This window comes from Actinoplanes sp. NPDC051411, assembly GCF_040682075.1.
Classification (GTDB): Bacteria; Actinomycetota; Actinomycetes; order Mycobacteriales; family Micromonosporaceae; genus Actinoplanes.
In genome coordinates, this window is sequence record NZ_JBFBAD010000072.1 from 1 (window position 1) to 52,964 (window position 52,964).

Genomic DNA, 52,964 nt, shown 5'->3' on the forward strand with positions numbered 1-52,964 from the left:
GACCCCGCCCGACCCGCCGACGCCCGCGCGCCGCCCCCCCCCCGCCCGCCCGCGGTCGCGCGCCGCGCGCGGCCCGGCCCCCCCGCCCGGCGCTCCAATTTCCGGGTCGACCAGGACGCTCTCGCCCGGGCGGTCGGCGCGCTCAGCGACCGTGTCCACGGCCCGGCGTCCGCGGTGGCCGACACGGCGCGCGCCTGGCAGACGGCGGTCGACGAGCGCCGCACGGTGCTGCTCAATCTGCCGCTCGACATCCAGGCCGCGCCCGGCGTGAGCGACAAGATCCGGGCCAAGGCCGCGACCTGGCCACCGCAGGCCAACGACGAAGCGGTGGCCGCCCTGGCCGCGATCCTGCATCAGGCCGCCCGGCCGGTCTTCATCGCCGGCCGCGGCGCGGCCGGCGCCCGGGCCGAACTGGAGCAGCTGGCCGACGAGTGCGGCGCGCTGCTGGCCACGTCCGCGGTGGCGAAAGGCCTGTTCGAGGGCAACCCGTGGGGCCTCGACGTCTCCGGCGGGTTCGCCACCCCGCTGGCGGCCGAGCTGATCGCCGCCGCCGACGTGGTCGTCGCCTGGGGCGCCTCGCTCAACATGTGGACGACCCGCCACGGCGGCCTGGTCGGCGCCACCGCCACCGTCGTCCAGATCGATCTCGACCCCGACGCCCTCGGCGCCCACCACCGCGTCGACCTGGGTATCGTCGGCGACGTCGCGCTCAGCGCGGTCGCCGTGCGGCACGCGCTCCCGGCGCCGGGAGCCGGCTACCGCACCGAAGACCTCCGGGAACGCGTCGGCCGCGAGGGCCGGTGGCGCCTCATTCCGTACGCCGACGACGGCGACCACACCCACATCGACGCGCGCACGGCGACGATCGCCCTCGACGACGTGCTCCCGGCCGAACGGGTCCTGGCGATCGACTCCGGCAACTTCATGGGCTACCCGTCGATGTTCCTGTCCGTTCCGGATCAGCGCGGCTTCTGCTTCACCCAGGCCTTCCAGTCGATCGGCCTCGGCCTGGCCAGCGCGATCGGCGCCGCCCTCGCCTCGCCCGGCCGGCTGCCGGTGGCGGCGTGCGGCGACGGCGGCTTCCTGATGAGCATCGCCGAACTCGACACGGTCCGCCGGCTGGGCCTGGGCATGCTGATCCTCGTCTACAACGACGACGCCTACGGCGCCGAGGTCCACCACTTCGGCCCGGGCGGCCACCCCCTCGACACGGTCCGCTTCCCGGACACCGACCTGGCGGCGATCGCCCGCGGCCACGGCTGCGCCGCGATCACCGTACGCCGCGAGCAGGACCTCACCCCGGTCGCCCGGTGGCTGGCCGGCCCCCGCGACGTCCCGATGGTGGTCGACCTGAAGGTCGCCTCCAGCCGTCCGTCGTGGTGGCTGGAGGAGGCGTTCAAGGGCCACTAGCGTCTCCCGCCCGACCGCGGCGCCGAGGCCGGGCGTCTTGACATTTACCGTTATGGTTGTCCGCGTTCTGGGTCAATGCACCGAGCGGAGGACAATTCGTGCCACGCAAACGCTATGTGGTGACCGGGGCCGTCGCGCTCGCGCTGGCCGTCGCCGGGTCGACGGCGGCCTTCGCGGTCGCCGACGGCGAACCCGCCGCGGAGGGACAGTTCCCCTTCGCGGTGAAGCTGCGGATGACCAACATTCCGAACCCGGACGGTACGACGCGGGCCAGCGGCTGCAGCGGCTCGCTGATCGCTGCGCAGTGGATCCTGACGGCCGGTCACTGTTTCCACGACGTCAACCGGGTGCCGACCAGCGGCCCCGTGCCGTACCCGACGACCGCCCAGGTCGGCCGCACCGACGACGCCGACACCACCGGATACCTGCTCGACGTGACCGAGGACTACCAGGCGCCCTCCGGCGACATCTCGATCGCGAAGCTGTCCAGCCCGATCGGCGACATCGATCCGATCGCGCTGTCCGACGCGCCACCGGCCGTCGGCGACATCCTGCGCATCGCCGGCTGGGGCAAGCTGCTCAACACGGACCCGGACGCGGCGACCCACCTGCAGACCGGGCAGGTGAAGGTCGTCTCGGTCGGCAGCACGACGATCGGCGTCCAGGGGTACGCGCCGAAGTCGACGACCAGCGGTTGCCAGGAGGACTCCGGCGCGCCGTACTTCGCCGAGAGCGACGGCGAGGCTCCCCGGCTGGTGTCGACGGACCAGACCGGCCCGTCGTGCCCGCACGACCAGACGGAGACGACGGCCCGCGTGGACCCGCTGAGCGACTGGGTGCGGTCGACGATCGCGGCGCACCAGGACGGCTAACGGGCGGTGTAGCCGCCGTCGATCGGCAGGCTCACCCCCGTGATCATGGCCGCCTCGTCGCTGAGCAGGAAGGCGATCGGGCCGGCGATGTCGTCCTCGGTCGCCCAGCGGTGCAGCGGCATCTGGTCGAGGAACGGGCCCTCGATGTCGGGCCGGCCCCAGTACCAGGCCGACATCGGGGTCATCACGACGGTCGGGTTGACGCTGTTGACCCGGATGCCGTGGGCGCCGAGTTCGAGCGCCGACACCCGGGTGATGTTGTCCAGGGCGGCCTTGGACGACCCGTACGAGATGTGCCCGGTGAGCGCGACCAGCGACGCCTGGCTGGAGACGTTGACGATCGCGCCGCCCCGCCCGAGCCGGATCATCGACCGGGCGGCGTACTTGGTGACCAGCAGCGCGCCGCGCGCGTTGACCGCGATGACCCGGTCGAAGACGGCGATGTCGGTCTCCTGCGGGGTGGCGATCTCGCCGCCGTAGCCGCCGCAGTTGACCACGCCCCACAGGTCGAGGCCGTCGAGGGCGCCGGCGACGCTCTCCTCCGACGTCAGGTCGAAGGCGAGCGCCCGGACGCCCGATTTTTTCAATTCGTTCAATTTGGTGATGTCGCGACCGGCCGCGATCACGTCGGCACCGCGGGCGACCAGCTTGCGGACGGTCGCCCCGCCGATGCCGCCGCTCGCCCCGGTGACCAGGATCGTCCGGCCGCCGAAATTCGTCATGCGCGAGAAGAGACGGCCAACCGCGCCGTAGCGCGATCCACCAGGCCGAGCACGTCGTCACGGGTGCGGTAGTTGCGGTCGTTCCAGGTGGTCAGGTCGCGGACGCGGGCGGCCCGTACGACCGGCGACGCCACCGGGCCGACCTCGGTGCCGGTGTCGAACAGGGTGTGCCACAGGGCGTCGATCGCCGGGTAGGCGTATTCGGGGCGGGGGCTGAGCAGCCAGCCGCCGTGCATGACCGCCCCGACCAGGCAGGCCGACACCACGTTGTGGCGGTCGACGCGGTAGGGGAAGAAGCGCTGGGCCGAGCGGCGGCGGCCGGCCGGCGTCTCGACGACGTACCAGGTGTTCTGCGTCCATCCCCGGGCGATCACGCCGCGGGTCGCGCTGAGCACGGCCAGCGCTTCCTCGTGCCGCCTCGGGGGAGAGGTTGGGGGTTGGGAATTGGGCAGGAACCGCTTGACCAGCTTCGCCGTGACGGTGTTCGGCACGTGCACCTCCCGATCGACCGACAGGTCAGGGCTCGATTGTCACTCCTCGGCCCGCGCCCGGGAAAGGGACCTTGTGACGCCGGTCACTCGGCCTCACGGTCCTTGCGGCGAGTTCCGTCCCGTGCATATCGACGATCGACCGAGAGGAACGACCGACAATGCACAGGATCGTGATTGTGGGCGCGGGCTACGCCGGCATGGCCGCGGCGATGAACCTGGCCGGGCGGGTGCGTGGCCGCGACGACGTGCGGATCACGCTGGTCAACGCGTCCGCGCGCTTCACCGAGCGCCTTCGGCTGCATCAGGTCGCGGCCGGCGAGCAGCTCGCCGACCGGCGGCTGCCGGACCTGCTGCGCGGGACCGGCATCACCCTGGAGATCGGCTGGGTCACGGCCGTCGACGCGGCCGCTCATTCCGTACGGGTGGACGACGCCCGCGTCCTCGAATACGACACCCTGGTCTACGCGCTCGGCGGCGTGGCCGACACGTCGACGCCGGGGGTGGCCGACCACGCGTACGTCCTGGACAGTGACCAGGACGCCCAGCTGTTGTCCGCCCGGCTCCGCGACGCCGGGACGGTCGTGGTGTGCGGGAGCGGCCTGACCGGGGTCGAGGCCGCGGCGGAGATCGCCACCCGGCACCCGGCCGCGCGGGTCACCCTGCTCGGCCGGTCGGAACCCGGTGCCGAGATCGGGCCGCGCGCCCGCGCCTACCTCCAGCGCTCCCTGACCGGGATGGGCGTGGCCTTCCGCTCCGGCGCGTCGATCACCAAGGTGCTGCCGGACGGGGTCGAGCTGGCGACCGGCGAGGTGGTGCCGTCCGGCGCGACGCTCTGGACCGCGGGCGTACGCGTCTCGCCGCTGGCCGCGGCAGCCGGCCTGACCACCGACTCCCATGGCCGCATCGTCACCGACGAGTTCCTGCGGTCGGTGTCGCACCCCGACGTCTACGCGGTCGGCGACGCGGCGGCGATCCGGCAGAGCTACGGGATGATGCACGGCACCTGCCAGAGCGGCATGCCGACCGGGGTCGCGGCGGCCCGCTCGATCGCACGCGCGATCGACGGCCGCCCGCTGAAGGCGTTCCGGTTCGGCTACCTGCACACGCCGATCAGCCTGGGCCGCGACGACGCGGTCATCCAGTTCGCGCACCGGGACCACACGCCGGGGCGGTTCGTCCTCACCGGCCGGCTCGCGACCTGGTACAAGGAGACGGTGAGCTCCGCGCCCTGGCCGACCTTCGGCCGCCTGTTCTCCTCGCCCGCGATCGGCGTGCTGGGCTGGCGCCGATGAGTCTCGTCGACTCGGCCTTCGAGGAGCATCGCCCCCTGCTCTTCACGGTCGCCTACCGCGTGCTCGGCAGCGCGGCCGACGCCGAGGACGCGGTGCAGGACACCTGGCTGAAATGGTCGTCGGCCGACCGCTCGCAGGTCGCCGACCCGCGGGCCTACCTCGCGCGGATCGTCACCAACGTGGCCCTGGACCGGCTCCGGTCGGCCCAGGCCCGCCGCGAGACCTACGTCGGCCCGTGGCTGCCCGAGCCGATCCTGACGTCGTCGGCCGCCGACGACGTGGCCGGCGCCGAGTCGGTCTCGGTCGCCCTGATGGTCCTGCTGGAGTCGCTGAGCCCGCTCGAACGGGCGGTGTTCGTGCTCAAGGAGGCGTTCGCGTTCAGCTACGCCGAGATCGCGGCCGCGGTCGACCGGTCCGAGGAGTCGGTGCGGCAGGCCGCGCACCGGGCCCGCGGCAACGTGCAGGCCCGGCGGCCGCGGTTCCACCAGTCGCGGGCCCAGCAGCAGGCGGTGACAGCCCGGTTCCTGGCCGCGGCGGCCGGCGGCGACATCAACGAGCTGATGGAGATGCTGGCCCCCGACGTGGCGCTGTGGACCGACGGCGGCGGCAAGGTCCGCCAGGCCATGCGCCCGGTGGTGGGCGCCACGCACGTGGCGACCTGGATGGCGGGCGTGTCGCACCGGCCGTACGAGGGTGTCCACCCGTCCGAGATGACCGCCGAGCTGGTCGACATCAACGGCGCGCCGGGCATCGTCTTCCGGGGCGCCGGCCGCGTGATGGGAACGCTGACCCTGGTGCTCGACGCCGCCGGCCGCATCGAGACGATCCACAACGTCGCCAACCCCGACAAGCTGGCCGACATCACCCGTCGCTCGGTGCACCCCCTGCCGGTCCCGGGGCGGTAGAAAAACGGTAGACACGGCTGGCAATGTCGGCCGATTGCGCTTCATTCATTCGCGTGACATCAATTCCGAATGGGTGGAACGGCCGCTGGTGATCTTTGACCGGCGTGCGGTAGCCTTCGCCCCATCGTCGGGATGAATCAAAGGGGACGGTTCATTCTGAACTCATTATCTTCAGCTCTTCTGTGGGCTCTTGCTGGTCTTTAAGGGCAGGCGATGGCGGATCCGGACGATTTCTCGGCGTCGTTTGACCGGCTGCGTGTCGATTCCGCGCTGCCCCGGGAATTGGGCATTCACAGTGCCATTTCCGCCGATGGTGCCGACGATCTTCCGACCTATGTCGAGCGCAGTTTCGATTTCAAGCTGCGGGCCGTGCTCTCGGCCCAGCTGCCCGATCGCGGCAATTTCGTGGTCATGGTCGGCGGCTCGTCGGCCGGGAAGACGCGGTCACTCTACGAGGCCATCTGCGAGCTCGTGCCGGACTGGTGGCTCGCGCTGCCCCGGGCCGCGTCCGATCTGCTCGGCCTGCGCTCCGACCCGCCGCGCTCGACGGTCTTCTGGCTCGACGAGCTCCAGCAGTACCTCGGCACCACCCCGTCCCTGACCAACGAATGCGTCCGGATGCTGCAGCGGCACGGCAACCTCGTGGTCGGCACGCTCTGGCCCGACCAGTACGCCCAGTGGACCGCGGGCCGGGACGACGTCCACCAGCTGGTGCGCAGCGCGGTCCCGATACCGGTCTCCGAGTCGCTCGACCGGCACGAGCGGTCGAAGGCCCTCGTCATAGCGGAGAACGACCGGCGGATCGAGGACGCCCTGCGGACCGGCCACGTCGGTATGACGCAGATGCTCGCGGGCGGCCCGCGGCTGGTCATGAGCTGGGAGCAGCCGGTCAACCCGTACGCGAAGGCGATGATCAGCGCGGTCGCCGACGCCCACCGGCTCGGCGTGCAGTCGCCGTTGAGCGAGGAGCTCCTGGCCGACGCCATGTTCGGCTATCTGAAGCCGCACGAGCGGGTGTCGACGGCCGAGCACTGGCTGGCCCAGGCGGTGCCGCACGTCGCCGCCCCGGAACACGACGGGGTGTCGCCGCTCTACGCGGCCGACGACGGTCGCCCGGGCACCCTGGCCGGCTACACGATCGCCGACTACCTGGCCCAGCACGTGCGGCGGGTGTGGCGCAGCGAGCCGGTGCCCCACCAGGCCTGGCAGGCCCTGGTGACCCGTCTGCGGCGGCCCGACGACCTGCGCCGGGTGGCCGCGAGCGCCACGGCCCGGCTCCGCTACCGCTACGCCGAGACGGCGCTGACCAGGCTGGCCGAGGAGTTCGGCGACGACCGGGCCGCCCTCGAACTCGCCGACCTGCTGGTCCGCCAGGACCGGTTCGACCGGGCGACCGAGGTGCTGCGGAGCCGCCTGGAGTCGGACTCCCCGGACCTCATGGTCACTCGCAGACACCTCGACGTGCAGGAGCTGCGGAGGCGCGCCGACGAGGTGCGCCCGCCGGCCGGCCCGCGTCTCCGGGGCCTGTCCCGGGAGGTCGCCGAGATCGTCGCCGACGGCGGCGTCACCGACCATCTGCGCACGGTCGCCCGGACCGGCAGCGCGATCGCCGCGGAACGACTCGTCGACCTGCTGGCCGAGCGCGGCTGCGTCCGGGAGCTGCGGGACCGCGCCGACGACGACCCGCGGGCCGCCGAGGCCCTCGCCGACCTCTACGCGGCCTGGGGAGACGTGCAGCCGCTGCGCGAGCGCGCCGACGCCGGCGACGAGGCGGCCCGGCTCCGGCTGAAGAAGCTGCGGCGCGAGCCGGACCGCCGCACCGACGCCCGGTTCCAGATCGAGCAGCTGCGCGCGCTGGTCGACGAGGGCCACGGCGGCTCGGCGATCCAGCTGTGCGGCCTGCTGTTCGAACTGCGCGACGAGGCGGCGCTGCGCGAGGAACTCGACGCCGGCACCGCGGGGGCGGCCGAGCGGCTGATCGCCCTCTACACCGCCCAGGAACACCGGTCGCTGATCTCCCTGCGGGCCTTCGGCCTGGAGGCGGACGGCCAGTTCGTCACCCCGGAAAACACGTCGAAAGGATCCTTCGATGGCTGAGCTGTCCTCGGTCGACTACGCGTTCCTGGCGATCCTGAAGGTCGAGGACCGCGAGATCTCCAACTCCGAGCTGGACGAGATCTACGGGTTCCGGCTGGTCGGCCGGCCCCTGCAGAGGCTTCTCGACGCCAGGTACATCGCCACCGAGAAGAAACCGGCTCCCTACCGGCACTCGATCACCAGGGCCGGCGAGAAGGCCCTCGCCGAGTCCTGGGGCCTGGACGACGACCACGTCGCGAAGGGTGAGGGCCGCTCGGCCCGCGAGAAGCAGCTCTGGGCCGGCATCGTGGCCCTGCAGAACCTGCTGGCGGCCCGGCCCGGCGCCCGCCCGGTGAGCGATGCGGCGGTGCCGGTCACCGAGCCTCCCGGCCTCGACGGCCGCATCCGGTCCGCGTACGGGAAGCTGGCCGCCACGCCCGGAGCGTGGGTCGATCTCACCGCCCTGCGCGGGCAGCTGGCCGATGTGCCGAAGGGCGAGCTCGACCAGGCGCTCAAGGCCATGCTGCGCGACGACGACGTGCGGCTGGAGCCGGAGCCGTTCGGGCATCGGGTCGGGGAGGCGGAGCGGCAGGCCGCCGTGCACATCGGCGGTGAGGACCGGCACAAGCTGGCGATCGGCTCGCGATGACCGAGGAGGAGCGCACCGCGCTGGCCGCCCTCCGGCTCAGCTGGGTGCAGGCGCCGGACGACGTGTGGCGCCGCTCGCCGTTCCATGTCGACGGCCTGCACGAGGCGGTGGCCGACGACGTCCGCGACGGCATCGCCTCGGCCGAGGACAGCCCGGACGCCAGCCCGGTGGGCCTGGTGCTCGAGGGCCGGCAGGGCACCGGCAAGACCCACCTGCTCGGCTGGGTGCGTGAGCAGGTGCAGGAGCGGGGCGGCTACTTCTTCCTGATCGGCCTGCTCGACGGCCGCCGGTTCTGGGACGGTCTGCTGGTCTTCCTGTTGGACGGTCTGGCCCGCGAGATGCCGGACGGTCAGACCCAGCTGAACCTGCTGCTGCGACGCCTGGCCTCCCGGGTCGGCGCGCCGCGGGCCGACCGGCGGGCGGTGATCGGGGAGACCGACCTCAATCCGGCCGCGCTCAACACCTTCGTGCGGGGGTTGTCGGAGTTCAACAGCCACGTCGGGCACGAATGCCGCGACACGTTGCGGGCCCTCGCCCTGCGCGCCTCGGAGAACGAGGACGACCAGGACATGGCCGACGACTTCTTCGCCGGCGGCGGGGAATCGGCGGCCGCGGCGCGCGAGAAGTGGGGGGTCCGCCACCGCGCGCGGACGTCCCAGGACATCGTTCGCGAGATCTCCTGGCTGCTGGCGCTGACCGGCCCGTCGGTGTTCGCGTTCGACCAGATCGACACCGCGGTGGCCCAGTCGGCGATCCAGGAGGACCTGGCGAGGATGTCCGGCGGGGAGGGTGAGCTGCGGCAGGCGGCGGTGACCGCGGGCCTCGCGCACGGTCTGAGCGACCTGCGGGACACCACCCGCCGCACCCTGACCGTCGTGGCCACGCTCTCCACCACCTGGGACATGATCTCGGAGCGGGCGCCCGGGTCGTTCGCGCCCCGGTTCCGCCGCCGCCCGTCGCTGCAGGGCATCCGGGACGCCCGCATCGCCCGGGAACTGATCGAGAGGCGGTTCGCCCCGCGCTTCCAGGCCGTCGGCTTCCCACCGCCCTACCCGACCTGGCCGGTCCGCGAGGAGGTCTTCGCGGAAACCCTCGACTACACGCCGCGCCGGCTGCTGGTGGAGATCGACCGGCATGTCCGGTCCTGCCTGGTCAGCCGGGAGGTGAGCGAGCTGCGGCACCTCAGCGACGTGCCGGCCGAGGAGGTGGCGGCCAAGGCCTCCGCGACGACGGCGCCCGAGGTCCCGGAGCGGGAGCTGCAGCGGATCGAGGGGCGGTTCGAGGAGTTGCGGCGGAACGCCGACGTGACCTCGCCACTGGAGCACGACACCGAGGACAGCACCTTCCCGGCCCTGCTCGCGGCCGGGCTGCGGGCCTGGATCGTCGAGCGCGGCGACCGGGGGGCCCGGTTCAGCATCGACCCGCCGCCCAGCTCCAAGCCCGACCTGCACGCCCGGCTCCGGCGTGAGCTCGACGAACGGTCCGAGGAGGAGCGTGAGCGCTCGCCCGACCAGTCCCGGACCGAGGACCAGATGCACTGGTCGTTCCGGGCGATCAGCGACACCCACCACGGGGTGGCCGCGCTGCACCGGATCCGGCGGGCGAGCACCGCGGCCGGCCTGGCCGCGGATGTCACCAGGCGGAAGCTGTTCCTGCTGCGCAACGGCGAGTGGAGTCAGTCGGCGAAGACCCAGGAGGTGGTGCGGCAGCTCCAGCGGGACGGCGGCGTGACCCTGGGCGTCGACGAGGCCGACCTGCGGGTGCTCACCGCGCTGCACGAACTGCGCAACGAGAACCTGGCTCAGCTCCACGCCTGGCTGGTCCGTTACCGGCCGGCCGAGCAGCTCACGCTGTTCAAGGAGGCGCTGGCCGACGCCGACGCGCCGCCGGCGGAGGCGCCGGAAGCACCGGCCGAGGCGGTGACCGCGAGCGGCTTCACGATCGGCCACGACGAGCCCGTGCGGCTGACGCTGGAGTCGCTGCGGAAGCACGCGGCCATTTTCGCCGCGTCCGGCTCGGGCAAGACCGTGCTGCTGCGGCGCCTGGTCGAGGAGTGCGCGCTGCTCGGGGTGTCGGCGATCGTGCTCGATCCCAACAACGACCTCGCCCGGCTGAGCGATCCCTGGCCGGAGCCGCCGGACGGCTGGCGCCCGGGCGACGCCGAGCGGGCGGCCCGCTACCACCGCGACACCGAGGTGGTGACGTGGACGCCGCGCCGGGAGTCGGGGCGGCCGCTGAGCTTCCGGCCGCTGCCCGACTTCTCCGGCGTGCTCGACGACGCGGACGAGTTCTTCGTCGCCGTCGAGGCCGCGGTGAGCGCGCTCGCGCCGCGGGCCAAGCTCGTCGGTCGCACCCGGGCCGCGCATCTGGGGACGGCCGTGCTCCGCAAGGCGGTCGAGCACTACGGCCGGCGAGGCGGCCGCGACCTGCGCGGGCTGATCGCGTTTCTGTCCGACCTGCCCGACGGCGTCAGCTCCCTCGACAGCGCGCCGAAGATCGCCGCGGAACTCGCGCAGACGCTGACCGCGTCGATGGACAACGACCCGTTGTTCGGCGGTGACGGGACGCCGGCCGATCCGGCCGTCCTGCTCACCCCGGCGCCCGGCAAGCGCGCCCGGATCTCGGTCATCAGCCTCATCGGGCTGCCCGGCCCCGAGGCACGGCAGGGGTTCGTCAACCAGCTTCAGATGGATCTCTTCGCCTGGATCAAGCGGCATCCGGCGAACGACCGCCCGCTGCTGGGGCTGCTGGTCATGGACGAGGCCCAGGACTTCGCCCCCTCGGGCGCGATGACCGCATGCACCGCCAGCACGCTGGCGCTGGCCTCGCAGGCCCGGAAATACGGCCTCGGGCTGGTCTTCGCCACCCAGGCCCCCAAGGGCCTGCACAACCGGATCCCGGGCAACGCGGCGACCCACATCTTCGGCCGGATCGGCGTGCCCGCCCAGATCGAGGCGGCGCGGGAGATGGCGCGGGTCAAGGGCGGCGACGTGCCGGACATCGGCAACCTGACGGCGGGGGAGTTCTACGTCGCGCTGGAGGGCGAGCCGCCGTACCGGACCCACACGCCGATGTCGCTCAGCCATCACCCGAGCGCCCCGCTGACCGACGAGGAGGTCATGGCGCGGGCGCGCCCGCGCTCCTAGAGGTACGGCCGGAGCAGCGCACCGAGATCGGAGCGGCCGATCTCGTCGAGCGCGCCCGGCAGGTCGGCCAGCCGTCGCCGCCCGGCCAGCCACTCCCACAGGTCGTGCGGCTCGTCGCCGGTCCGGAAGCGGCGGGTCTCGTACGAGGGCACGCCGAAGACGTCGGCGACGTCGGGCCAGAAGTAGCGGAGCTGGCGCAGGATCTCGTGGCGCACCCGGTCGGGAACGTGCACGGCCGGCGGCGGGGGTTTCAGCAGCTGTTCCAGGAGCGCGAACAGCACCTCGGCCGACGCCTGGGCGGCGAACGCCTTGAACCGGTCGTCCTTGTCGTTGCCGGCGTGGTCGCTGACGCCCTTGGCGACCAGCCAGTGCGGGACCGTCCGCTCGTGGCCGATCGTGGCGACGGTCGCGGCCTCCATGTCCAGAGCGAGGATCTTGCGCTGGTGGGCGGCGAGTTCGCCCCAGATGCCCGGGAGCGCCATGACCGCACTGCCGCTCGCCATCGGACCGGTGTGGACCTTGAACGGGAGGCTCGCCGGCCCGTCCAGATCGATGTAGAGCATGTACCGGATGGTCCGCCGCCCGTCGGAGGTCAGGGCGAATCCGCCGTCCCGCGGGACGATCAGGCCGGTGGACTCCAGCATCGTCAGCTGGGCCGCCCAGGTAGCGGGGGTGAAATAGCGCCGGCGGGCGGGATGCCGGATCGGATCCTGCCTCTTGTAGAGCCGTTCGAGGAGCCAGACCGCCGCGTCCTTCTCGGTGGCGGCGCCGTAGCTCGGCAGGCCGTCCGGCACGAAGTTCTGCGCCGCGCGGACCCAGCGGGCCTCCTGGGGAAACTGCTCCGGCTCGGGCAGGAACCGGTCTTCGGTGTGTTTGCCCTCGTCCCACTCGTAGGCGGGCGCGGCGACGACCACGTCGCCCGGGGCGGTCTCGCTCGGATTGCCGGCGCAGACGCCGCACATCGCCAGGCACTCCGGCCGGAGCCGGTCGGTGAGCGTGGTCGTGATGGCCGCGGTGCTCCGGCCCCCCATCCGGATCGGGCGGGCGAGCGCGACCGACAGCGAACCGGCGCTCGCGGTGGCGTAGGGCGTGTCGCCGTCCGGGTCGTGCTCGGTCCACTTCTTCGGCCCGACCACCTCGCGCGCGGCGTCGTACTCCTGCTTGATCGCGGTGATGATCAGGACGTCCACCGGGCCCCCTCGGTCGGTCGATCGGCGCTGGGCCGCCCGCCGGCCCGCCAGCCGACGGGCGGCGGCACGAGTCTTTCCGTGGGTTCTTCCGGTTTTCTTCCTACGGCGCCCGCAGGAGTGGCGGGTTGAGGGCCTGCTCGCCGGCCGCCCGGTAGAGCGCGGCCGGCCGCCCCACCTCGGGGATCCGGCGCTCGCCGGTCGGCTCGACGAAGCCGGGCGTGTTGAGGACCTTGCGGTTGAAGTTGCGCGGGTCGAGTTTGTGGCCCCAGACCACCTCGTATACGTGCCGCAGGTCGCCGATGGTGAAGGACGGTCCGCAGAACGTCGTGGCCAGGGTGGTGAATTCGATCCGGGTGCGGGCGCGTTCGACCGCGTCGTCGAGGATCCGGTCGTGGTCGAAGGAGAGGGTGCCGCGTACCTTTCCGGCCGGCGCCCAGGCGGCGCTGCTGGCGTCCGACCCGGCGGTCGGCAGCGGCAGATCGGGCATGAGCGCGAGGTAGGCGATGCTGACCACCCGGCCGCGCGGGTCGCGGCCCGGTTCCCCGTACGCCCGGAGCTGTTCCAGATGCAGCCGCGTCCCGTCGAGTCCGGTCTCCTCGGCCAGTTCCCGCACCGCCGCGTCGGGGATGTCCTCGTCGCCGCGCAGGAAGCCGCCGGGCAGGGCCGGCCGCCCGCGGAACGGGTCGTGGGCCCGGGTGATCACCAGCACCTGCAGGGTGTCCTCGCGGACGGTGAGGATCGCGAGGTCGACGGCGAGCCGCAGGTACGTGTGCTCCCGGTTGGTCATCCCCGGAGCGTACCCATATTGTCTTTTTGACACAAACTAGCGCGGGCGCCCGGCGGCCCAGATCTGGTCGAGTTCGGCGAGGAAGTGCTGGTACCAGACGTGGTCGCGGCCGGCCCGCAGGGTCAGCGCGGCCTCGGTGCCGTCGAACGTGTGTGAATAGATGTCCACGCCGAGCCGTCCGCCGGGGCGGTGGCGGTCGACCGCGAGGAGGCCGAACGCCGGCACGAAGTCGAGCAGCCGCACCTCGAGGCGGCCGGTCATCGTGTCGAGCAGGTCGAGGGTCGGGCGCACCCGGTTGGCGAAGACGCCGGCCGCGCCAGGGCTGGTGCTGCGCCGGGCCGCTTCACCGAGCACCTCGCCGTGCGGGTCGATGACGGCGATGCGGACCGTGCCGCCGCGCCGCAGGCACTGCGTGAGGGCCGCGGCGTGGTTGCGGACGGTCCGGTTGAGGGTGACGCCGACGATGTCGATCTCGGTCGCGTGGGCGAGGTCGATCTCGGTGCCCGGGGCCGGGACGTGCAGCAGGCGGTCGGCCGGCGGTTTCTCGACCAGGTGCCGCCGGGTGAGCTCGAGCAGGCGGCCGGTCTGGAGGCGGGAGTGCAGGGAGCCGGCGGCGAGTGCGGCCAGGGTGGCCAGCGTCGCCCCGGACAGCAGCGGGCCGCCGGCCAGGCCGAGCATGCCGAGCACGCCGATCGTGAGTGAGACGGCGAGCGTGACGACGAGGTCGAACGACTGCCAGATGCGGGCCATGGCCGCCCTCCACGGGGATGGTGACTATCGGTGGAGTTGACGGTACCAGGAGTTAGTGTCAACCTGACAAGAAATATCCCGGCCGCGCAGGATCAGGCGCCGGGAGACGTGCGAACCGACCTTCGCCGGGGGCAGCCAGAGAAGGCCGCCGGGGGAGTCCGCCGGGAGCGACGGGGCGCCCGGGCCCGACGGGTGGACCACCACGACCGCGCCGACGACCAGACGGCGGACCAGGCGGCGCAACAGCCGCACCGAACCGAGCAGGGGGCGCACCGATTGGCCGATATAGGTGCCGTCGCAGAGCACGCAGCCGTCCGCGGTGACCGTGTAGGAGCCCGACGGCCAGGCGACCGACTCGACGAGCAGCAGGTGAGAGGCGGTGCTGACGGCGAACCCGATCCGCGGGGCGCCCTCGGCCACGCGGACGCCCGCGTACAGGCGCACCCCCGGGTGGTCGGCCACCGGGTGCAGCAGCGCGCCGGTGCGGTCGGCGGCCTCCCGCACGCTCATGCCGATCGGGCGCAGGGACCGGCCCTCCTCGTCGGTCAGGCTGTCCAAAGTGCCACGCAGGCGATGGGCCATGGCGCTCTCCCTCACGGTGTCTCGACGGGTCACCGCGATTGGGCCACAGCGAGCTACCGGAATACTTCCCATGAGCGATATACCCGGAGAGGTGATGGTTTCCGGCTTCTCAGCTTCTACCGTGGCGGATCACGGAAGAGGGACGGCCCATGATCTACGGCATTCTCGGTGATCTCGAGGTTCGCGACTCCGGCGGCGACCTGGTCGAGCTCCCGCCCCGGCGGGCCCGGGCGGTGCTGGCCACGCTGCTGCTCCGGGCCAACACCGCGCTCTCGGCCGAGGAGCTGATCGCCGCCGCCTGGGGCGACCGCGAGGTCGACGCGGCCCAGCTCTACAAGGCGGTCGCCGCGCTCCGCAAGGTCTTCGCGGCCGCCGGACGGCCGGGCGCGCTGAGGACCCTCAACCGCTACGGCTACGAGCTGCGGGTCGCCGACGGCGACCTCGACATGCTGCGGTTCCGGCGCCTGGTCCGGCAGGCCGACGAGCGGCGCGGCAGCTCACCGGCCGAGGCCACGCTGCTGCGGGAGGCCCTCGGCCAGTGGCGCAGCGGCCGCCCGCTGTCCAACATGCACCTGGAGACTCTGACCGGCGAGATCGAGGTGCTGCGGCGCCAGCGCCGGCGCGCGGCCACCCGGCTGTTCGACCTCGAGCTCGAGCGCGGCGCCCACGCCGAGGTCGCCGACGAGCTGACCGCGTTCGCGGCCGAATACCCCGAGGACGCGAAACTCTGCCGGCTGCTGATGACGGCCCTCGACCGCGACGGTCGCACGGAAGAGATCCTTCCGGCGATCGAGAGGTACGAGGAGGCGGCGGTCAGCCCCGACAAGAGTCTGCGGCGCCTGGCGTACCGGATGGTGAGCGCGAGCGGCGCTCCGGGCCTGGGCTCCCTGGTTCCGCGGCAGTTGCCGCCGCCCCCGGCCTATTTCGTGGGCCGCGACGGGCTGCTCGCCGAGGTGCTCTGGCTGCTGCGCGAGCCGCGGCTGCCGGTGCTGGCGATCTCCGGGCCGGGCGGCATGGGCAAGACCGCCCTGGCGCTGCGCGCGGCGCACGAGGTCACGGCGTCCTATCCGGACGGTCAGCTGTGGGCCGGTCTGCGCGGAACCGAGGAGCAGCCGGCCGATCCGGCCGAGGTGCTCGGGGAGTTCCTGCGGGCGCTCGGCGTGCCGTCGGTGCCGGAGACCCGCAACGAGCGCGCGACGCTTTACCGGTCCACAATGGCCGGTCGGCGGATGCTGGTGCTCCTCGACGACGCGGCCGACGGCACCCAGGTCCGCGATCTGCTGCCGGGCGGGGGCCGCAGCGTCGTCGTCATCACCGCGCGCCGGCGGATGCCCGACATCGGCGCCCCCGCCCACCACGTGGCGCCGCTGGGCGCGTTCGACGACGAGACCGCGGGCGAGCTGTTCCACCGGATCGTCGCCGACGCGCACGTCGACCTGGCCGGGGAACAGGACGCGGTCGAAGCGGTCGTCCGGCTCTGCGCCGGGCTCCCGCTGGCCGTGCGGATGGCGGCCTTCCTGCGGGTCGAGGCATTCCACCGATCGACGGGAGAGCTGCTGCGGCAGCTCACGGTGCAGGGTCCGACCGCTTTCGCGTACGGGGCGGAAAGTCTCGCCCGCACCCTGGGCGCCGGGCTGATCCCGCTCGACGACCGGGCCCGCCGCCTGTTCGTCGGGCTCGGCCTGCTCGCGCTGCCGACCTTCGCCGAGTGGACCGCGACGGCGGTCCTCGACGAGCCCGGCCCGGCCGCCGGCGACGCGCTGGCCCAGCTGGCGGCGGCCGGCATGGCCGACCCGGTGCCCGGGGTGGCCCGCTACCGCTTCCACGACCTGACCCGGGAGTACGCCCGCGGCCTGGCCACCACGTCGGCGGCCGGCGCCGGTGACGTGGCCGGCGCCGCCGTGCGCGTCGGCCGGGCCCTGCTCACGCTGGCCCGGCGGGCGCACGCGGCGCTGTACGGCGGCGAGTTCGACATCGCCCACAGCGACCTGGCCGACGTGCCGGTGCCCGCCGCCGAGCTGGCCTCGGCGGCCTCCGAGCCCCGGGTCTGGTTCCAGCGGGAACGGGCCAACATCCGGGCCGCCGTCGAGCAGGCGGCCGCGCTCGGGCAGGCCGCCCTGTGCTGGGATCTGGCCGTCTCGGCGCACGAGTTCTACGCGATCGGGTCCTACTTCGACGACTGGCGGGCCACCCACGAGGTCGCGCTCGAGGCGTGCCGGGCGGCCGGCGACCACCGCGGCGAGGGCGTGGTGCTGACGATGCTCGGGATGCCGCCGCTGGTCGCCAGCGGAACCACCGGGGTGTCCGGGGTGAACGAGCTGGCGCGGGCGGTCCGGCTGCTGTCGGAGGCCGGCGAACGGCACGTGCTGGCGGTCGCCCAGCGGACGCTGGCCAACGCGCTGCGGCGCAACGGCGAGCTGGCGCGGCCGCTGGAGCTGTTCACCGAGGCGCTGGCGCACTACCAGGAGAGCGGCGACCTGGTCGGCAGCCAGCAGGCGCTCCGCTTCATCGGGCAGACCCACCTCGACCTGGGCGACGCGTCGTCGGCCGTCGCGGTGCTGCGCGAGGCGTCGCGGATGGCCCGCCAGACCGCGTCGGCGCGGGTGGTCGCGCCGGCGCTCTACTGGCTCGGCCAGGCCCAGCTCGCCCAGGGTGACCTGGACGGGGCCGCCGCGGCGTTCGACGAGGTGCTGAGCCTCTCGCCGCCGTCGTCCGGGGTGGCACACGCGTACGCGCTGCACGGCCTGGGCGACCTGGCTCTGGCCCAGGGGGACGCGGTCGAGGCGCGGGCGCTGCTCGCCGACGCCGCGGTGTTCGCCCGCGAGGGCTCGGACGCCGGTCTCGAGGCGCGGGTCGTGCTGTCGCTGGCCGCCGCGTCGGCGTCGCTCGGACTCGACGCCGACCGGGTGGACATCCTGCGGGGCGGTTCCTACGGCGGCTCGGCCAAGCTGGCGATCCGGGTGCAGGCGGAGCTGGCCGACGCGTACGCCCGCCTGGGTGACGCGAAAGCGGCGCGGGAGGCCCGCGAGAGGGTCGCCGAGCTGTATGACCGGGGAGACGTGCCGGCGTCGGACCGCCTGGCCCTCCCTTAATGTCTTGTTGACACGAAGGCCCTGGGAGGGTTAGTGTCATTTCGACAGTAAGGTTCGTGCTCCGACCGGGACGTACGACCGGGAAGCGTGCGGGCCGCGCTGTCGAAAAGCGCGCAGTGGCACCCGCGAGGAGGCCGGCCAGCCTCCAGCGCCGCCGTTCGGCCGGACCAGGCGATCGCGGGTGCCGTCCACCAGCCAACCGCAACCTTTCGTGAAGGGAAAGGTCATGCGCGCACGTCGTCGTTATGTTCTCGCGTCCCTCGTGGCGGCCATCGCGGTCGCTCTGAGCAGCCAGTTCGGCGCCGCCCCGGCGTCCGCCGCGCCGGCGATCCACTGCCCGGGCAGTACGACCTGGGACGACCTCCTGCACCGCTGCGTCTGACATCGAACCGGATGGCGGCACCCGCTCGGGTGCCGCCATCTTGACCTCGCCCCAAGGGCAGGCCCCAGACTTGCCGGCATGCCCGTGAAGCTTCTCCTGGCGGGCGAGTTCGGGGCGGCGGCCCGGCTCTCGCCCAAGGCCCTGCGCCTCTACGCCGAACAGGGCCTGCTGCTGCCGGCCGAGACCGACCCCGCGACCGGCTACCGCTACTACGACCCGGGACAGCTTCCCCGGGCGCGGCTGATCGGGCGGCTGCGCTCGCTCGGGCTGCCGCTGGCCCGCATCGCCTACCTGGTCGAGCTCAGCCCGGCCGCCTGCGCGCTGGAACTGCGCGGCTGGTTGCGGGCCTCCCGCGACCGTCTCGACGAGCGGGCGGCGGTCATCGAGGCGCTCGAGGAGGGTCCGCCGCCGGCGCTCGTCGCCGCGGTCCGGCTGCGGCAGGTGCCGGCGCGCAAGGTCGTGAGCCGGGCCCGCCAGATCGACTCGACCCGGCTGGAAGAACACATCCGCACGTCCGAACGCGACATCCGCGAGCACCTCGGCCCGTCCGCCGAACCCCGCCTGACCTTCTTCGAAGACCTGGTCACCCCGGACAAGGCGGGAATGGTCGAGGTGGCGGTGCCGTGCACCGGCCCGGTCGAGCCGGTGGCCGACCTGCGCATCCGCCTGGTGCCCGCGCACACCGCGGCCTGGCTGGCGGTCCCGCCCGACTACGAGGACGGGCCCCCGGTCCTGCGGGTCTACGACGCCATCGAAAGCTGGATCGACCACCACCCCGGCCTGCGCACGGCCGGCCACTCCTACGAGACGGCACCGGGCAGCGGGGCGCGGTTCGACGTCTCGTACCCGGTCACGGAGGTCAAATGACGCGCCACGTTCCCTACGTCGGCAACGGTCCCTACTGCTACGGCAACTCGTTCGCGATGCTGCTGGGCCCGCGGTCGCCGTCGACCGCGGTCATCGAGGTGGCCTCCGCCGGGCCGTTCGGCATGCAGCTGATCGGCGGCACGACGGCGTTCTTCGACGCGTACGGCTGGAACCCCGACATCGGCTGCGAACGCGCCCTCGCGGCCATCGGCTGGACGTCGGCGAAGACGAGCGGCGGCACCCCGGAGGAGGCACTCGACCGCCTGCGCACGGCGGTCGCCGACGGCCCGGTCTTCGTCGGGCCGCTCGAGATGGGCCACCTGCGCCACCAGCCCGACATGACCGGCCCGATCGGCGCCGACCACTTCGTGGTGGCCCTCGAGGTCGACGACGAACGCGTGCTGATCCACGACCCGCACGGCTTCCCGTACGCCGAGGTGCCGCTCGCCGACTTCCTGGCCGCGTGGCAGGCCGACACGCTGTCCTACGGCGACCCGTACACGATGCGTACCGCCTTTGCACAGGTCGCGGAGGTGTCCGACGCCGACGCGATCCGCTCGGTGATCCCGGCCGCCCGCGACTACCTGGCCCTGGTGACCGACGAGAAAATGCCGGAAGGCAGCCTGGGCAACGCTGACGCCGCCCACCGCGTCGCCGACCTGATCGAGGCCGGCGCCGCCAACGGCCTCCGCGAGGAATTCATCTACTTCGCCGTCCGCGTCGGCGCCCGCCGCCTTGACGACACCGCCACCTGCCTCGCCATGGCCGGCTATCCCGCGGCCGCGGCGGTCGCGGAGCTGCAGGCGCGGCTGGTCGGCTCGTTGCAGCGGCCACTCGTCGACCGCGACTTTGCCACGGCGGCGGCCGCCCTCCGCGAACTGGCGCCGACCTACGAGCGATTGCGGGAGGCGCTGGGCTGACGTTCGGCCGTCTCGTCGGCTGCGGTCCACGTTGGACGCCGGGCTGGTCTCTGTTTCGCTTACGCTGAGTTGATGGGGGTATAGGAGCGTCCAGCCAGAAATGCTTTCGGCCGGCAAGGTATCTGATGATCCCGTTGGCCGTTTCGGTTTGGCATGAGCGACACGCCGGTGGGGCTGACATTTCCCGGTCCGAATGCGGGAAAATAGCTTATGGCGCAGCTCGAGTTCTTTTCCCGGTCGCAAGTGGCGTCGTGGCGGGACCGGACCGCGTCACCCAATTATTCGCCCGGGGCTGATCGGTTTCGTCGGGAGCATGAGCGGCATCGTGAATGGGGTTTGCGGCAGCGGCATGGTCGCCGGGCGATGAACATCCGTCTGCACGGTGACGTCGCCCCACCGGCCGACCGCACCGGCAGCGGCCGGGCGTCCGAGCCTGTGGCGGTGGTGCCCGAGCCGGCCGATATCGAGCAGTCGCCGGCTCCGGATTCGAGGGGGAACGTTTCCTACGGTCGGGCGCCCACCGGCGCCGGTGGCGGCGAGGGCGATCCGGCCGATGGACCCAATCCGGCCGGAACCGTTGCCGCTGACCGGGTTGGCGCTGACCGGGCTGCCTCCGACGAGGCCGCAGCCGACGAGGCCGCATGTGCTAGTCAGGCCGCATGTGCTGATCGGGTCGGCCTGGCTGATCAGGTCCGATGCCGCGAGCGCCGCATAGGCAGGGCCCAACCCGGCCGGTCAGGCGGCACGATCCGTCGCTGCCGGCGGGCGGTTTGCGCAATGCCGTCGATCAGGTGGCTCCGCCGATCGGGCCGGCCGCGCCGATCGGATCGGGCCGGTCCTCCCGGCCGGCGATGCGGCTTCGGCTCGGCGATCCAGTCGGTGCCGACCGGCGACAGGGCGCCGCCGCTCCGTCCCCGGGAGCGCCGGCCGACCTTAGAGCACCGCGGGGACACCGCCCGCCTGCGGAGTGCAGCCCGGCCCGGATCGATCAGGATTACCCGGCCGTGGTGGCCGGATGGGCCGCGGTGGCCGGATGGGCCGCGGTCGAGACCGCTAAGCCTCCCGAATGCATAACACTATGCCTTCGGGAAGCGTCGAGACAACGGATTTATCCGGGGATTACTGGAGTTTGTCATCAGAAAGCCTCAATCGGCAACCGTATGACCGCCGTCGTCAAATGCGGCCCCATTTTCAGTCCGTGCCGGTAATCATTTCGGGTTGCCTGGCGGGCACAATGCCGTCGACAGCCGGGACGCCGCCGCATTTCCGGCCTTCACCTTCCGTAACCGAGAGCCCCTCAACTGAGCGAAGGACACGGGTCGGAGGAGTGGATTCCTGCGACGACCGTCTCGCGTCGCTGCGGCGGACCTGATCGAACTGTCGGTCCGGGCGGGTCAGGAGGCAGGGAACAGGTCTCGGTGCAGCGGAGTGGTGCGGAAGTCTTCGCTGTGATGAGGGCTGGTCCAGGTCGCCGGTTCAGTGGTGGTGCCGGGGCGGGTGACGGATAGCCGGTAGTCGGGGTGCAGGCCGTCGTTGCTGGTCGTGCGCTCGAAGGTGACGGTGAGGGTGTCGCCTGGCCGGACCGGGAACCCGCCGGGGGACAAGGGGGCGTAGATCGGCGCCCAGCCGCGGGTGTTGCCGGTGAGCGTGTCGATTTCCGGCCTCTGTGGTGCGACCGCGACGCGGGGCCAGAGCATCAGGCCGGTCACGCGCGAGGCTGGGGCTTCGACGGTGAGTTCGACGGTGCTGGTGGCGTCGGGTGCGGGTGGGTCTCTGCGGTGGTCGAAGACGATCGATTCGACTGCCGCGGCGCTGGAGACCGGTAGGGTTTCGGCCGGGCCGCCTAGGCAGAGTCGCAGGTCGAAGGGGTGGCCGACCGCGTTGAAGATCTGTTTCACGTACGGCAGGCTTTCGGTGGCGAGGGCAGCCCGGCGGCCGGACAGGTCGACTGCGGCGGCCCAGGTCTGGATCCGGAACGGGATCCAGGCGCAGTCCGGTGTGCAGAGTCGGTTCCGGGCGTCGCCGAGGGCCGCGATGGCGCCCTCGGCGGAGGCGATGTTGCCGACGATTTCCGAGATGCAGACCTGGGCCGGTTCCGGCAGGACTACCTCGGTGGACAGTTCCTCGAGGACCGTGATCCGGTTGGTGAGACCGGCGGCCGCGACCGCCTGGCGCGCTCGGTCGGCGACTTCGGGTTGCTGCTCGACCGCGAAGACGTGCCGGGCGCCCGCGCGGGCGGCGTGGACGGCCCAGAGCGCGTCGCGGCCGGTGCCGACATCGAGGACGGTTTTGCCCCGGGCGGCGTCGTCGATGGCGTCGCGGTAGGCGCGGAGCCGGTCGTCCGGCCGGTCGAAGCCGTCGTAGACGAGGTCGTCGTAGACCGGGTATTCGCCCATCGACGGGAACAGCGGAAACGGCAGGTCGCGCGCCGGCAGCGCCCGAACTGCCAGCTCGTGGTCGCCGATGGCGATCGATACGGTCCGCGCAGCAGTCACTGCCAGATCATCCGCCAGGCCGGCGGTCAGCCGGCAAGGGTGCGGGCCAGGCGGGTGGCCTCGGTGACCAGGCGGGTCCGGCCGGGATGGGCGGCGAGGGTGGCCACCTCGGGCAGGTCGGCGTGGGCGCCGATGGTGGCCGCCGTGGAGGCGGCGAGGGCCAGCAGCTCGGGGGTAGCCTGCGGCGGGCGGTCCATCCGCAGGAGCACGGGTACGAGGGTGCGCGCGATCGCCCACACGACGTGGGGTGCGCCGTCGCGGCTCGCCTCGTTCAGCGCCGGGACGATGCGTCCGAGCACGACGCTTCCGGCCGTCAGCAGCTGGCCGAGTTCGCGGCCGACCAGCTGGGCGTCGAGCCCGCCGGTCGCGGACAGGTGCAGCAGGGCGTCGACCGCCGGCCGGCGGTCCGGTTCATAGCGGGCGGCCAGCCCGTAGGTCAGGCAGAGCGCCATCGCCGGTCCGAAGGGGCCGGCCGCGCGGGCGAGAGCGGGCAGCACCTCGGCAACCCCGTGCTGGTCCTGGTCGGCGGCCGGCGCGAGAAACGGCTGGACGTGCGCGGCGACGACCTCCCGGTGTCCGGGCAGGACCATCGGCCAGCCGGCCATGGCGGGCGGCTCGTCGACCGGCCGGACCTGTGGACGATGGCCGGAAATTGTCATACCGGGCTGGTTAAGTTGCTCCCCACCCAACCGGGGTGGGGGTTGGGTGCGGCCCGCGCGCTCCCCACTCGGCCGGGAGGCGGGCGGGGTGAGATCCGCGTGCTGCGCGCTTGGCCGGGATGCGGGCGGGGTGAGGTCCGCGTGCTGCGCGCTTGGCCGGGACGCGGGCGGGGTGAGATCCGCGTGCTGCGCGCCTGGCCGGGACGGGGCCAGGTCCGCGTTGTCCCTGCCCGCCCGGAGTTGAGGTCGGGCGACGGTCGCGCGCTTCCTGCCCGCCCGCGGCGGAAGGTGGGTGGGGGCCGCCTGCGCGACCGACGGGTCGACCGGGAACGCGGGTGGGGGCAGCTCGCCGCTCGGCAGTGACAGGCACGGGAGGGTGGCCAGGCGGCGTACGGGCGGGCCGCGGAGCACGGTCACGGTGACGGGCGGCGGGTCGGGGAGGCCGCCTTCGCGCAGCCACGTGGCGAAGCGGCGGCCGGCCGGGGAGGACAGGCGGGCGGCGGCCGTGGTCACGGCGGCGTCGACCCGGCGGGGGAGGCGTAGGAGGGCCTGGGCCAGGTCCAGGGGGCCGGGCTGCCAGCCGTCGGCGTCGGCCGCGGCCAGGCGGAACAGGATGCGCGCCGGGTCGACGTGGCCGTCGGTGACGGACGGGAAGGCGAGCAGGAACGGTGGCGGGTGGCCGGCTTCGAACTGGGCCAGCAGCTCGGCGATCCGGGCGCCGAGTAGGCCCAGCGGGCCGTCGGACGGGGCCAGGGCGGCCAGCAGCGGGAGCAGCGGAGCGGCCGTGTCGGGGGAGAGGGCCGCGGTCTCGACCAGGCCGGCCAGCGCGCGTTCCAGATCCAGGGGACCGAGCGGAGCGGACAGGTCCGGCGGGGCGGCGGGCGGCGGCATCGGTGCCGGGGCGTACGGCTTGGGGGCCGGAGCGAACGACGGCGCGCACGGCGCGGCAGCCAGGCCGAGGGCTTCCGAGGCCTGGCGTCGGAGGTCGCCGGAGAGGGACGGCAGCTGGGCGCGCAGCACGCCGGGGCCGGCCGGGTGGGCGGTGAGCAGCCGCAGTGCCTGCTCGGCGAGGTCGGCCCGGGGGTTGGACAGGCCCGTCGCGGCGGCGGTGAGCAGTTGCGGCGCCGCTTCGGGATGGCGCGACAGGGCCTGGTCGAGCCAGGACAGCTGGGCGCGGACCAGCTTCCTGTCGGGCCGCATCAGCACGGCCGAGCTGACTGCGGCCAGCGTGGACGGGTCCAGGCGGCCGGCGTCGTCGAGCAGGCGCAGGGAGTCCTGGCCGACCGTGGCGAGCGCCGGCGGCGAGTCCAGGAGGGCCCGGTAGTCCGCGGTGTGGGCGGTGCGCTCGGCCGGCGCCGGGTCGAGCAGGCGGTGGATTTCGAGCATCGGGCGCAGGGCGCTCGGCTTGCCGCCCTCGCGCAGGCGGTGCAGCACCAGCCGGATCAGCGACGCGCGGTCGATGCGGCCGGCGGCGGCCAGGCTCAGCAGGGCGGGCGGCCAGGCGTCGTCGAGGGAGGTTCCGAGGCCGGGGAGTTCGAAGACGGCGGGCAGCAGGGTGTCGAGCCAGGGGTCGGCGGCCAGGCGGTCGCTCAGGGTGTGTGGCTCCGACGAGGACAGCGCGCGGATCCAGCCGGCCACCACGCCGGGGGTGGCGGGCGGTGGTACCTCGGCCGCCCGCAGCACGGCGGCGGTGAGGGGCCAGTCGAGGTCGCGGGGGCGGAGGCGGGTGGCCAGGCCGTTCGCCACGGCGGGGAGGGACGGGCGCCCGGGGGCGGAGAGCACCCGGACCACGGCGGCGACGGTCGGGCCGGGTGCCGGGCTCGGGAATCGGGGCGCCCGCAGCCAGGAGACGATCTGGGCGGCCCGGGGAAGGCAGGCCGCACCGGCCACCCGCAAGGCCTCCGGCGACACGGAAGGCGAGGCGGACGGCGAAGCGGAAGGCGGCACGGAAGGCGAGGCGGAAGGCGGCACGGCAGGCCAGGCGGAAGCCGGCCCGGCAGGCGGCCCGGCAGGCGGCCCGGCAGGCGGCCCGGCAGGCGGCCCGGCAGGCGGCCCGGCAGGCGGCCCGGCAGGCGGCCCGGCAGGCGGCCCGGGCATGTCACGCAGAGCGGGAACGAGCGCCCGCCGCGACTTCTCGTCCAACCGCAGCAAGGCGTCGGCGACCGCGGGTCCGTCGGCGCCGGCGATCAGGCGGAGCAGATCGCCCATGATCGGACCGTACCCGGGGCGCCGCGCACACAGGGGCGTTTCCCGCAGTTAGGGTCGGCCCGTGGGAGCGGAGTATCGAATCGACCCGGAGGCCGGCGAGTGGCGGATCGTGGCGCCCGAGCGGGCCGCCCGTCCGAGCGACATCGCCGGCGGCGGCGAGACGGAGTGCCCGTTCGACCCCGGCCACGAGCACATGACGATGCCCGAGGTGCTTCGGGTCCCGGCCGGCCGGTCCGAGCCGTGGCGGGTGCGGGTGGTGCCCAACCGCTATCCGGTGCTCGCCGCGACCGGGGACTGGCCGGCCGCGACCGGCCTGCACGAGGTCGTCATCGAGTCGCCCAACCACGACGGTGAGCTGCGCGACGCGACCGCGGGGGAGACGCTCGAGGTGCTGACCGCGATGCGCGAGCGCTGCCGCGCCATCCGGGACGGGCGGCGCCCGGCCGCGATCGTCGTGTTCCGTAACCACGGCGCGGCCGCCGGCACCTCGCTGCGGCACCCGCACAGCCAGATCGTCGCCCTCGACCAGGCCCCGCCCGGCCTGGTCGCCCGGTGGGACCGGGTGCGGGAGTTCCACGAGCGGACCGGCCGCCGCCTGCACGACGATCAGGCGGCCCGGGAGCGCGCCGAGCAGGTCCGGGTCGTCCACGACGGCGACGGCCTGCTGGTCTATCAGCCGCGCGCCGCCGCGGTCGGCCACGAGACGGTGCTGCTGCCCGACGACGACGCGGCCGGCCTCGCCGACGCCTCCGACGAGGCCTTGAAAACCATGGCGGGCATGCTCCCGGCGGTCGCCTCCGCGCTCGCCGCCGTACGCGACGACCCGGCGTACAACCTGGTCGTCCACGCCGGCCCGGCCACCGACCCGGACGCCGCCCGCTGGTACCGCTGGCACATCGGCCTCTACCCGCGGGTGGGCCGCCGCGCCGGGCTCGAGATCGCGACCGGCCTGGGCGTGAACCCGGCCGTCCCCGAGCAGACCGCCCCGGTGCTGCGGGCGGCGCTCAGGTCCGCAAGGCGTGCGCCATCGTCGTCTGTTCCTCCAGCACCTCGTTGATGCGGGTCTGCACGCCGTCCAGCTGACCGATCGTCTCGCTGGTCGACCGGATGCCGCCGGACACCGACTCGGCGCTCGCCTGCAGCGCGGTGATCTGCTCGGAGACCCGCTTGGTGGCGTCCGCGGTCTCCCGGGCCAGTTCCTTGACCTCGCCCGCGACGACCGCGAACCCCTTGCCGAGCTCGCCGGCCCGGGCCGCCTCGATGGTCGCGTTGAGCGCGAGCAGGTTGGTCTGGTCGGCGATCGACGAGATGATCTGGATGACGTCGCCGATCGCGTTGGAGGCGTCGCCGAGGGCGGAAACGTCGCCGCTCATCGCCGAGGCCCGGCCGACCGCCTCGCCGGCCACCCGGGTCGCCTCGCCGGTCGCCGTGTGCAGCCGGTCGACCGTGTCGAGCAGCGACCGGGCGTTCGTGGCCGAGTGCTCGGCGCTGCGGACGATGTCGAGGCGCTGCGACACCAGCTGCTGCACGTTGCGCAGCGCGGAGGCGCGGGACTCGCTGAGGTCGACGTACTCGGTGGTGAAGAAGTCCATCGTGCCGATGATCCGGTCGCCGCTGACGACCGGGAAGCAGACGCCGGAGCGGACGCCGGCCCGTTGCGCGGCCGGGGCGCGTACGCAGTCGGTGAGCTCGCCGATGTCGCGCACGAAGACCAGGTCGCGGGCCCGCCAGACCCGGCCGGAGAGGCCGACGCCCTCGGCGAAGGTCGCGGCCAGGGTGACCTTGCGGAACTCCTCGCCGGCGGTGCCCGACTCGGTGCGGAACCGCAGGACGTTCTCGTCCTCGTCGACCTGCCAGAACGACCCGTACGCCCAGTGGAACGCCGTGCGCACCGCGTCGAGGGCCGCCTGCACCGCGACCTGCGAGTCGCTGGTGTGCCCGAGCGCGCTGACGACCGCGGTCACCGCGAGCCGGTCGTCGGCCAGCTGCCGGGTGGTGTGCGCGGCGAGCGCGGCCAGCCGGATCTGCTCGCCGAGCCGGGAGATCGCGGTCCACTTGCTCAGCTGGGCCGCGTCCGGGGTGGTCAGATTGTGGGTGTAGTACTCCAGGATCGCGACGACCCGGGTGCCCCGCTCGGTCGGCACGGCCGCCCCGAACCGGCAGCCGCCCCGGATCGCGGCGGCCAGGCGCGGGTCGGTTCCCGGGTCGCGCTCGTCGGCGTAGGCCGGCCTCCCGGTCCGCAGCGCCTCCTGCACCAGCGGCGACGGGCCGGTGCCGAGGGTGGCCGCGAGCTTCCCGGCGGCGAACTCGAGATGCGCCGACGGGCCGTCGACGAGCCAGACGGCGATGTATTCGAGACCGTAGAACTCGACGTAGGTGGAGGCGTAGACGCGCCAGGAGTGAGCGTCGTCGGTGACACCCTCGAGGTTGCCGGCCAGTTCGTGCAGCGCCTCGATGTCGCGGGGCACGGCGAGCGCGGGCGGCGGCGCGGCGACCACGCGGTCTCGGAACAGACCCATGACGACAATCTACGGAGTGGTATTCACGTTCTACCGCGCAATTGGTAGAAAGCCTCATGGGTGACTACCGGCAGGCGTACGCGCGCAGCATGGACGACCCGGAAGGCTTCTGGCGGGAGGCGGCCGCCGCGATCGCGTGGACCCGGGCGCCGGAGCGGATTCTCGACGATTCGGCGGCCCCGATCTACCGGTGGTACCCGGACGCCGAGCTGAACACCTCCTACAACACGCTCGACCGGCACGTGGCGGACGGGCGCGGCGACCGGACGGCGCTGATCTACGACAGCCCGGTGACGGGAGTCGTCCGGGCGTACACCTACCGGGAGTTGCGGGAGGCCGTCGCCCTGTTCGCCGGAGCCCTGCGCAGGCTCGGTGTCGCCAAGGGCGACCGGGTCGTGCTCTACATGGCGATGGTGCCCGAGACGGTGATCGCGATGCTGGCCTGCGCGCGGCTCGGCGCCGTGCACTCGGTGGTGTTCGGCGGCTTCGGCGCCCGTGAGCTGGCGGCCCGCATCGACGACGCCCGGCCGAAGGTGATCGTGGCGACCTCGTGCGGGGTGGAGGCCGGCCGGGTGGTGCCCTACCAGCCGATGCTCGACGCGGCTTTGAGCATGACCGGCCATCGCGTGGACCGGACCGTCGTCGTGCAGCGTCCCCAGCATCCGTCCGACCTGGTCGAGGGCCGCGACCTGACCTGGGAGGAGGCCCTGGAGGGCGCTTCCCCGGCCGACTGCGTGCCGGTGAAGGCGACCGATCCGCTGTACATCCTGTACACCTCGGGCACGACCGGCCGGCCCAAGGGCGTGGTGCGCGACAACGGCGGTCACGCGGTCGCGCTGCGCTGGTCGATGGAGGCGATCTTCGCGACCGGGCCGGACGACGTGTTCTGGGCCGCCTCAGACGTCGGCTGGGTGGTCGGCCACTCCTACATCGTCTATGCGCCGCTGCTCACCGGGGCGACGACCGTCCTCTACGAGGGCAAACCGGTCGGCACCCCCGACGCCGGCGCGTTCTGGCGGGTCGCCGAGCAGCACCGGGTCACCGCGATGTTCACCGCGCCGACCGCGATCCGCGCGATCAGGAAGGAGGACCCGGCCGGTCGTCTCGCCGCGGGCCGCGATCTCGAAAGCCTGCGGCTGCTGTTCCTGGCCGGCGAGCGGCTCGACCCGCAGACCTACGAGTGGGCCGGCGATCTGCTCGGCGTCCCGGTCGTCGACAACTGGTGGCAGACCGAGACCGGCTGGCCGATCGCGGCGAATCCGCGCGGCCTCGACGATCTGCCGACCAAGGCCGGGTCACCCTCGCTGCCTTCGCCCGGCTTTCGCGTACGCGTCGTCGACGCCACCGGCGGCGACGTGCCGACGGGGGAGGACGGGTCGATCGTCCTCGGCCTGCCCCTGCCACCGGGCTGCCTGCCGACGCTGTGGCAGGACGACGAACGCTACGTCCGCTCGTACCTGTCGGCCTTCCCCGGCCACTACCTGACCGGCGACGGCGGCCGGTTCGACGCCGACGGTTACCTGTACGTCATGGGCCGCACCGACGACGTCGTCAACGTGGCCGGGCACCGGCTGTCGACCGGCGCGATGGAGGAGGTGCTGGCCGGGCACCCGGCGGTGGCCGAGTGCGCGGTGATCGGGGTGGGCGATCCGCTGAAGGGCCAGGTCCCGCGCGGCTTCGTGGTCCTCAAGGCCGGCGCCGCCTCCGCCGGCCTGGAGGGGGAGCTGGTGGCGCTGGTCCGCGCCCAGATCGGGGCGGTCGCCTCGCTGCGGCGGGTCGACGTGGTGGCGGGGCTGCCGAAGACCCGGTCCGGGAAGATCCTGCGGCGCACGATGCGGGCGATCGCCGACGGGCGCGACGAGGCGGTGCCGTCCACGATCGAGGATCCGTCCGTCCTCGATGCTCTGCGGCCTGTGTTGCGATCCTGACAATTCACCGACTTGGGGGTACTTGTCCGGCTCGATGCCCCGTACGGTGCTCGCCATGATTGCAGAGGCGGCGTCCACTCGTAGAAGATCGAGCCGGGGCGGGCTGGCCCGCCTGTTCCGGCCGAGCGCGGCCGGCCGGCTGGCCGGCGACAAGATCCAGCGCGGCGTGCTGACCGTGACGATCGTGCTGCTGGTCGCGATGGTCGCGGTGGCCGTCCTTCTCGGACTGTTCAGTCACGACGGTGGCGCCGGGGTGACGTCGTTCGTGCTGTTCGCGGCGGCCGCCGCGGCCGGGGCCGGGCTCGGCTTCCTGTTCGGGCTGCCGCGGGCCCGGGTCTCCGACCTGACCGCCGACGGGTCGGCCGACGGCCCACCGGTGCCGGCCAAGGCGAGCACGTACTACCTGACCAACTCCAACCTGATCAAGGTGTCGGACTGGCTGACCACGATCGTGATCGGTCTCGGCCTGGTCAACCTGGGCAAGCTGGTGCCGGCGATCCGGTCGCTGTCGCATGCCCTCGAGGCTCCGCTCGGCAGCGCGCCCTACTCCGGGGCGATCGGCGTCGCGGTGCTGATCGTCGGGCTGCTGGCCGGGTTCATCCTCGACTACCTGTGGACCAGCATCCGGGTGCGCGAGCTGCTGGAGGAGTCCGAGCGGCAGAGCGAGGAGCACGTGCCCGAGCTGCGCAACCGCACGCTCGCCGAGGCCCGCGAGGAGGTCGCCGACAGGCAGCTCACGCTGGTCGTGCCGCCCGGCACCCCGGAGGACTCGAAGGTGGTCGAGCAGACGCTGCCGCCGGGCACCGCGGTCCCGCCCGGCACCGGCCTGACCGTCACCATGCTGGCCCCCGCGCCCGCGCCGGTTCCCCGCGACGACACCGACTCGACCCAGCGGCTCAAGCTGTCGTGAGCTCCTCCAGCGCCGCCGCGAAGACCTCGTGGTGGCGCTGGACGTCGTCGAGGGTGGTGGCCGGCGACATCAGGGCCATGTTGTGGAACGGGGTCAGCAGGATGCCCCGGTTGGCCAGGTAGGTGTGGAGGAAGTCCTCCAGCTCGGGGTCGGCGCTCGCGGCCGATGCGGTGCCGTCGACCGGGGCCGGGTTCGCGAAGCGGTACTCGACGCGGGCGCCGAGCTGGGACACCGACCACGGCAGCGCGTACGTCTCGAGGAGCTTGCGGAGTCCCTCCGCGAAGGCCGTCGCCGTGCTGATCATGACGCCGAAGGCGGCGTCGGTCAGCACCTGTTCCAGGGTGGCGCGCGCGGCGGCCATCGAGACCGGGTTGCCGGCGAGCGTGCCGCCGACGCCGCCCATGTCGACGAGGTCGAGGTCGTCGCGGCCGAGCAGCGTGGCGGCGAGGTCCTCGCTGAGGCCGTAGGCGCCGATCGGGATGCCGCCGGCGATCGCCTTGCCGATGGTCACGACGTCCGGGTCGAGGCCCCAGGCCCGCGTCGCGCCGCCGGGGCCGGCCGAGAACGTGTGGGTCTCGTCGTTGATCAGGTAGGTCCCGTATTTCCGGGTGAGGGCGCGCACGCCGTCGAGGTAGCCCGGCCGCGGCAGCACGATGCCGATGTTGGTGAGCGCGGGTTCCATGAGGACCGCGGCGACGTCGCGGTTCCTCAGCTCGCGCTCGAGGCCTTCCAGGTCGTTGAACTCGGCGACCCGGCTGGTCTGGGTCACGTCGGCCGGGGCGCCCACGTTGCCCTCGCGGCTCATGCCCTCGCCGCCGGGGCCGACGACGATCAGCGACTCGTCGACCGAGCCGTGGTAGCAGTAGCTGTTGAACAGGATCCTCGGGCGCCCGCTGACCGCCCGGAGCAGGCGGATCGCCCACCGGTTGGCGTCGGTCGCGGTGAGCGCGAAACTCCACTGCGGCAACCCGAACCGGCGGCTCAACTCGGCCCCGACCAGCGCCGCGTCCTCGGTCGGCAGCATCGTGGTGAGGCCGTTCTCCAGCTGCCGGCGCACGGCCTCGGCGACCGGGCCCGGCGAGTGGCCGGCCATCGCGCCGGTGTCGCCCAGGCAGAAGTCGACGTACTCGTGGCCGTCGAGGTCGGTGATCCGCGCGCCGCGGGCGCCGGCGGCGTAGAGCGGGAAACCGGCCGCGGCCTTGTTCATCCAGGTCATCGGCACCCGGCCGAAGAGGTGCCCGGCGCCCGCGTAGGCGGCGGCCGACTTCGGGTTGCGCTCGGCGAACGCCGCGCGCTCGCGCGCCGCGAGCGCCCCCAGCCGTACGCGATCGACTCCGGATTCCGTCGTCATGGCGCGACGCTACCAACGAAGTCTTCTCTTAGCGAGGGTCGGACAACCGAATCCGCAGACCATTGATTCGCCGCGTATCTCGGGTCTACGGTTCGACCACGGGTGATGATCAGGAGGCGTCGATGTCTTCAGGGGATGTGGTCGGTCCGGTCGACGCCACGGTGGTGCCCCGCTTCGCCGGGCCGCCGACCTTCGCCCGGCTGCCCGCCCTGACCGGCGTCGAGTCGGCCGACGTCGTGATCGCCGGGGTGCCGTTCGACGCCGGGGTCAGCTACCGGCCGGGCGCCCGGTTCGGTCCCGCCCACATCCGCCAGTCGTCGCGGCTGCTGCGGCCCTACAACCCGGCGCTCGGCGTCTCCCCGTTCGGCGTGCGGCAGGTGGCCGACGCGGGTGACATCGCGTGCAATCCGTTCGACATCCCGGCCGCGATCGGGCAGATCGAGGCGGCCGCCTCCCAGCTGCTCCAGGGCGGCCGCCGGCTGCTGGCGCTCGGCGGCGACCACACCGTCGCGCTGCCGCTGCTGCGGGCGGTCCACGCCGTGCACGGGCCGGTCGCGGTGCTGCACTTCGACGCGCATCTGGACACCTGGGACACGTACTTCGGTGAGCCGTACACCCACGGCACGCCGTTCCGCCGGGCCGCCGAGGAGCGCCTGCTCGACCCGCTGCGCAGCGTGCACGTGGGGATCCGCGGCCCGCTCTACTCGGACACCGACCTCGGCGACAGCGAACGCCTCGGGTTCATGGCGATCCACTGCGCCGACATCGAGCGGGACGGCCTGGCCGCCGCGATCACCCGGATGACCGCCCGCCTCGGTTCCGCTCCGGTGTACGTCTCGGTCGACATCGACGTGCTCGACCCGGCGTTCGCGCCCGGCACCGGCACGCCCGAGGCGGGCGGCATGACCAGCCGCGAACTGCTGGCCGTGCTGCGCACCCTGTCCAACGTCGTCGGCGCCGACATCGTCGAGGTGGCGCCGGCCTACGACCACGCCGAGATCACCGGGATCGCGGCCGCGCATGTCGCATACGAGCTGCTGAGTGTGATGGCCAAGGAGGCGTGATCATGGCGTCGATCGCCGGGGTCGAGGTACGGTCCATCGACTACGTGCCGCTGGACGAACGGCACGGCAAGGTGTGGAGCCAGGGCCCGCTCTGGTTCATGAGCAACGCCCAGATCGCCACCCTGGCGGTCGGCACGTTCTCGGCGATCGGCGGCGGCAACCTGATCTGGTCGCTGCTCGCGATCATCCTGGGCGCGCTGCTCGGCACGTTCTTCATGGCGTTCCACGCCGCCCAGGGCCCGCAACTCGGCCTGCCCCAGATGATCCAGTCGCGGCCGCAGTTCGGCTACGTCGGCGCGCTGCTCGTCTGGGCGTTCGCCTACCTGCAGTACGCCGGGTTCAACATCTTCAACACGATCCTGGCCGGCGACGCGCTGCACACCACCGTCCACGGCCCGGCCAAGCTCTGGATCGTCATCGCGACCGTGCTCGCCGCGGTCGTCGCCCTGGTCGGCTACGACCTCATCCACTCGGTCGAGCGCTGGCTGTCCGGCGGCTTCCTGGTCATCTTCGGCATCCTCACCGTCGCGGTGTTCCTGCTGCCGTTCCCGGCCGGCTCGTTCGACCTCGGCGGCTTCCACGCGACCCCGTTCCTGGTGCAGTTCGGGGCGGTCGCCGGCTACCAGATCAGCTGGGCCATCTACGTGTCCGACTACTCGCGCTACCTGCCCCCGACGGTCGGCATCAAGCGCACCTTCCTGTGGACGTACTTCGGCTCCGCCCTCGGCGGCATCTGGCTGATGTGCCTGGGCGCCGCGCTCGCCTCCTGGGCCGGCGACAAGTTCGACACGATCAGCTCGCTCCAGCAGGCCGGCGACCGCGTGTTCCACGGCTTCGGCGGCGTGGTGCTGGTCTTCGCCATGCTCGGCCTGGTCTCGGTGACCGCCCTCAACATGTACGGCGGCTCCCTCACGCTGATCTCGGCCGCCGACTCGTTCCGCAGCGTCCGCCCGACCAGCACCGTCCGCATCGTCACGATCGTGTTCACGGCGGCGCTCTCGCTGGTGCCCGCCCTGCTGATCGGCGCCGACTTCCTGACCAACTTCGAGGACTTCCTGCTGCTCGTCCTCTACCTGTTCGTCCCGTGGACCGCGGTCAACCTGGTCGACTACTACGTCGTCCGGCGGGGCCACTACGCGATCGCCGAGATCTTCAACCCGCGCGGCCTCTACGGCCGCTGGGGCTGGCGGGGCATCCTCAGCTACCTGGTCGGCTTCGGCGCGATGCTGCCGTTCCTGAGCACCAGCAAATACACCGGATTCGTGGCGAGCGCGATGGGCGGCGCCGACATCTCGTTCTTCGTCGGCCTGCCCGTCGCCGGCGTCCTCTACTGGCTGCTCGCCCGCACCATCGACGTCGAGTCGGAGATCGTCGTCGCCGACCGGGAGGCGGCCGAGCTGGAACACCTCGCCGACGCCCACGCCCGGCCCCAGGAGTGAGCGCCGACGCCTTCTCGCTGGCCGCCTCACTGCGCGCCGGGGAGGTCTCGGCGGTCGCGGCCGCCTCGGCGTCGCTGGAGGCGATCTCCCGTCACCAGCCCGATCTCAACGCGATGACCGAGGTCCTCGCGTCGTCGGCGCTCGCCGCGGCCGCGGCCTCGGACGCCCGCCTCGCGCGGGGCGCGGGCGGCCCCCTCGAAGGCGTTCCGGTCACGGTGAAGGACCACATCTGGCTGGCGGCCGTACGCGCGACGAACGGGTCCCGGGCCTACGCCGACTTCGTCCCGCCCGACGACTGCGTAGCCGTGCGGCGGCTGCGCGACGCCGGGGCCGTGATCGTCGGCAAGACCAACAATCCCGAGTTCTGCTACCGGGGCATCACCGACAACCTGGTCTTCGGCCTGACCCGCAATCCGCGCGACCTCTCCCGCACGCCCGGCGGCTCGAGCGGGGGAGCGGGCGCCTCGGTCGCGGCCGGGCTGACCCACCTGGCGCTCGGCACCGACGGCGGCGGCTCGATCCGCATCCCGGCCTCATTCTGCGGGGTGGTCGGCCACAAGCCGTCGTTCGGCCTGGTGCCGAAGGAGCCGGGCTTCAAGGGCTGGAAGTCGCTGTCGGTGGACGGGCCGCTGGCGACCTCGGTCCGCGACGCCGCATTGATGCTGTCGGTGATCGCCGGCCCGTCCGCCCTGGACGACACAACAGTTCCCGTCGACGTGGGTGACGTCGTCGGGGCCGCCATCTCGCCCGGCTCGCTGACCGGCCTGCGCATCGCCTACTCGGCCGACCTCGGCTTCGCGCCCGTCGACGCCTCGGTGCGCGCCGCGTTCGCCACGGCGGTCTCCGTGCTGGCGTCGCTGGGGGCGACGATGATCCCGGCCGCGCCCCCGCCGGCGGACCCGACCGCGCTCTGGAACACCTTTGCGCTGGCCGAGGGCTACGCGTCCGAGGGGCCGCTGTTGGACTCGTGGCGTTCGCACATGTCCGACGGGACGGCCGCGATCGTGGAGGCCGGAGCCTCGATCTCCGCCGGGACCTACGTGGACGCCCTGCACGAGCGCAATGCCTACTCGGCGGCCTGGGCCCGCTTCTTCGCCTCCTTCGACGTGCTGGTCACGCCGACCATGCAGATGACCGCGTTCCCGGTCGGCCGGTTGCGCCCGGACACCATCGAGGGGCGCCCGGTCGACCCGTTCTTCGACGACTGGTGCACCCTCTGCCTCCCGGCCAACCTGGCCGGGCTTCCCGCCACCTCGGTCCCGGCCGGCACCGACGCCGACAACCTCCCGATCGGGCTGCAGGTCATGGGACCCCGCTGGTCCGACGCCCTCACCCTGCGCGTGGCCGCCGCCTTCGAAGCGGCCTCCGCTACGCGGTGATCAGAAGGCCGACGGCGCGGGAAGCGTCGCCGGGGCCGGGGTCGGGCAGCGATTCGCGCAGCTTCAGCCAGGACTCGGAGGGTCTCGCCGGCCGGGTCGCGTCCATCATCGCCGCCATCGGGATCTCGGAGTACAGCGACGGCTCACCCAGTGCCTTCGCCGCGTCGAGGAGCGTGGCGTGCCGGCACACCGCGGTGGCCACCGACAAGCGGTGCTCGGTGCTCACCGCCAGCAGGCAGACCAGGTCGGCGAGGGCCTGCACCGGCCGGTTCCGGGCCGAGTGGACGACGACCCGGGCCATGAGGTCGTAGATCTCGCTGATCTGATCAGGATCCGTGTCCGGCGGCGGCGGGTGGACCACCCACAGCGTGCCGTACCCCGCGGCCGCCCCGACGAGCCAGGTCCGCATCCGGGTCGGCCAGTCCGGGGCCGCCCATCCCAGCCCGTCGTGGATGGCGGAACCGATGGCGTAGCTCTCCTGGGCGTCGGCGTCTCCGATCAGCTGGTAGTAGCTCATCTCCTCGAGAAAACCGCTCCCGATCACCGGTCCCGGTCCGCGCGTGATCGTTGCCGGGTCGACCAGGCCGACGAGGCCGAGCACGGCCTGCCAGCCTTCGCTGTCCAGTCCGCAGCGCCAGAGCATCACGGTCTGCCGCCAGTGGAATTCCACCAGCTCCGGCAACAGGTTGAGCAGGCTCACCTGTCCGCCGGCCGGCTCGCACGCCAGGCGCAGGAGGAACAGGTTGGCGGAATAGGCCGCCATCTCGCGCAGATGGTCGGTGCCGGCGGGCCGGTAACCGGGATGCCCGTGCCCCTTGCCGTCCTGACGGAAGCGGCGGATCAGCGTCTCCAGCACGTCGGCGACATCGGCCCGGTCCCGCTCGCCGAGCCCGGCGATGATCTCGCTCGCGAACTGCTCGATCGGCCGGCGGACGGCCAGGGCCTGATAGGACAGCAGCGCTCGGAGCAGACCGTCGTCCGGCTCGCGCCGCCGCCGCTCCCCGAGCCCGTCGACGATGTCGCGCAGTTCCTCGACCACCCGGCGCGCGATCAGATATTCCCCGAACGTGGCGTGCAGGAACTCGTAGACCCGCTCCGTCCGGTCCAGGCCGGTCGCCTCGGCGGCGTGCACGAAGAAGAACTCGGCCAGCAGCCGCTGCCCGGTGACCTCCGGCCGCTGCGGCGGGGCGTCCGTTCCGGACAGCGCGGCCAGGTCGGTGCCGAGCTCGGCCTCGGTGACGTACTGCCGTCCGCGGTTGAACATGGCCAGGGCCGCGACGGACAGCCGTTCGATCGTCGTCGCCGTCGTCTCGTCGTCACCGGACCGGGTCTTCTTCGCGGCTTCCCGCCGGGCGAAGGTCTGGATCAGCTGCTCGTAGAGGTCGGTGATCTTCATGCCCTCGTCCAGCGGCGGAGTGACCGGATCCGCGGCGTAGATCGTCAGCATCAGCAACAGGAGCGGCTGCGACGCCAGGTGCCTCTGGTGGAGGACGGTCTCGAGCGCCACCCGGCGTACGTTCCCCGACGCGATGCCCGCCTCGTTGGCGGCGTTCCACCGCCGCAGCCACTGCGCCGTGCGGCCCTCGTCGAAGTCGTCGAGCTTCGCCACCGTCAGCTCGCGCGGGGTGCGGACGCGGTCGGCCACGACCGTACGGGAAGTGACCAGGACCGAGACCGGCCGTCCCAGCTCCTCCTCGCGTCTTTGGAAGTCGGCGACCTCCTGCAGGTAGCCGCTGCGGTCCGACGGGCTGGCCTGCAACAACTCGTCGAGCCCGTCGAGCATCACCACCCGCCGGCCCCGGGGCAGCCCGGCCCAGGCGATGCCCTGGTTGGTGGCCAGCCGCAGCCCCTCCTCGATCTGGTCCAGCACCGGCGCGTGGGCACTGACCGCCCGCAACGGCACCCAGGCGACGGTGCAGCCGCGGGCCGACAGGTGAGCGGCCAGCACCTTGGTGAGCATCGACTTCCCGGCGCCCGGATGCCCGAGGATCAGCATCGGCAGCTCCGTCTCCGACGCGGCGTGGACCTCGAGCCGGGCCAGGAGATCGTCGCGTTCGGGCAGATCGCTCCACCAGTTCTCGTCGCCGGCCCGGGTGCCGTCGCTCACCGCGCACAGCCGGTACCCCGGCTCGACGAACAGCTCCTCGATCCGGGGAAAGGTGAGGGCGGTGGCGTCCCGGTCGACGCCGCCCGGCACCACGCGGGCCCGCGGCCGCGCGCGGTTGGCCGCCTCCAGCGACTCCGACACCTGGTGCCGGCCCTCGTCGATCCGCGCGCCGAGCGCGTCGATCCGGCGGCGCGTGGCGGCGTGTTCGCCGAGGTGGGACCAGGCCTGGAACTCGGGCACCGCGGCGGCCAGGTCGATGTAGTGCGACCGGTAGCGCTGCGTCGCGTCCTCGGCCAGCTCGTAGACGTCGAACATCCGGTGACCGTCGAGCCCGGACAAGAGCCGTTGCGTACGGTCGCCGAGCTCGGCCATCCACCCGCGGACGGGGCCGAGGTTCTCGGCGAAGCCACGGTCCGGGCCTGGTGCCGGCACCTCTGTCCGGTAGAGACCCTCCAGCAGTCGGTCGCGCTCGTGCTCCCGGGAGCCGCCGATCAGCGAGCGCTGGTCGTCGCCGGTGAGCGGCGCGGTGACCTGACGGTGCCGCAGCTCCTCGAAGAACGCCGCGGCGACGATCGCCGTGTGCGCCGCGGCGATCAGCTGCTGCCGCTGTTCCCGGCCGGTCGCGCCGTCGATCGTGGGTGACAGCCGGCCGACGACCCGGCGCAGGAGATTGACGGCCTCGCTCTTCTGATCGACCCAGCCCCAGAGCGCGGCGATCGCGCCCGCCGGCGCGAGAGCGGCACCACCGACCGCCGCGACCACGGCGCCGGCCCCGGCGGCCAGGATCAGGCCGCCCAGTGTGGCGTCGAGCTTGTCGATGCCCGGTGTCCCGGCCCGGCCGAGAATCTTGAGCGCGGTCTGGAAGGTCATTGCTGGTTCGCGCCGCACGCGGCGATGGTAGCCAACCCGACGGGCGGAATTCGGGCCCCGAACGGGTGGCACCGGCCGACGCTCGGCCGATCTGGCACCTACAGTCCGTAGGTAACATCTCCGCCATGACGGGCGGGGATGTGGTGCCGGTGCCGGGCATCGTGCTGGCACTCGACGAGGCCGACTACTGCTACGGCCTCGGGCCGATCGCCCTGCGGGTCACCCTGGTCGAGCCGCTCGCGGCCGGCGAGGAATGGCTGCGGATCACCGGCCGCGAGGTGCATCCGGCCGCCGACGGCGGCCTCCGCGAGGTCATGATCCGGCTGGCCGCCGTCCCTCGGGCGACGCGACCTGCGGGCTGGCGCCCGCGGCCCTGAGCAGACGATCCAACATCAGCGGGCCGGCCGGGGCGGTCAGCGACAGCACGACGCGTACGCGCGGGCCCTCGCCCGTCTCCTCCAGGACCTGGCCCGTCGCCGGGTCGACGCCCAGCTTGAGCAGCGGAGCGTCCGCCGGCGTGACGTCACCGACCGCGATCGCCGCCGCGAGCGGATCGTGCAGCGCGATCTCGCGCTCCTCGAACCGCGCCTCGTACGCGTCGAAGTAGACCGGCAACATCTCGTGCAGGGCGTCGTTGAGCGGCGACCCGCCCAGCCGCTGCCAGTCCCCGGTCGTCCACCGGTGCTCGAGCGTCACGTCGAGCGGCACCAGCGTGACCGCCCAGCCGGCCGCGAACACCGCCGCCGCGGCCGCCGGATCGATGGCGACGTTGAACTCGGCGTACGGATTGATGTTGCCCCGCACCCGGACCGCCCCGCCCATGACCGTGACCGTGACGACCAGGTCGGGAAGCCGCGGCTCGGCGCGCAGCGCCGCCGCGAGATTGGTGCAGGGCCCGGTGGCCAGCACGTGCAGCGCCCCGGCATGCTCGCGCGCCAGGTCGACCAGCAGCCCGGCGGCCGTGCGCGGATCATGCGGGCCGCCGTCGGGCAGCACCACCCCGCCCACGCCGTTGTCGCCGTGCACGTGGCGCGCCTCGTCACGGTGCTCGCCCACCCCGACCGCGACCGGGATGCGGGAGCGCCCGGCCAGCGCGAGCAGGCCGGCCGTGTTCGCGGCGGCCTGCACCGCCGAGGTGTTGCCGTTGACGGTGCCGATGCCGATCAGCCGGACGTCGTCATGGGCCAGCAGCAGCCCGATCGCCAGCGCGTCGTCGATGCCGGTGTCGCAGTCGAGGTAGAGCAACATCCAATGTTTCTACCTTGTTCGAACCACGTGCACGCCGCCGACAAGGCTGTATTCGCGCACCCTGAGCACTATGCCGGAATTGCTGGCGCCCGGCTCGATCCGTACCCGGCCGAACAGCCGGAAACCCTCGACCCGCACCTCGACCTCCGGCGGCACCTGCAGCGACACCCCGCCGACCAGCGAGACCTTGGTCAGAATCGGTGTGACACCGGCCGGCAGCTCCACCTCGCCGAGGTCGAGATTCGCCCCGCCGACCGGCGTGTCCACGACCATGTCCCTCGGCATCCGCCACGGCCCGCGCACCTTGACCCCGCCGAGCAGGCTGACAAACCAGGCGGCCCCGTTACGGCCGGTGAACATCGGTGCATCCATGCCCCGGACGCTAACCGCGGTCGATACCGCCGGCCCGTGCCGGACGGCACTCCCACCGGATGACGGATGTCATGATCCTCTGTCCGGCCGGTCACGCTTCCGGGGTCTGGATGAGGGCGCGCCGCGGGACGTCGTGGCCTGCGCAACCCCGGGTGGCGTGGATGGCGTCGCCGGGATGCGCGGCGTGCGGTGCCGCGGCGGCCGTGCCGGGTGGGCGTGGTCTGGTGACCGTGCGGAGCGGCCGCCCCCACGGGCCGGGGACATGTTGACTGTGTTGACGCCGTCCAGATGGCATCAATGTTGACGTAATCAACATGTCAACATGTGCCGTCTTCCTGTCATCGGGATGGGTTAGCGTGCCGGCCATGCTCTTCGCTCCGGGGCGGGTGGTGCTGCGGCGCTACTTCCGCGCCTCCACCTACAGCTTTGTGAAGCCGATGGTGGTGGTCCGGGATGACGAGGCGGGCCTGCTGCTGTGGATGCCGGCCGGCACCGGGGTGGCGGGCCTCGAGGATCAGGACAGCCGGAACCTGCACGCGGTGTCGCTCGGCGAGATGCGCGAGCCCCGGCTGGTGCGCAAGACCTGGGGCGAGAACGACGTCCTGATCCTGATGCCGCCGGGCGCGGCGCACTCCGTGTGGTGGTTCTTCCGGCAGGCCGAGTTCGCCGGGTGGTACGTCAACCTGGAAACGCCATCCACACGCCACGACGAGGGGGTCGACGCGACCGACCTGGTGCTCGATGTCGTGGTCGCGCCCGACCGGACGTGGGTGTGGAAGGACGAGGACGAGATGGCTGACCGGATCGGGCGGCCGGACTACTTCGACCGCGACGGCGCGGACGAGATCCGGGCCGAGGGGGAGCGGGTCATCAAGCTCATCGAGGCCGGGGACTATCCCTTCGACGGCACCTGGACCGACTTCCGCCCGGATCCGGCTTGGCCGGCGCCGACCCTGCCCGTGGGATGGGACCGTCCAGGGCCGAACAACTGACGGACCGCTCGCGTTCGGGCGGGAGAACAAACCGGTGCCGGTAGCTGCGCGCGGCCGGGGACGTTAGTCGAGCTAGGAGACGTCCGGCCTGGTCATCAACGGCGACCGCAGCTGATTGAGCAGGTTGGGGCCGGTCAGGGGGATCAGGTTCCAGGTCGCGGTCGCCAACGGGCCGTCGATGGTCAGGCGGAGGCGGTGCGGGCCGGTGATGATGTAGAGGTCGGCGACGAAGACGTCACCCTGCCACCCTCCGGTCGCGACGAGCGGGCGCCCGAGCGGCGACGATTCGCGCCACGTGTGGTGCCCGACCCCGAGCTCAACGGAAGCGCCGACCGAAGCGCCGGCCGAAGCGCCGGCCGCAGCACTGGCCGAAGCGCCGGCCGAAGCGCCGGGCGAAACGTCGACCGAAGCGCCCGCCGACGTGTCGAACAGTGCCTCGGCCTTTGCCGGCTCGGGCAGATTCTCGAGCCGGAGAAGCCAGCCGCCCGGCCGCGGCTCCAGCATCACCGAGGTTCCCCACGACGGGATCGAGGCGCGCACGGAGCGTTCCGGCCGGTGCTCGCCGGCCACGAGCGGGAGCGACAATTGCCGCAGCCGCGCCGCCGGTGACGGGCCGTCCGGGGCGACCCCGGCGTCAACAGCGGGCAGGAGGCAGTCCCAGACGGCTTCCAGCGCGGCCTGGGTGTGCGGCATCGCCGAGGTCATGGCGACGACCAGGTCGTGAGACGGGATGACCAGGCAGAACTGTCCGAACGCGCCGTCCCCCCGGTAGCCGTGGCGGGACATCCACAGCTGGTAGCCGTACCCCTGAAGGCAGTCGGTGTCGCGGGACCCGTCCTCGAACTGAAGGGTCTCGATGCGGCGCGTTGTCGCCGCCGCCAGGAAGTCGCGGGGGATGAGCTGGCGGTCGTGCCAGCGGCCGTTGCGGAGCAGAAGTTCGCCGAAGGCCGCCACCGCCTCGGTGGTCAGGTGCAGGCCGTGGAAACCGAAGCTCTTGCCGCTCGCGACCCGGTCCCATTCCGCGCCGGAGATGCCCATCGGCCCGAACAGGCGCTCGTCGAGGAATTCGGGCAGGCCGCGTCCGGTGACCTGTTCGACGATGCGGGCGAGGACGAACGTGGTCGCGTTGTCGTACGCGTGTCGCGTGCCGGCCGGGTAGGGGAACGGCACCCGCAGGAAGCCGTCGATCAGGTCGCCGGGCGAGAGTGTCCAGGCTTCGGCCAGGCTGTCGTCGGCGTGACCGGCCGTCATGGTCAGCAGGTGCTCGACCGTCAGCGAGCTGTCGTAGGCGGGGAGGACGTCGCCGAGCCGCGTGTCGAGCGACAGCAGCCCGTCGCCGATCGCGATGCCGGCCGCCGCGCCGGTGAACGTCTTGGTCAGTGAATAGAGCAGGTGGGGCCGGGATGCCGAGTACGGCGCCCACCAGCCCTCGGCGACGACTCGTCCGTGCCGCACGACCATCAGCGAGTGGCATTCGACAGATCGCGCGTCGAGCCGGTCCAGCAGCGCCGTGATCCCGCTCGGCGCGATCCCCTCGGCGGCCGGAGTCGACCGCGGCAGCAGTTGCGGACGGTCCATTGCCGACGATCTTAGACGCCGGTCAGCCGCGACGATTCCGCCCACAAGCGCTGCTGGGCCGCGACGTCGTAGGACAGCTCGCTCGACCGCACCAGCGAGGGCGGCCCGGTGAACTGCAGCCGGCCGGGCGGCCCGTAGTACGAGCCGCCCTCAACCGCCGGGTCCGTCGCCGCGCGCAGGGTCGCCAGCGCACCCATCGGCGCGCTCTGGAACAGCCACGACGTCGCCCAGCGCATCGCCGGGTGCCCGATGATCCGTTGCTGGAGCGGGAAGTGCCGGATGAGTTCGGTCCGCGCGTTGCCCGGGTGGGCGGCCACGGCGATCGTCCCGGTGCCGGCCAGGCGGCGCTGCAACTCGTACGTGAACATCAGGTTGGCCAGCTTGGACTGCCCGTAGGCGCGGCCCCACCGGTAGCGCCCGCCCTCGGGAAGGTCGATCCGCGCGCGCCGGTGGGCGATGCTCGACACGGTCACGACGCGGGAGCCGGGCACGTCGCGCAGGCGGTCCAGGAGCAGGCCGGTCAGGGCGAAGTGTCCGAGGTGGTTGGTGCCGAACTGCAGCTCGAACCCGTCGGCCGTCCGCTGGGGCGTGCGCGACATCAGGCCCGCGTTGTTGATCAGCAGGTCGATCCGGGGCCACGCCGTGCGAATCTCCGCGGCGGCCTCCCGCACCGACGACAGCGACGCCAGGTCGAGCGGAACCGCCGACAACCGGGGGCCGCCCCCGAGCCGGTCGATCGCCTCCCGGGCCTTGGTCATGTTGCGGCAGGCGAGCACGACCGTGGCACCCCGTGCGGCGAGCACGCGGGCCGTCTCGAAGCCGAGTCCCGTGTTCGCGCCGGTGATGACCGCGACGCGCCCGGTCTGGTTGGGCACGTCGGCCGCCGTCCATGCGCTCATCGCGCCTCCTATAATCGGGACGAGCATTCCGGTTGTGACTATCCGGGATGGTCATCCCGTTTGTCAACAAGGGGGAGACGGAACCCATGCGCATCGACGCCCAGCGCAACCGGGACCGCGTCCTGGTGGCGGCGGCCGCGGCGTTCGCCGAGGAGGGCCTCGCGATCCCGGTCGCCGAGATCGCCCGCCGCGCCGGTGTCGGCACCGGCACGGTCACCCGCCACTTCCCGACCAAGGAGTCGCTCTACGAGGCGATCGTCCTGCTCCGGGTCGAGGAACTCGTCGAACACGCACACGAACTGGCCGCGACGAAAGACCCGGGGACCGCCTTCTTCGACTTCCTCTCCTTCACCGTCGAACTGGGCGCGGCCAGCCGGGGGGTCGCGCAGGCGCTGGGCGGCGGCGGCTTCGATATCGAAGCCGCCAGTTCCCGTACGGGTCTGCACCTCGCCGAAGTCGAACAAGGCCTGCTCGCCCGCGCCCAGGAGTCGGGCGCGGTCCGCAGCGACGTCAGCTTCACCGACGTGAAGGCCCTGATCGCCGGCTGCCTCTCCCGCGAGCAGCGGGGAACCGACCAGGCCGCCCGCCGGCGAATGATCGCCATCGTCTCGGCCGGCCTGCGCCCAGAGGACTGAGCTGGCCCGCGCCCGTGGGAGCTGAGCTGGCCCGCGCCCGTGGGAGCTGAGCTGGCCCGCGCCCGTGGGAGCTGAGCTGGCCCGCGCCCGGGGGACTGAGCCGGCCCGCGCCCGTGGGAGCTGAGTCCGCTGCGCCCGAGAAGCCGCGCCGATCAGCCGGTTCGGCACTCCTTCTGCATTCGCAGCGGCCAGAGGCCACTGTCGAAGGGGATGGAGACCCGGTTCGCCGACGCCGCCACGATGACCGTCGCCGTCCCGCTCCACGCCTGCGCCGGCGCGTCGGGACACGTCAGCGTGGCGATGACGCTGACAGTCGAGGTCATGCCGGGTTCGATCGCGCCGGGCGGTGCGATCGAGCCGTTGATCTGGACCTGGGCCGGATCGAGGTGGACGCTGACGAGGTCTATCGGTGTGGCGCCGGCGTTGGCGATCGACAGGACGCCGGCGAGCCGGACCTGCCCGTCGTCCAACCACACTCGCGGCGTTCCGTCGGCCGACACAGTGGCGGAGACCGTCACCACCCGAACCTGGGTGGTGCGCCGCACCGCATAGATGGCCGCGGCGCCGCCCACGGCCGCCCCGGCGACCATCATGCCCAGCGCGGCGACCAGGGAGATCTTCCGGCCCGGGGGCCGCCGCGGACGCTCCGAGGGAGCGTCCAGGTCGATCAGAGCGGGCTCTGCGGTCACCGCGGAAGTATAGGGGCGTGGCTCACCCTGGCTACGGCTGCGGAGTGCTGCCGAACGCGCTGAAGAACTTGTCTCGGAAGTCGCTCATCGGCCACACCGGGGCCCTGGTCGACGGGCGCAGGCCCGGGTCCCAGCCCCACCCGTTGATCGCCTGCAGCACCGCCGGATCGTGGGCGACGATCGCCACCGGGACGTCGTGGCTGGCGCCGTCGCCGGAGACGATCGGGGACGCCTGGTGGTCGCCGAGGAAGACCATCACGAGGTTCTTGTCGCCGTACTTCTCGACCCAGTTGACCAGCGTCGTGAGGGTGTATTCGATCGACTGGCCGTACGCGAGGCGGACCTGCTTCTTGTCCGACCAGAGCGCCCCCGGCTTGGTGCCGTCGGCGACCATTCTCGTGTAGACCGAGCCGTCGCCGATCTGGTTCCAGTCGGGCAGGTAGGACGGGATCGGCGCCCACGGGGTGTGGCTGGAGACCAGCGGCATCTCGACCATCAGCGGCTTGCGGCCCGGCACCTGGTACTCGATCTTGTTGAGCTGTTTGAGCGTGTACTGGTCGGGCATCGGCGCCCAGCTGAAGCGGGGGCCGGCGTAGCCGAGGTTCCGCGAGTCCCACACCGTGTCGTAGCCGTAGAACTTGCCCTCCGGCCACGCCTCGGTGGTGCCCGGCATGACGCTCACGGTGTGCACGCCGATCTTCTTGAACGCGCTGGTCAACGTCAGGCGGTCGGAGGAGACGAGGTCACGGTAGCGCTGCTGGTTGTTGATCCACAGCCCGGATTCGAGCGTCGAGTGGGCGAGCCAGCTCCCCCCGCCGTACGTCGGGGAGGTGAGCCATCCGCTTGCGGAGGCGAACCCGGAAGCCCGCAGCGACGCGGTGCCGTTGTCCAGAACCTGGTCGATGCCGGGCGCCAGGCCCGGCGCCTCGACCGCGCTGCGCCCGTAACTCTCCACGAACGTGAAGATCACGTCTTTGCCGCGCAGGGCGGTCAGCATGCGGTCCGCGGGGGTGTTCCGGTACGCGTCGACCCGCACCTCCTTCCGGAACGCGGCCTCGTCCTTGAGCCCCGCGCGGGCCTGCCCGACCCGGTCGAACGCGTAGGTGTACGTGCTGCGCGCCGCGACCGGCACCGACGCCGTGATCGACAGCCCGGTGAAGAACGCGAGCACCCACGCCAGCGCGACCCCGCCGGCCGTGAACGCCGACGCCTTCCGGTGCCCGCCGACCAGCCGGCCGAGCCGCAGCAACGCCCACGTGCACAGCCCCATCACGGCCACGACCAGCAGCACGATCGCCGCGACCGCGCCGATCGCCGCCGCCCGCCCGTAGGAGTCGACCACGAAGTTGTACGCGTCGTCGAACAGCACCCAGTCGAGCACCGGGTCGAACGGCCGGTTCAGCTCGTCGAAGAAGCCCATGTCCAGGCACTTCTCGACGACCAGCCAGCCGAGCAGCACGCCCGCGACGACCGCAACGACACGCCGCGCCTTCGGCGGCAGCACGACCAGGAGGCCGAGCAGGATCGCGCCCTCGACCGGGATGCGCACGAAGCCGAGCACGGTCAGCCGCGACAGCACGTTGGGGAAGATCAGCGCGGCGAAGACCAGCACGCACGCCAGCGCGGTCACCGCCGGGCCGTTCAGCACCGCGCGTACGCGCCTCTTGGCCGGCGGCCCCGCCGCCGGCTCGTCGGTGAGGTCGGCCGGCGGGGTGTCGAGGTCGATCGGCTGCACGTCCGGGGGAACGGAAACGAGCAACGGAAGGTTCAGGTCGTCATCCGATTTGGGTCATCTGACGCGCGGGGCCCTTCCGGGCCGTTCGGCTCTGGCCGCATTTGCGCCGGCGAGCAATGCTGTCACCGGAGGTGGCGCTGGTCATGGAGGTAGTCCTGGTGATCGCGAGCATGGTGCTGCTCGCGAGCGTGGCCGCCGCGGTGGCTCTCGACCGGGGACCGTTCTCCGCGCCGCCGCCGCGCCCGGGCACCGGCGGGCCGGTCCGGGTGGGTCTCCCCGAGACCCCGGCCGCCGGCCGGTGGGTGGGTCACGAGGCGAGCGTACGCGCGTGCGACGACCTACAGGCGCAGCTGCGCTCCGGGCTGCTGAGCTGTGCCGACTACCGCCGCGCGATAGCCGACGTGTCCGCCTCCCATGACCGCCGCCACCCGCTGCCCATCCCGCCCGACGCGTAGCGTCGGCTACGTGTTGATGCCGTCAACATTGACGTCAACACTCCAGCAATCAACACGTCAACCCGTCAGTCCACGGGTCTCGACGTCCGCCGCGATGAATTCCCCGTGCGCGGGGCGGTCGACCTGGCGCGGGGTCGGCAGACCTGGCGCAGGGTCGGTCGGCCTGGCGTGGGGTCGGTCGGCCTGGCGCAGGGTCGGTCGGCCCGGCGCGGGTCAGTCGACCGAGCGCCGGGTCAGCAGCGCGACTCCGGCGGCGCCGGTGGCCAGGGTCAGCAGGGACAGGCTCAGCTGCGCCGGCACCGCGGCCGTCGACACCAGGTCGATCAGGCCGAGCGCCAGCAGCGCCACCAGGCAGACCGCCAGCACGACGCCGGACAGGTGAGCGACCGCCGCCCGGCCGTCCACCCGGCGGAGGCCGCCGGGCGGCACGCGCAGGCTTTCCGCGTACGCGTCGGAGACCCGCACCAGTGACGCCGCGTCGACGATTCCCTGCTCGGACGCCGTCAGCCGGCGGAGTTCGAGCTGCGCGCGCAGGTGTGACGGCCGGAGCCGGAGCGCGCGGCCGTAGGCCTCGCGGGCGCTGAGCGGCCGCCCGGCCGCGAAAAGCGCCACCCCGTGCGCCACCTGGAGGTCAGCGTCGTAGTGGGCGAACTCGGCCGCCGCCCGCAGGCTGTTCTCGGCGTCGCCGACCCGCCCGGCCGCGAGCAGCGCCCGGCCCAGCCGCTCGGCCAGCCGCGGGTTGCCCGGGTCGTCGGCGCAGCCGGTCCGGGCCGCCGCGATCGCCAGCTCGTGCCGGCCGGTCGCCGAGTAGGCCGCGCTGACCAGGTACAGCGATTCGAGCTCGCCCGGGTCGAGGCGCAGCGCGGACCGGGCCGCGTCGAGGGCCGCGCCCGGGTCGCCCAGGTCGAGGCGCGCGCGGGCCAGCAGCTGCCACGCGCCGACGTTGCCCGGCTCGTGGCCGACGACCGGCGTCAGCAGGTGGGCGGCCTTGCCGGCGCGGCCGTGCAGCAGCAGGTCGCCGGCCTGGTCGAGGAGGTGGTCGGTACGCACGCCGCCCCAATCGGCCACCCGCGGCCCGATCTGCCGAGCGGGCCTGGTGCGGATCGGTTGCCACCGTCGAGGTGTGCGCCCGCGCTCGGATCTGTCGGTGCGGTCCGGTGCGGATCGGTTGCCACCGCCGGGGTGTGCGCCCGCGGTGCGATCTGCCGGGGCGACCCGGTGCGGATCCGTTGCCACCGCCCGGGTGTGCGGCATAGTGATCACCATGGCTTACGGAGTGGTGCTGCTGCCCGACGCCCGGACGGCGCGGACGCTGACCGAGCTCTCGCACGCCATCGGTCACGGCGCCCGGCCGCGGCATCTGCTGGGCGAACAGGCCCCGCCGCACGTCTCGGTTCTGCACCTCGACGTTCCCGGCGAGCGGGCGGCCGAGATCGCCGATCACGTGGCCGCGCATCCGCGGCAGATCACGGTCAAGGTCATCGGTCTGCTCTACGTCCCGGTTCCGGAGGGCGACTACTACGTCCCGGCCGGTGGCACCTATTTCGGCGTCGAGATGGTGCGCCGTCCCGACCTGGACGCGCTGCACCACGAGTACCTCGACTTCGCCGCCGCCCGGGGCATGGCGCCGCTGGGCGCGGTCGGTGACGACTACCGCCCGCACGTCACGCTGGGTGTCACCGAGGTGCAGCCGGCTCTGCCGCCGCTCGACATGTTGCCGCTCGGTGAGCTGCGATTGATCCTGGCCGGCGGCCCGATCGGCGCTTACGGCACCTTCCCCACGCTCGGCCGCGGTGGCACAGGTCACACTCCGAGCGCTTAAGCGCACCGTTCCGCAACCGATGTGGGCGGTTGCAAATGTGGAGCGAAGGGAGTTGCGAGATGGCAACGCGAATCGAACCCGCCGACGGCTACCGCTGGGACTCGCACAACGCATGGGTGCACCTGCGCAAGGACTGGCAGCAGCTGTCGGTCGACGCGCTGGCCAACGCCGACGCCCGCGTGATCGCCGCCGACAAGGCCGCCGTCGTGGAGAGTCGCCGGCAGATCGCCCATGTGCAGGGCTCGCATCTGGTCGACGTCACGGTGTAGCAGTTCGGCTGCCCGGCGCCCGCCGGGAGCATTCCCATGCTGTGCGGACCCTATGAATAGGGTTGCCGGATGCTCTTCACCGGGATCGACGACCTCCTCGCCCACGACGACCTCGGCGTGAGCGCCTGGCACGAGGTCGACCAGGGCCGCATCGACCGGTTCGCCGCGGTGACCGGCGACCGGCAGTGGATCCACGTCGACCCGGAGCGGGCCCGGCGCGAGGGCCCGTTCGGCGGCACGATCGCCCACGGCGCCCTCACGCTGTCGCTGTGCATGACGTTCCTGACCGAGGTCGTCCAGGTCGCCGGGGTCACCTTCGTGGTCAACGGCGGTTTCGACCGGGTGCGCTTTCAGAGTCCGGTGCGGGCCGGGGCCCGCCTGCGAGGTGCCGTACGCCTCCTGCAGTCCCGCCGCCTCGGCGACGGCGCCCGCATCGTCGTGCGCACCCGGGCCGAGATCGAGGACGGGACCCGGCCGGCCTGCGTGGCCGACCAGGTGCTGGCCCTCTACTGACTCCGGTTGCCCCGCAGCGCGTGGGTCTCGTAGTCGAGTCCGTACACCTTCTTCAGATCGGTGATCGCCCGCAGGGCGGCCCGGCTGTGCGGGCTCGCACTGGCCTCGCCCTCCTGCCCGGCACCGGCTCGAACGAGTGCAGGACGATCTTCTCCAGCAGCTCCCCGAGCGTCTCGTCGTTGAATTCGGCCAGGCCCTTGAGGACCTTGACCAGGCGCGCCTCCATGCGCACCCCGAGCTGTACACGTTCCATCCTGTTACCGTGGTCCCTTGGTAACAGGAGGCGCAACCGCTTTACCGCGCCGACACCCCGGCGAACGGGATCTCGGCCGGGGCCGCGGCCACCCCGCCGGCCGGGTGCTCCCACATCCCGCGCCGGCGCAGCTCGGGCAGCACGCCCTCGCCGAACCAGTACGCCTCCTCCAGATGCGGATAGCCCGACAGCACGAACTCGGAGATCCCCAGCGCCGCGTACTCCTCGATCCGGTCCGCCACCTCGCGATGGCTGCCGACCAGCGCCGTCCCCGCGCCACCGCGCACGAGCCCGACCCCGGCCCACAGGTTCGGCGACACGGTCAGCCCGTCCCGCCGGCCGCCGTGCAGCGACAGCATCCGGCGCTGCCCCTCGGACTCGCTGCGCCGCAGGCCCGCCTGCACCGCCTCGATGTCCGAGTCGGCGACCCCGCGCAGCAGCCGGTCCGCCTCGGCCCACGCCTGCTCGGCCGAGTCGCGGGTGATCACGTGCAGCCGGATCCCGAACCGCATGTCCGGTTTCAGCGACCGGATCCACGCCAGCTTCCCGGCCACCTGGGCCGGCGGCTCACCCCAGGTCAGATAGACGTCCGCGTGGGCCGCCGCGACGGGTCCGGCCGCGGCCGACGAGCCGCCGAAATAGATCGGCGGTGCCGGGTCGGGCCGGCGCGCCAGGCGCGCGCTTTCCAGCCGTACGTGGTGACCCGCGCGAGTCACGGTCTCGCCGCGGAACAGCGCCCGCACCACGTCGAGGAACTCGTCGGCGCGGGCGTACCGGTCGTCCTTGGCGAGGAAGTCGCCGTACTGCCGCTGCTCGGCGGACTCGCCGCCGGTGACCACGTTGAGCATGAGGCGGCCGCCCGAGAGCCGCTGGAAGGTCGACGCCATCTGGGCGGCCAGCGTCGGCGAGAGCAGTCCGGGCCGGAACGCGACCAGGAACTTCAGCCGCTCGGTGACCTCGCTCAGCATCGCCGTGGTCAGCCAGGCGTCCTCGCACCAGGCCCCGGTGGGTGTCAGTGCCCCGGTGAACCCCAGCTGCTCGGCGCTGCGCGCGATCTGCCCGAGGTAGGCGACCGACGCCGGCCGCACCCCGCCGGCGGAACCGGTCGGCACCCCGTGGCCGCCCCCGACGATGTCGCGCCCGTCGCCGTTGGTCGGCAGGAACCAGTGAAAGTCCATGCCGGCACTCTATCCACAACTCCTATCGGCTAGATAGGCATAGGACTGTGACCTCGGCCCGGTCGCTCAACTCCGGCCGCGGTATGCCGATGGCGGGACGTGTCGGCACGGCGGACGGCGTGGCGCTGGTGGGCCGGGGCGAGCGCCCTGGCGACCACCGGCTATTTCCTGCTACCCCTCGACACCGCCGTGCAGCGGCTGACCTTCGCCGCGTTCGGGTTCATCTGCGCGGTCGCGGTGCTCGCCGGTGTTCGGTTGCACCGGCCACGGAGGCCCGGGGTCTGGTACTGCTTCGCCGCCTCCGGGCTGACGACCACGGCCGCCAACGCGATCGTGGCGTACTACCAGGAGCGGCCCGGCGGCGTGCCGTACCCGTCGGCCGCCGACGTGTTCTACACGCTGTCCTACCCGCTGATCGCGATCGGGCTGCTGGCGATGCTGCGGGCCCGGCACGGCCGCAGCGCCGCCGGACTGCTCGACGCGGCCATGGCGACGACGGCGATCGGGCTCGCGTTCTGGGTGTTCGTGCTGCACCCGGTGGCGGCCGGGTCCGGGGCGTCGATCGCGCAACGGATCCTCGGCACCGAATACCCGTGCTGGGACGTCCTTCTCGTGGCCCTGCTGGCCCGGCTCCACCTGGGCGGCGGCGGGCGCATCACGACCAGCGACCGGCTGCTCGGCCTGGCGGTGACACTGCTGACGGCCGGGGACGCGACGTTCGCGCTGCTCTCGCTGCACGGATCGGCGTACGGCGTCGGCAGCCTGATCTGGCTGCCCGCGTACGCGCTGTTCGGGGCGGCCGCGTTGCACCCGTCGATGGGCCCGGCGGCCGTCGCGGCGCGGCAGCGCGACCAGGCCCGCGTACGCCCGATGCGGCTGGCCCTCCTGGCCGCGGCCTGCCTCTCGGCGCCGTTCCTGCTCTTCGTGCCCGGAATCGGGGCCGACCCGGCGAGCCCTGCAAGCGCTGGACCCCGGCCCTCGACGAACGCTCGGCCGAACACGCCCGCCTCGGCGCCGAGATGCGCGCCGCGCTCGACCGCGGCCAGTTCCGGGTCGTCTACCAGCCGATCGTCCACCTGCCCGAGGGCCGCATCCGGGCCGTCGAGGCCCTGGTCCGCTGGGAGCACCCGGAACGCGGCCTGGTCAGCCCGGTCCAGTTCGTGCCGGTCGCCGAGCAGAACGGTCTGATCGTCGAGCTCGGCGCCTGGATCCTGCGCACCGCCTGCGAGCAGATGGTCACCTGGCAGGCGACGCTGGGCGACCG

Annotated in this window: 45 protein-coding genes; 25 read left to right on the forward strand and 20 right to left on the reverse strand. The window is 72.8% G+C overall.

The window, feature by feature from the left end; genetic code table 11:
* Both AB0M88_RS33005 and AB0M88_RS33010 read left to right on the forward strand, forming a co-directional pair.
* Positions 1 to 1,410, forward strand: a 1,410-nt coding sequence (locus tag AB0M88_RS33005; RefSeq protein ID WP_364109351.1) for a thiamine pyrophosphate-dependent enzyme, incomplete at its 5' end; no start/stop codon positions are given.
* A gap of 98 nt (positions 1,411 to 1,508) precedes the next feature.
* Positions 1,509 to 2,282: a trypsin-like serine protease gene (locus tag AB0M88_RS33010; protein WP_364109353.1), complete on the forward strand. Its 774-nt coding sequence runs from the start codon at positions 1,509 to 1,511 to the stop codon at positions 2,280 to 2,282.
* On the opposite strand, the gene AB0M88_RS33015 is transcribed toward AB0M88_RS33010, so the two are convergent.
* Positions 2,279 to 3,004: an SDR family oxidoreductase gene (locus AB0M88_RS33015; RefSeq protein WP_364109355.1), complete on the reverse strand. Its 726-nt coding sequence runs from the start codon at positions 3,002 to 3,004 to the stop codon at positions 2,279 to 2,281. The two genes, AB0M88_RS33010 and AB0M88_RS33015, sit on opposite strands and share 4 nt — an antisense overlap.
* A complete protein-coding gene (locus AB0M88_RS33020; protein ID WP_364109357.1) occupies positions 3,001 to 3,495 on the reverse strand; it encodes a hypothetical protein in 495 nt (164 codons plus the stop codon). Before AB0M88_RS33020 ends, AB0M88_RS33015 begins: the two co-directional genes overlap by 4 nt.
* 158 nt (positions 3,496 to 3,653) lie before the next feature.
* Here AB0M88_RS33020 and AB0M88_RS33025 point away from each other — a divergent pair, with 158 nt between their 5' ends.
* From AB0M88_RS33025 to AB0M88_RS33045, 5 genes are all read left to right on the forward strand, one after another.
* Entirely contained in the window at positions 3,654 to 4,787 is a 1,134-nt protein-coding gene (locus AB0M88_RS33025; RefSeq protein ID WP_364109360.1) for an FAD-dependent oxidoreductase, read from the forward strand.
* Entirely contained in the window at positions 4,784 to 5,692 is a 909-nt protein-coding gene (locus tag AB0M88_RS33030) for an RNA polymerase sigma-70 factor (RefSeq protein WP_364109362.1), read from the forward strand. Before AB0M88_RS33025 ends, AB0M88_RS33030 begins: the two co-directional genes overlap by 4 nt.
* Before the next feature lie 213 nt (positions 5,693 to 5,905).
* Positions 5,906 to 7,789 (forward strand): hypothetical protein, encoded by a 1,884-nt coding sequence (locus AB0M88_RS33035; protein WP_364109364.1) that lies wholly within the window; start codon positions 5,906 to 5,908, stop codon positions 7,787 to 7,789.
* Entirely contained in the window at positions 7,782 to 8,417 is a 636-nt protein-coding gene (locus AB0M88_RS33040) for a hypothetical protein (RefSeq protein ID WP_364109366.1), read from the forward strand. The genes AB0M88_RS33035 and AB0M88_RS33040 overlap by 8 nt, the downstream gene beginning before the upstream one ends.
* Positions 8,414 to 11,563 (forward strand): ATP-binding protein, encoded by a 3,150-nt coding sequence (locus tag AB0M88_RS33045; RefSeq protein WP_364109368.1) that lies wholly within the window; start codon positions 8,414 to 8,416, stop codon positions 11,561 to 11,563. The genes AB0M88_RS33040 and AB0M88_RS33045 overlap by 4 nt, the downstream gene beginning before the upstream one ends.
* Here the strand turns inward: AB0M88_RS33045 and AB0M88_RS33050 are convergent.
* From AB0M88_RS33050 to AB0M88_RS33065, 4 genes are all read right to left on the reverse strand, one after another.
* A complete protein-coding gene (locus tag AB0M88_RS33050) occupies positions 11,560 to 12,753 on the reverse strand; it encodes a hypothetical protein (protein WP_364109370.1) in 1,194 nt (397 codons plus the stop codon). The two genes, AB0M88_RS33045 and AB0M88_RS33050, sit on opposite strands and share 4 nt — an antisense overlap.
* Positions 12,754 to 12,853: 100 nt before the next feature.
* Entirely contained in the window at positions 12,854 to 13,540 is a 687-nt protein-coding gene (locus tag AB0M88_RS33055) for an NUDIX domain-containing protein (RefSeq protein ID WP_364109372.1), read from the reverse strand.
* Positions 13,541 to 13,576: 36 nt separating this feature from the next.
* Complete coding sequence (locus AB0M88_RS33060; protein WP_364109374.1) at positions 13,577 to 14,290, reverse strand: hypothetical protein; 714 nt, start codon at positions 14,288 to 14,290, stop codon at positions 13,577 to 13,579.
* Positions 14,291 to 14,314: 24 nt separating this feature from the next.
* Positions 14,315 to 14,872 (reverse strand): hypothetical protein, encoded by a 558-nt coding sequence (locus AB0M88_RS33065; protein ID WP_364109379.1) that lies wholly within the window; start codon positions 14,870 to 14,872, stop codon positions 14,315 to 14,317.
* A 149-nt stretch (positions 14,873 to 15,021) separates the two neighbouring features.
* On the opposite strand from AB0M88_RS33065, the gene AB0M88_RS33070 reads away from it, so the two are divergent.
* From AB0M88_RS33070 to AB0M88_RS33085, 4 genes are all read left to right on the forward strand, one after another.
* A complete protein-coding gene (locus AB0M88_RS33070; RefSeq protein WP_364109385.1) occupies positions 15,022 to 17,964 on the forward strand; it encodes a BTAD domain-containing putative transcriptional regulator in 2,943 nt (980 codons plus the stop codon).
* Positions 17,965 to 18,190: 226 nt separating this feature from the next.
* Positions 18,191 to 18,346 (forward strand): hypothetical protein, encoded by a 156-nt coding sequence (locus tag AB0M88_RS33075; RefSeq protein ID WP_364109389.1) that lies wholly within the window; start codon positions 18,191 to 18,193, stop codon positions 18,344 to 18,346.
* A gap of 78 nt (positions 18,347 to 18,424) precedes the next feature.
* A complete protein-coding gene (locus AB0M88_RS33080) occupies positions 18,425 to 19,213 on the forward strand; it encodes a MerR family transcriptional regulator (RefSeq protein ID WP_364109392.1) in 789 nt (262 codons plus the stop codon).
* On the forward strand, positions 19,210 to 20,133 hold the full coding sequence (locus tag AB0M88_RS33085) for a hypothetical protein (protein WP_364109394.1): 924 nt from the start codon (positions 19,210 to 19,212) through the stop codon (positions 20,131 to 20,133). Before AB0M88_RS33080 ends, AB0M88_RS33085 begins: the two co-directional genes overlap by 4 nt.
* Before the next feature lie 1,394 nt (positions 20,134 to 21,527).
* Here AB0M88_RS33085 and AB0M88_RS33090 read toward each other — a convergent pair.
* Both AB0M88_RS33090 and AB0M88_RS33095 read right to left on the reverse strand, forming a co-directional pair.
* A complete protein-coding gene (locus tag AB0M88_RS33090; RefSeq protein ID WP_364109397.1) occupies positions 21,528 to 22,628 on the reverse strand; it encodes a hypothetical protein in 1,101 nt (366 codons plus the stop codon).
* A 26-nt stretch (positions 22,629 to 22,654) separates the two neighbouring features.
* Entirely contained in the window at positions 22,655 to 25,198 is a 2,544-nt protein-coding gene (locus AB0M88_RS33095; protein WP_364109399.1) for a hypothetical protein, read from the reverse strand.
* Between the two features lie 358 nt (positions 25,199 to 25,556).
* Here AB0M88_RS33095 and AB0M88_RS33100 point away from each other — a divergent pair, with 358 nt between their 5' ends.
* Positions 25,557 to 26,552: a DUF4931 domain-containing protein gene (locus AB0M88_RS33100; protein WP_364109401.1), complete on the forward strand. Its 996-nt coding sequence runs from the start codon at positions 25,557 to 25,559 to the stop codon at positions 26,550 to 26,552.
* On the opposite strand, the gene AB0M88_RS33105 is transcribed toward AB0M88_RS33100, so the two are convergent.
* Positions 26,500 to 28,014, reverse strand: a complete 1,515-nt coding sequence (locus AB0M88_RS33105; protein ID WP_364109403.1) for a methyl-accepting chemotaxis protein — start codon at positions 28,012 to 28,014, stop codon at positions 26,500 to 26,502. The two genes, AB0M88_RS33100 and AB0M88_RS33105, sit on opposite strands and share 53 nt — an antisense overlap.
* A gap of 56 nt (positions 28,015 to 28,070) precedes the next feature.
* Between AB0M88_RS33105 and AB0M88_RS33110 the strand changes: the two genes are divergently transcribed.
* Together AB0M88_RS33110 and AB0M88_RS33115 are read left to right on the forward strand one after the other, a co-directional pair.
* Complete coding sequence (locus AB0M88_RS33110) at positions 28,071 to 29,942, forward strand: propionyl-CoA synthetase (RefSeq protein ID WP_364109405.1); 1,872 nt, start codon at positions 28,071 to 28,073, stop codon at positions 29,940 to 29,942.
* A gap of 55 nt (positions 29,943 to 29,997) precedes the next feature.
* Positions 29,998 to 30,852 (forward strand): PASTA domain-containing protein, encoded by an 855-nt coding sequence (locus AB0M88_RS33115; RefSeq protein WP_364109407.1) that lies wholly within the window; start codon positions 29,998 to 30,000, stop codon positions 30,850 to 30,852.
* Here the strand turns inward: AB0M88_RS33115 and AB0M88_RS33120 are convergent.
* Positions 30,839 to 32,203 (reverse strand): transaminase, encoded by a 1,365-nt coding sequence (locus tag AB0M88_RS33120; protein WP_364109409.1) that lies wholly within the window; start codon positions 32,201 to 32,203, stop codon positions 30,839 to 30,841. The two genes, AB0M88_RS33115 and AB0M88_RS33120, sit on opposite strands and share 14 nt — an antisense overlap.
* Before the next feature lie 122 nt (positions 32,204 to 32,325).
* Between AB0M88_RS33120 and speB the strand changes: the two genes are divergently transcribed.
* Genes speB through AB0M88_RS33135 form a run of 3 tightly spaced genes read left to right on the forward strand, consistent with a single transcriptional unit; the run spans position 32,326 to position 36,085 of the window.
* Positions 32,326 to 33,267 (forward strand): agmatinase, encoded by a 942-nt coding sequence (speB, locus tag AB0M88_RS33125; RefSeq protein ID WP_364109411.1) that lies wholly within the window; start codon positions 32,326 to 32,328, stop codon positions 33,265 to 33,267.
* A 2-nt stretch (positions 33,268 to 33,269) separates the two neighbouring features.
* A complete protein-coding gene (locus AB0M88_RS33130) occupies positions 33,270 to 34,706 on the forward strand; it encodes a cytosine permease (protein ID WP_364109413.1) in 1,437 nt (478 codons plus the stop codon).
* The gene (locus AB0M88_RS33135) at positions 34,703 to 36,085 is read left to right on the forward strand and encodes an amidase (RefSeq protein ID WP_364109415.1); all 1,383 of its coding nucleotides are present in this window, start codon (positions 34,703 to 34,705) and stop codon (positions 36,083 to 36,085) included. The genes AB0M88_RS33130 and AB0M88_RS33135 overlap by 4 nt, the downstream gene beginning before the upstream one ends.
* Here the strand turns inward: AB0M88_RS33135 and AB0M88_RS33140 are convergent.
* Positions 36,075 to 39,080, reverse strand: a complete 3,006-nt coding sequence (locus AB0M88_RS33140) for a hypothetical protein (protein WP_364109417.1) — start codon at positions 39,078 to 39,080, stop codon at positions 36,075 to 36,077. The genes AB0M88_RS33135 and AB0M88_RS33140 overlap by 11 nt on opposite strands.
* Positions 39,081 to 39,187: 107 nt before the next feature.
* Between AB0M88_RS33140 and AB0M88_RS33145 the strand changes: the two genes are divergently transcribed.
* Complete coding sequence (locus tag AB0M88_RS33145) at positions 39,188 to 39,439, forward strand: hypothetical protein (RefSeq protein WP_364109419.1); 252 nt, start codon at positions 39,188 to 39,190, stop codon at positions 39,437 to 39,439.
* Here the strand turns inward: AB0M88_RS33145 and AB0M88_RS33150 are convergent.
* Both AB0M88_RS33150 and AB0M88_RS33155 read right to left on the reverse strand, forming a co-directional pair.
* Entirely contained in the window at positions 39,375 to 40,310 is a 936-nt protein-coding gene (locus tag AB0M88_RS33150; protein ID WP_364109421.1) for a nucleoside hydrolase, read from the reverse strand. The two genes, AB0M88_RS33145 and AB0M88_RS33150, sit on opposite strands and share 65 nt — an antisense overlap.
* Positions 40,311 to 40,319: 9 nt before the next feature.
* Complete coding sequence (locus AB0M88_RS33155) at positions 40,320 to 40,682, reverse strand: LiaF domain-containing protein (RefSeq protein ID WP_364109423.1); 363 nt, start codon at positions 40,680 to 40,682, stop codon at positions 40,320 to 40,322.
* 365 nt (positions 40,683 to 41,047) lie between these two features.
* On the opposite strand from AB0M88_RS33155, the gene AB0M88_RS33160 reads away from it, so the two are divergent.
* Positions 41,048 to 41,674, forward strand: a complete 627-nt coding sequence (locus AB0M88_RS33160) for a DUF402 domain-containing protein (RefSeq protein WP_364109425.1) — start codon at positions 41,048 to 41,050, stop codon at positions 41,672 to 41,674.
* A 72-nt stretch (positions 41,675 to 41,746) separates the two neighbouring features.
* Here AB0M88_RS33160 and AB0M88_RS33165 read toward each other — a convergent pair whose 3' ends face one another.
* Positions 41,747 to 43,252 carry a serine hydrolase domain-containing protein gene (locus tag AB0M88_RS33165; RefSeq protein ID WP_364109427.1) on the reverse strand — a complete coding sequence of 502 codons (1,506 nt, stop codon included), beginning with the start codon at positions 43,250 to 43,252 and terminating at the stop codon, positions 41,747 to 41,749.
* Between the two features lie 11 nt (positions 43,253 to 43,263).
* Entirely contained in the window at positions 43,264 to 44,151 is an 888-nt protein-coding gene (locus AB0M88_RS33170) for an oxidoreductase (protein WP_364109429.1), read from the reverse strand.
* 47 nt (positions 44,152 to 44,198) lie between these two features.
* On the opposite strand from AB0M88_RS33170, the gene AB0M88_RS33175 reads away from it, so the two are divergent.
* Positions 44,199 to 44,786 carry a TetR/AcrR family transcriptional regulator gene (locus AB0M88_RS33175; protein WP_364109431.1) on the forward strand — a complete coding sequence of 196 codons (588 nt, stop codon included), beginning with the start codon at positions 44,199 to 44,201 and terminating at the stop codon, positions 44,784 to 44,786.
* A gap of 152 nt (positions 44,787 to 44,938) precedes the next feature.
* Here AB0M88_RS33175 and AB0M88_RS33180 read toward each other — a convergent pair whose 3' ends face one another.
* Both AB0M88_RS33180 and AB0M88_RS33185 read right to left on the reverse strand, forming a co-directional pair.
* On the reverse strand, positions 44,939 to 45,475 hold the full coding sequence (locus tag AB0M88_RS33180; protein WP_364109433.1) for a hypothetical protein: 537 nt from the start codon (positions 45,473 to 45,475) through the stop codon (positions 44,939 to 44,941).
* A gap of 31 nt (positions 45,476 to 45,506) precedes the next feature.
* The gene (locus AB0M88_RS33185; protein WP_364109434.1) at positions 45,507 to 47,234 is read right to left on the reverse strand and encodes a sulfatase-like hydrolase/transferase; all 1,728 of its coding nucleotides are present in this window, start codon (positions 47,232 to 47,234) and stop codon (positions 45,507 to 45,509) included.
* A gap of 119 nt (positions 47,235 to 47,353) precedes the next feature.
* On the opposite strand from AB0M88_RS33185, the gene AB0M88_RS33190 reads away from it, so the two are divergent.
* A complete protein-coding gene (locus AB0M88_RS33190) occupies positions 47,354 to 47,665 on the forward strand; it encodes a hypothetical protein (RefSeq protein ID WP_364109436.1) in 312 nt (103 codons plus the stop codon).
* Positions 47,666 to 47,878: 213 nt separating this feature from the next.
* Here the strand turns inward: AB0M88_RS33190 and AB0M88_RS33195 are convergent, their stop codons facing one another.
* The gene (locus AB0M88_RS33195) at positions 47,879 to 48,715 is read right to left on the reverse strand and encodes a tetratricopeptide repeat protein (RefSeq protein WP_364109438.1); all 837 of its coding nucleotides are present in this window, start codon (positions 48,713 to 48,715) and stop codon (positions 47,879 to 47,881) included.
* Positions 48,716 to 48,929: 214 nt separating this feature from the next.
* Here AB0M88_RS33195 and AB0M88_RS33200 point away from each other — a divergent pair, with 214 nt between their 5' ends.
* The 3 genes from AB0M88_RS33200 (at position 48,930) to AB0M88_RS33210 (ending at position 50,269) form a co-directional block, all read left to right on the forward strand.
* Positions 48,930 to 49,487: a hypothetical protein gene (locus AB0M88_RS33200; protein WP_364109440.1), complete on the forward strand. Its 558-nt coding sequence runs from the start codon at positions 48,930 to 48,932 to the stop codon at positions 49,485 to 49,487.
* Between the two features lie 59 nt (positions 49,488 to 49,546).
* Complete coding sequence (locus AB0M88_RS33205; RefSeq protein WP_364109442.1) at positions 49,547 to 49,756, forward strand: hypothetical protein; 210 nt, start codon at positions 49,547 to 49,549, stop codon at positions 49,754 to 49,756.
* 69 nt (positions 49,757 to 49,825) lie between these two features.
* Positions 49,826 to 50,269, forward strand: coding sequence for a MaoC family dehydratase (locus tag AB0M88_RS33210; RefSeq protein ID WP_364109444.1), 444 nt, complete (start codon positions 49,826 to 49,828; stop codon positions 50,267 to 50,269).
* A gap of 52 nt (positions 50,270 to 50,321) precedes the next feature.
* Here AB0M88_RS33210 and AB0M88_RS33215 read toward each other — a convergent pair whose 3' ends face one another.
* Together AB0M88_RS33215 and AB0M88_RS33220 are read right to left on the reverse strand one after the other, a co-directional pair.
* Entirely contained in the window at positions 50,322 to 50,522 is a 201-nt protein-coding gene (locus AB0M88_RS33215) for a hypothetical protein (protein ID WP_364109446.1), read from the reverse strand.
* 41 nt (positions 50,523 to 50,563) lie between these two features.
* The gene (locus AB0M88_RS33220; RefSeq protein ID WP_364109449.1) at positions 50,564 to 51,700 is read right to left on the reverse strand and encodes an LLM class flavin-dependent oxidoreductase; all 1,137 of its coding nucleotides are present in this window, start codon (positions 51,698 to 51,700) and stop codon (positions 50,564 to 50,566) included.
* 1,019 nt (positions 51,701 to 52,719) lie between these two features.
* Between AB0M88_RS33220 and AB0M88_RS33225 the strand changes: the two genes are divergently transcribed.
* The coding region (locus tag AB0M88_RS33225; protein ID WP_364109451.1) for an EAL domain-containing protein at positions 52,720 to 52,964 on the forward strand (245 nt) is incomplete at its 3' end.

Bases quoted from the DNA above. Each gene is read 5' to 3' on its own strand.
- AB0M88_RS33015 (WP_364109355.1), bottom strand. From the start codon at position 3,004: ATGACGAATTTCGGCGGCCGGACGATCCTGGTCACCGGGGCGAGCGGC.
- AB0M88_RS33025 (WP_364109360.1), top strand. From the start codon at position 3,654: ATGCACAGGATCGTGATTGTGGGCGCGGGCTACGCCGGCATGGCCGCG.
- AB0M88_RS33030 (WP_364109362.1), top strand. From the start codon at position 4,784: ATGAGTCTCGTCGACTCGGCCTTCGAGGAGCATCGCCCCCTGCTCTTC.
- AB0M88_RS33035 (WP_364109364.1), top strand. From the start codon at position 5,906: ATGGCGGATCCGGACGATTTCTCGGCGTCGTTTGACCGGCTGCGTGTC.
- AB0M88_RS33040 (WP_364109366.1), top strand. From the start codon at position 7,782: ATGGCTGAGCTGTCCTCGGTCGACTACGCGTTCCTGGCGATCCTGAAG.
- AB0M88_RS33045 (WP_364109368.1), top strand. From the start codon at position 8,414: ATGACCGAGGAGGAGCGCACCGCGCTGGCCGCCCTCCGGCTCAGCTGG.
- AB0M88_RS33055 (WP_364109372.1), bottom strand. From the start codon at position 13,540: ATGACCAACCGGGAGCACACGTACCTGCGGCTCGCCGTCGACCTCGCG.
- AB0M88_RS33060 (WP_364109374.1), bottom strand. From the start codon at position 14,290: ATGGCCCGCATCTGGCAGTCGTTCGACCTCGTCGTCACGCTCGCCGTC.
- AB0M88_RS33065 (WP_364109379.1), bottom strand. From the start codon at position 14,872: ATGGCCCATCGCCTGCGTGGCACTTTGGACAGCCTGACCGACGAGGAG.
- AB0M88_RS33070 (WP_364109385.1), top strand. From the start codon at position 15,022: ATGATCTACGGCATTCTCGGTGATCTCGAGGTTCGCGACTCCGGCGGC.
- AB0M88_RS33075 (WP_364109389.1), top strand. From the start codon at position 18,191: ATGCGCGCACGTCGTCGTTATGTTCTCGCGTCCCTCGTGGCGGCCATC.
- AB0M88_RS33080 (WP_364109392.1), top strand. From the start codon at position 18,425: ATGCCCGTGAAGCTTCTCCTGGCGGGCGAGTTCGGGGCGGCGGCCCGG.
- AB0M88_RS33085 (WP_364109394.1), top strand. From the start codon at position 19,210: ATGACGCGCCACGTTCCCTACGTCGGCAACGGTCCCTACTGCTACGGC.
- AB0M88_RS33105 (WP_364109403.1), bottom strand. From the start codon at position 28,014: ATGGGTCTGTTCCGAGACCGCGTGGTCGCCGCGCCGCCGCCCGCGCTC.
- AB0M88_RS33110 (WP_364109405.1), top strand. From the start codon at position 28,071: ATGGGTGACTACCGGCAGGCGTACGCGCGCAGCATGGACGACCCGGAA.
- AB0M88_RS33115 (WP_364109407.1), top strand. From the start codon at position 29,998: ATGATTGCAGAGGCGGCGTCCACTCGTAGAAGATCGAGCCGGGGCGGG.
- AB0M88_RS33120 (WP_364109409.1), bottom strand. From the start codon at position 32,203: ATGACGACGGAATCCGGAGTCGATCGCGTACGGCTGGGGGCGCTCGCG.
- speB (WP_364109411.1), top strand. From the start codon at position 32,326: ATGTCTTCAGGGGATGTGGTCGGTCCGGTCGACGCCACGGTGGTGCCC.
- AB0M88_RS33130 (WP_364109413.1), top strand. From the start codon at position 33,270: ATGGCGTCGATCGCCGGGGTCGAGGTACGGTCCATCGACTACGTGCCG.
- AB0M88_RS33145 (WP_364109419.1), top strand. From the start codon at position 39,188: ATGACGGGCGGGGATGTGGTGCCGGTGCCGGGCATCGTGCTGGCACTC.
- AB0M88_RS33150 (WP_364109421.1), bottom strand. From the start codon at position 40,310: ATGTTGCTCTACCTCGACTGCGACACCGGCATCGACGACGCGCTGGCG.
- AB0M88_RS33155 (WP_364109423.1), bottom strand. From the start codon at position 40,682: ATGGATGCACCGATGTTCACCGGCCGTAACGGGGCCGCCTGGTTTGTC.
- AB0M88_RS33160 (WP_364109425.1), top strand. From the start codon at position 41,048: ATGCTCTTCGCTCCGGGGCGGGTGGTGCTGCGGCGCTACTTCCGCGCC.
- AB0M88_RS33165 (WP_364109427.1), bottom strand. From the start codon at position 43,252: ATGGACCGTCCGCAACTGCTGCCGCGGTCGACTCCGGCCGCCGAGGGG.
- AB0M88_RS33170 (WP_364109429.1), bottom strand. From the start codon at position 44,151: ATGAGCGCATGGACGGCGGCCGACGTGCCCAACCAGACCGGGCGCGTC.
- AB0M88_RS33175 (WP_364109431.1), top strand. From the start codon at position 44,199: ATGGTCATCCCGTTTGTCAACAAGGGGGAGACGGAACCCATGCGCATC.
- AB0M88_RS33190 (WP_364109436.1), top strand. From the start codon at position 47,354: ATGGAGGTAGTCCTGGTGATCGCGAGCATGGTGCTGCTCGCGAGCGTG.
- AB0M88_RS33200 (WP_364109440.1), top strand. From the start codon at position 48,930: ATGGCTTACGGAGTGGTGCTGCTGCCCGACGCCCGGACGGCGCGGACG.
- AB0M88_RS33205 (WP_364109442.1), top strand. From the start codon at position 49,547: ATGGCAACGCGAATCGAACCCGCCGACGGCTACCGCTGGGACTCGCAC.
- AB0M88_RS33210 (WP_364109444.1), top strand. From the start codon at position 49,826: ATGCTCTTCACCGGGATCGACGACCTCCTCGCCCACGACGACCTCGGC.
- AB0M88_RS33215 (WP_364109446.1), bottom strand. From the start codon at position 50,522: ATGGAACGTGTACAGCTCGGGGTGCGCATGGAGGCGCGCCTGGTCAAG.
- AB0M88_RS33220 (WP_364109449.1), bottom strand. From the start codon at position 51,700: ATGGACTTTCACTGGTTCCTGCCGACCAACGGCGACGGGCGCGACATC.